This is a genomic window from Bacteroidales bacterium (assembly GCA_035299085.1).
Classification (GTDB): domain Bacteria; phylum Bacteroidota; class Bacteroidia; order Bacteroidales; family UBA10428; genus UBA5072.
Genome location: DATGXG010000029.1, coordinates 1 through 57,671, shown reverse-complemented (window position 1 = coordinate 57,671; position 57,671 = coordinate 1). Strand labels below are relative to the sequence as shown.

General features: G+C 44.2%; 38 protein-coding genes (1 of these 38 running past the window's edge). 7 read left to right on the top strand and 31 right to left on the bottom strand.

The window, feature by feature from the left end:
* The 3 genes in view from VK179_09535 to VK179_09525 are tightly spaced (at most 4 nt apart) and all read left to right on the top strand, a layout consistent with a single transcriptional unit that may run on beyond the window.
* Window positions 1-470: the 3' portion of a hypothetical protein gene (locus VK179_09535; GenBank protein HLO58971.1), read on the top strand. The gene continues 538 nt to the left of window position 1, outside the view; 470 of the gene's 1,008 nt are visible here — the last part of the coding sequence; its start codon lies beyond the left edge, outside the window; its stop codon occupies window positions 468-470.
* Window positions 463-2,484, top strand: coding sequence for a TonB-dependent receptor (locus VK179_09530; protein ID HLO58970.1), 2,022 nt, complete (start codon window positions 463-465; stop codon window positions 2,482-2,484). The genes VK179_09535 and VK179_09530 overlap by 8 nt, the downstream gene beginning before the upstream one ends.
* A 4-nt stretch (window positions 2,485-2,488) precedes the next feature.
* A complete protein-coding gene (locus tag VK179_09525; GenBank protein ID HLO58969.1) occupies window positions 2,489-3,475 on the top strand; it encodes an HmuY family protein in 987 nt (328 codons plus the stop codon).
* Here VK179_09525 and VK179_09520 read toward each other — a convergent pair.
* On the bottom strand, window positions 3,461-4,516 hold the full coding sequence (locus VK179_09520; GenBank protein ID HLO58968.1) for a glycoside hydrolase family 88 protein: 1,056 nt from the start codon (window positions 4,514-4,516) through the stop codon (window positions 3,461-3,463). The genes VK179_09525 and VK179_09520 overlap by 15 nt on opposite strands.
* 207 nt (window positions 4,517-4,723) lie before the next feature.
* A complete protein-coding gene (gene fucP / locus VK179_09515) occupies window positions 4,724-5,989 on the bottom strand; it encodes an L-fucose:H+ symporter permease (GenBank protein ID HLO58967.1) in 1,266 nt (421 codons plus the stop codon).
* A gap of 603 nt (window positions 5,990-6,592) precedes the next feature.
* Here fucP and VK179_09510 point away from each other — a divergent pair.
* The 3 genes from VK179_09510 (at window position 6,593) to VK179_09500 (ending at window position 15,073) form a co-directional block, all read left to right on the top strand.
* Entirely contained in the window at window positions 6,593-9,766 is a 3,174-nt protein-coding gene (locus VK179_09510; GenBank protein ID HLO58966.1) for a TonB-dependent receptor, read from the top strand.
* 18 nt (window positions 9,767-9,784) lie between these two features.
* Window positions 9,785-11,698 carry a RagB/SusD family nutrient uptake outer membrane protein gene (locus tag VK179_09505; GenBank protein HLO58965.1) on the top strand — a complete coding sequence of 638 codons (1,914 nt, stop codon included), beginning with the start codon at window positions 9,785-9,787 and terminating at the stop codon, window positions 11,696-11,698.
* A 99-nt stretch (window positions 11,699-11,797) separates the two neighbouring features.
* Window positions 11,798-15,073 carry a VCBS repeat-containing protein gene (locus tag VK179_09500; protein ID HLO58964.1) on the top strand — a complete coding sequence of 1,092 codons (3,276 nt, stop codon included), beginning with the start codon at window positions 11,798-11,800 and terminating at the stop codon, window positions 15,071-15,073.
* Window positions 15,074-15,085: 12 nt separating this feature from the next.
* Here VK179_09500 and VK179_09495 read toward each other — a convergent pair whose 3' ends face one another.
* The 28 genes from VK179_09495 to VK179_09360 all read right to left on the bottom strand — a co-directional run bounded on the left by VK179_09495 (window position 15,086) and on the right by VK179_09360 (window position 53,508).
* Entirely contained in the window at window positions 15,086-15,592 is a 507-nt protein-coding gene (locus VK179_09495; protein HLO58963.1) for a hypothetical protein, read from the bottom strand.
* A gap of 54 nt (window positions 15,593-15,646) precedes the next feature.
* Window positions 15,647-16,603 carry a hypothetical protein gene (locus VK179_09490; protein ID HLO58962.1) on the bottom strand — a complete coding sequence of 319 codons (957 nt, stop codon included), beginning with the start codon at window positions 16,601-16,603 and terminating at the stop codon, window positions 15,647-15,649.
* On the bottom strand, window positions 16,596-17,921 hold the full coding sequence (locus VK179_09485; GenBank protein ID HLO58961.1) for an asparagine synthase-related protein: 1,326 nt from the start codon (window positions 17,919-17,921) through the stop codon (window positions 16,596-16,598). The genes VK179_09490 and VK179_09485 overlap by 8 nt, the downstream gene beginning before the upstream one ends.
* Window positions 17,922-18,054: 133 nt before the next feature.
* Window positions 18,055-19,686 carry a CRTAC1 family protein gene (locus VK179_09480; GenBank protein ID HLO58960.1) on the bottom strand — a complete coding sequence of 544 codons (1,632 nt, stop codon included), beginning with the start codon at window positions 19,684-19,686 and terminating at the stop codon, window positions 18,055-18,057.
* Between the two features lie 10 nt (window positions 19,687-19,696).
* Complete coding sequence (locus VK179_09475; protein HLO58959.1) at window positions 19,697-23,215, bottom strand: FG-GAP-like repeat-containing protein; 3,519 nt, start codon at window positions 23,213-23,215, stop codon at window positions 19,697-19,699.
* 32 nt (window positions 23,216-23,247) lie between these two features.
* A complete protein-coding gene (locus tag VK179_09470) occupies window positions 23,248-24,339 on the bottom strand; it encodes an ABC transporter substrate-binding protein (protein ID HLO58958.1) in 1,092 nt (363 codons plus the stop codon).
* Between the two features lie 11 nt (window positions 24,340-24,350).
* Window positions 24,351-25,205, bottom strand: coding sequence for a 3-deoxy-7-phosphoheptulonate synthase (gene aroF / locus VK179_09465; protein ID HLO58957.1), 855 nt, complete (start codon window positions 25,203-25,205; stop codon window positions 24,351-24,353).
* A 31-nt stretch (window positions 25,206-25,236) separates the two neighbouring features.
* Window positions 25,237-26,526 carry an ABC transporter substrate-binding protein gene (locus VK179_09460; GenBank protein HLO58956.1) on the bottom strand — a complete coding sequence of 430 codons (1,290 nt, stop codon included), beginning with the start codon at window positions 26,524-26,526 and terminating at the stop codon, window positions 25,237-25,239.
* 9 nt (window positions 26,527-26,535) lie between these two features.
* Window positions 26,536-27,111, bottom strand: coding sequence for a Rid family hydrolase (locus tag VK179_09455; protein ID HLO58955.1), 576 nt, complete (start codon window positions 27,109-27,111; stop codon window positions 26,536-26,538).
* A 37-nt stretch (window positions 27,112-27,148) separates the two neighbouring features.
* Window positions 27,149-28,330, bottom strand: a complete 1,182-nt coding sequence (locus VK179_09450; GenBank protein HLO58954.1) for a hypothetical protein — start codon at window positions 28,328-28,330, stop codon at window positions 27,149-27,151.
* Window positions 28,331-28,358: 28 nt separating this feature from the next.
* Window positions 28,359-30,380, bottom strand: coding sequence for a hypothetical protein (locus VK179_09445; protein ID HLO58953.1), 2,022 nt, complete (start codon window positions 30,378-30,380; stop codon window positions 28,359-28,361).
* 1 nt (window position 30,381) lies between these two features.
* Entirely contained in the window at window positions 30,382-31,785 is a 1,404-nt protein-coding gene (locus VK179_09440; GenBank protein HLO58952.1) for a hypothetical protein, read from the bottom strand.
* 12 nt (window positions 31,786-31,797) lie between these two features.
* The gene (locus tag VK179_09435; GenBank protein ID HLO58951.1) at window positions 31,798-33,480 is read right to left on the bottom strand and encodes a CRTAC1 family protein; all 1,683 of its coding nucleotides are present in this window, start codon (window positions 33,478-33,480) and stop codon (window positions 31,798-31,800) included.
* Between the two features lie 339 nt (window positions 33,481-33,819).
* On the bottom strand, window positions 33,820-35,196 hold the full coding sequence (locus VK179_09430; protein HLO58950.1) for a HAMP domain-containing sensor histidine kinase: 1,377 nt from the start codon (window positions 35,194-35,196) through the stop codon (window positions 33,820-33,822).
* A gap of 2 nt (window positions 35,197-35,198) precedes the next feature.
* A complete protein-coding gene (locus VK179_09425) occupies window positions 35,199-35,873 on the bottom strand; it encodes a response regulator transcription factor (GenBank protein HLO58949.1) in 675 nt (224 codons plus the stop codon).
* Window positions 35,874-35,931: 58 nt separating this feature from the next.
* A complete protein-coding gene (gene fucK / locus VK179_09420; GenBank protein ID HLO58948.1) occupies window positions 35,932-37,401 on the bottom strand; it encodes an L-fuculokinase in 1,470 nt (489 codons plus the stop codon).
* Window positions 37,398-39,797, bottom strand: coding sequence for a glycoside hydrolase family 95 protein (locus tag VK179_09415; protein HLO58947.1), 2,400 nt, complete (start codon window positions 39,795-39,797; stop codon window positions 37,398-37,400). The genes fucK and VK179_09415 overlap by 4 nt, the downstream gene beginning before the upstream one ends.
* Before the next feature lie 8 nt (window positions 39,798-39,805).
* Entirely contained in the window at window positions 39,806-42,580 is a 2,775-nt protein-coding gene (locus VK179_09410) for a hypothetical protein (protein HLO58946.1), read from the bottom strand.
* 13 nt (window positions 42,581-42,593) lie between these two features.
* Window positions 42,594-44,972 (bottom strand): glycoside hydrolase family 31 protein, encoded by a 2,379-nt coding sequence (locus VK179_09405; protein ID HLO58945.1) that lies wholly within the window; start codon window positions 44,970-44,972, stop codon window positions 42,594-42,596.
* Window positions 44,973-45,024: 52 nt separating this feature from the next.
* Entirely contained in the window at window positions 45,025-45,396 is a 372-nt protein-coding gene (locus tag VK179_09400) for an L-rhamnose mutarotase (GenBank protein ID HLO58944.1), read from the bottom strand.
* Window positions 45,397-45,410: 14 nt separating this feature from the next.
* Window positions 45,411-47,348 (bottom strand): sialate O-acetylesterase, encoded by a 1,938-nt coding sequence (locus VK179_09395; protein ID HLO58943.1) that lies wholly within the window; start codon window positions 47,346-47,348, stop codon window positions 45,411-45,413.
* Window positions 47,349-47,491: 143 nt separating this feature from the next.
* Complete coding sequence (locus VK179_09390; protein HLO58942.1) at window positions 47,492-48,292, bottom strand: penicillin-binding transpeptidase domain-containing protein; 801 nt, start codon at window positions 48,290-48,292, stop codon at window positions 47,492-47,494.
* 2 nt (window positions 48,293-48,294) lie between these two features.
* Window positions 48,295-49,014: an META domain-containing protein gene (locus tag VK179_09385; GenBank protein ID HLO58941.1), complete on the bottom strand. Its 720-nt coding sequence runs from the start codon at window positions 49,012-49,014 to the stop codon at window positions 48,295-48,297.
* 16 nt (window positions 49,015-49,030) lie between these two features.
* Window positions 49,031-49,489, bottom strand: coding sequence for a hypothetical protein (locus VK179_09380; protein ID HLO58940.1), 459 nt, complete (start codon window positions 49,487-49,489; stop codon window positions 49,031-49,033).
* 43 nt (window positions 49,490-49,532) lie between these two features.
* Complete coding sequence (locus VK179_09375; protein ID HLO58939.1) at window positions 49,533-50,063, bottom strand: hypothetical protein; 531 nt, start codon at window positions 50,061-50,063, stop codon at window positions 49,533-49,535.
* 42 nt (window positions 50,064-50,105) lie between these two features.
* Window positions 50,106-51,683 (bottom strand): amidase, encoded by a 1,578-nt coding sequence (locus VK179_09370; GenBank protein ID HLO58938.1) that lies wholly within the window; start codon window positions 51,681-51,683, stop codon window positions 50,106-50,108.
* A gap of 4 nt (window positions 51,684-51,687) precedes the next feature.
* The gene (locus VK179_09365; protein HLO58937.1) at window positions 51,688-52,167 is read right to left on the bottom strand and encodes a VOC family protein; all 480 of its coding nucleotides are present in this window, start codon (window positions 52,165-52,167) and stop codon (window positions 51,688-51,690) included.
* A gap of 51 nt (window positions 52,168-52,218) precedes the next feature.
* Complete coding sequence (locus VK179_09360) at window positions 52,219-53,508, bottom strand: M28 family peptidase (protein HLO58936.1); 1,290 nt, start codon at window positions 53,506-53,508, stop codon at window positions 52,219-52,221.
* A gap of 305 nt (window positions 53,509-53,813) precedes the next feature.
* On the opposite strand from VK179_09360, the gene VK179_09355 reads away from it, so the two are divergent.
* Window positions 53,814-56,765: a DEAD/DEAH box helicase gene (locus VK179_09355; GenBank protein HLO58935.1), complete on the top strand. Its 2,952-nt coding sequence runs from the start codon at window positions 53,814-53,816 to the stop codon at window positions 56,763-56,765.
* 103 nt (window positions 56,766-56,868) lie between these two features.
* Here VK179_09355 and VK179_09350 read toward each other — a convergent pair.
* The coding region (locus tag VK179_09350) for an HD domain-containing protein (GenBank protein HLO58934.1) at window positions 56,869-57,671 on the bottom strand (803 nt) is incomplete at its 5' end.

Genomic DNA, 57,671 nt, shown 5'->3' with positions numbered 1-57,671 from the left:
ACCTGGACGGCGGGAATGAGCAGGTTGCTTCACTTCCTACTACCCCTTATGATAACAAGAAACATTTTATTCATTATTCGCTTGTGGATAACCAGGTTGTGGAAGCAGAACCTGATATGGATTCATGGGATCTCCTTTTTACAAGGTATGTGGTTAAGATACCTGCCGGACCCGGTCAGTTTATGGATTACCCTGTGATGGGCGTGTTATCGAATCCGGATGTAAAGGTTGCCAAAGTTACCGGTGATCCCGAGAAAGTAAACGACACCGGGGCAACATTCAGTGATGCAGCGGATGTGATCGGTTATGACTGGAAAGTATCCGATCCGGTAACTCATGAGATATCCATAGCCGACAGTACCAGTTATTTCATTCAATCAGTCGACGGCCATACATGGCAGTTATATTTTACAGGATATGGCGGAAACACTGCAGGAACCATCGATATTAAAATAAAGAAAGTTGACTGATTTCATTAAGCATATTCTCACAAGGCATACTGTTTTTTCACTTTTTCCTGTATGCCTCACTTTTATCTGCATAACAGCCACCGGTCAGAAAACGGATACCATCCGGCAGGTTGTGGTAACGGGCCAGTACCGTCCGCAACCTGCCGACCGGTCGGTGTATGATATCAGGGTCATTGATCAGAAAGATATCCGGCTTAAAGCTGCTTCTTCGCTGGGAGAGTTATTGCGGACCGAACCCGGTTTCCAGGTACGCTCCGAAGGGGTGTTGGGCGACTATGTACGAATTCGGGGACTGAGTGGTGAACATGTAAAAATTTTGATTGACGGAATGCCGGTGACCGGAAGAATTGCCGACAGAATTGACCTGGGTCAGCTTACACTGAACAACGTCGATCATATCGAAATTGTTGAAGGGCCTATGTCGGTGGTATACGGAAGCAATGCCCTGGCCGGTGCCATTAATATTATAACTGCCGATCATTCAGACAAACCCTGGCACGGTTCGGCGAACGGATATTATGAATCTGCCGGTATTTATAACCTGAATGCTCAGTATTCAAGAACAAAAAAAAATCAGTCGATAGGCTTCAATGCCGCCAGGAATTTTTTTTCAGGCTGGGGACCGGTTGATACCTCCAGGTACCGTGTATGGAAGCCGAAACTACAATACATGGCAGGCGTCGATTACCGGGTGAAGACCCAAAATCTTAAACTGGCACTATTCTCAGATTACCTACATGAAGAACTCAGGGACCCGGGAGCCCTGACACTGGCAAATCTTTATGAAAAGGCGCTCGACGGGTATCATTTCACCGCGCGATGGAACAACAGGCTGAACCTGGTAACCAGTTCAGACAAAAAGATCATGTTCAACCTGCAGGCGGGGTATTCCTATTATGAAAAAAAGAAATTGACATACCTTAACGACCTTGTTAACCTGCATAAGACACTGGCCGCTGATGCAGATCTTCACGACACAACAAGGTTCAACATGGTATCAGCCCGTGGATTCATTTCAAATAAACCGGGAGGTAAAATTCAGTTTCAGACCGGTATAGATATGAATTACGAATCGGCGGACGGAAAGCGAACCGGCGGACGGAAAGACATATATGACTTATCAGCATTTGGCGGGATAATTTATTCCCCTGTTAACCGACTCAGCATCCAGCCCGGCCTGAGGCTTATGCACAATTCAAATTACAGCGCTCCGGTAATATACGGGGTAACTTTAAAATACGTAAAAGACAATCTTGTACTGAGAACCTCCTATGCAAAGGGATTCAGGGCTCCATCCCTTAAACAGCTGTATCTTGAATTCATCGACAACAACCATGAAATACACGGAAACCCGGAGTTAAAGCCTGAGACGGCCGATAACGTGAGCGCTTCTGCAAATTATACGCTTTATAGTGACAGAAGAATGATAGGACTTGAAACTTCTGTTTTTTACAATTCGATAAAAGATGCTGTGCAACTGGCTATCAGTACTCAAAAACCGGGATGGGGAAAGTATTTCAATGTACCCGGGCATTTTAAGACGATGGGAGCCGAGGCCGGTATAACACTGAGGTATTCACCCCGGTTTACATGGAATTCAACTATAACGGCAACGGGCAGAAACCGGATTGATCAGAATAACAGCTACAGCTGGTCAACCGATTTTGTAACCTCAGCTACCTTGAAATTTCTTAAGCCCGGTTTGCAACTGGCGCTTTTTTACAAATACACCGACCGGTTTCTTGATTTTGCCGGCAATTACAGTCCCGAAGGACAGCTTGACGGCATTGCACAGGAACTCACCAGCAGCTATAATACGCTTGATGCCACTTTGTCAAGATCGTTTATGTCAGACCGGTTATTTATTTCAACCGGTCTGAAAAATATTTTCAACGTCACATTGATTGATTCACCCGGAAATCTTAATTTTCACGGCAGCGTGGACAATTCAGCTGCCATAGGTTACGGAAGAGTTTTCTTTATGAATGCCATTTTCACCTTTGATAAAAAATGAACGAATGAAGCTTCTCATCCCCGGATTACTGCTGATTCTCTTGATGCAGGCGTGTTTCACCGAAGATGAACCTGTGAAGCCTTTTCCGGGAAGCATTACAACAATTCAGGATTCCGTTCAGGTATACCAGACCTGGTTTGACCTTGAATCAGGGCAAACGGTTTCGGTAAACCCTGTTAACGACTGGCAGCTTGGTTTCGAATGCGGGCCCGATGGCTGGCATATCATCACCAATTCAGGGGCGCACTGGTTTTTATATAATACCGGTGTGACCGACATGAACCAGTCCTCTCATTTTCCTGATGCTCTGACGGGTTTATACGATGTGCAGTCGTTGTGGCCTGAAGGCACTGCCGCAGGCAATTGGGTGTTTACGGAAGGGATACAGAAACAGTATACCGGAAATGTTTACCTGCTGGGGCGTTTAATTAACGGAACCTTTCAGCAGATTAAAAAAATTGTGTTTGATGAAGTAACCGACAGTAGTTACCGGTTCAGGTACCTGGATGCCGTTCAATCCGATAGTGTAAGTATCAGGAAAAAGAGCGGTTTTAATTTTGTATATTATTCTTTCCTGGTAAAAGACCAGGTGCAGCCTGAACCGGGCCATGATGAATACGACCTTGTGTTTACCCCGTATTATGACCTGGCTACGCTGTTCGGACAAACCATACCCTATCATGTGGGCGGAGCATTGCTGAATGTATGGAATACCCGGGTAGCCATTGATTCAGTGTCCGCTTACAATGACATTACTATCGACAGGGTTGCCGGAATGGATCTTACAGGCGAGCGCGACATTCCGGGTTACAGGTGGAAGAATGTCACTGTAGATATTACAGGAGGCGGATCTGCTACCTATGAAGTAAAAACCGGTTACAATTACGTTGTAAAAACCGCGCAGGGAAATTATTTCAAACTTCGTTTCCTGAGTTATACACTCGACGGCCGGTCAGGCTTTCCCAGGTTTGAGTATTCACGACTGGAGTGAATGCCATGCGCTTTCCATCATGATGAAAAACGACTGGGCTTCGGTGGATGTGCCTACCTTGTCAAATGAAGGCGAGCCGCATGCCCCGGTAATCACTCCCTGTGAGTCAACCTTTGAACGTGCTGCATTTCTCATCCTATCAGCCTTTTCGCGGTATGAAGCATCGAGCCATCCCGATTTAACACCTGTATAGATTGAAAAAGCGATCATCTGTCCAAGATTCGTTTCAACAAAGGAATTGCTGTCGTCAATGATGTCGTGGAATAATCCATCCGGCCGCATAAAGGCAATGCATCCGTCGATAATGTCTTTGCCAATGCCGGTGAGTGTGGTTTTCAGGTCATCCCGGTTGGAGGGAAGCACATTGATGATTTTAGCTATTCCAGCGGCAGTCCATCCGTTTCCCCCACCCCACAGCAGCTTGCGGGAATATTCATTCTTTGATTCGTCCCACTGGTGGTACAGCAGTTTCTTTTCGGGGTCCATAAGATACTTCACAAATCCGGCTATTTGCTTCACGGCTTCATCATAATCGTCCATCAGGGCAAGAAACGGAGGGGCCATAAAAGAAGCGTCGCTCCATACCTGGGGTGCGTACGTAATATGATGCAAAACACCGTCCTTTGTTTTTGGAGCTATGTTTTTAAGATAATTGTACATGGCTTCCGCAGCCTTCTTATATTTTTCATCACCTGTTTCTTTCCAGGCAAGGAGTACAGCTTCACCGTTCGAAGCCGGATCGGTAACTCCCGGGTCATTGGCTACAATTCCGAGGCGGCCTTCGGAAGTTTGCCTGACAACGGCATCGCGGGCAAACAAGATGGCAAGGTCTTTCTTACCAACTGAAATAAGAGCCTGCGAAGCGGTACCCTGTTCCCATGCCATACGCTGGTTGCACAAAAGCACATTAATGGCTTTCTGAACCAGAGGATCAGCAAGGGCACCGGTTTCAGCTGTTGCGGTTTCAACTTTTTTGGGTGTGCAGGCCAGTATGCCTGTAGCAGCGAGGGCGGAGGTAGTGAGGAAGTTTCTTCTTATCATGTGGTTTAGAAGTTTAGATGATTAGATGTTTAGAAAGATCCGTCATTGCGAGGAGCAGACAAAGTTATGATTATAACTTATATTGATGTCGACGAAGCATTCTGCCCGAACAGGAAGAGCCTAGCCATGAAACACTCTTTGTATCGCTGTGCCTGTTCCGGCAGATTGCTTCGTCGACGAAAACTTTGTACTATAATCATAGTTTTTTCAAGCTCCTCGCAATGACGATCCCTTAGGTTTGCTGCCTAAAAATGCATACCAGGTAACCACGATATAGCAAACCAGCACTACGATCATGGCTATGGCCATTTTGTGTGTGCGGTCGGAAATCACGCCCATGATCGGGGTAAATACGGCACCGCCGATAATGGCCATGACCATCAGGGAACTTCCGAGCTTTGTATTTTCACCCAGGCCTTTAATTCCCATGGCAAATATGGTGGGAAACATCAGCGACATAAAAAAGCTTGTCAGAAATATGGACCAGACACCGATCCATCCCGGTACAAGGATGGCAAGAAGAACGAGTGTAATATTAATGAATCCGTAGATCCCCATAAGCCTGGATGGTTTGACATACTGCATGAGCCAGGTGGCAGAAAACCGTCCGACGGCAAAAGCTCCCAGCGTGCCAACAAGCAGTGTTCCGGCAAGTTTTTCATGTTCACCGGTATAATCCTGTATATATTGTATAAAGAAACTCCATGTGCCTACCTGTGCACCCACATAGCAAAACTGGGCAAATACACCTTTATAAAAATGCGGGTATTTAAACAGGTCTTTGATCAGTCCTCTGTCTTCTTCCTCAGTACCCGTTGATTTAGGAAACCTTGTAACCAGAATTAAAATGCCCCATAAAAAAACAATTGAACCCAGTACGGCATATGGAACGATTACCCGGAGTGTTTCGCTGTGAAGGTAGGAAGCATAGGTACCAGCCTGTTTCAGTGCTTCAATCTTCTCAGGACTGTGTTCAATGCCCGATAGAATAAACAGTGTGCCGATGCCCACACCGGAAATGGCACCGATAGGATTAAAGGCCTGTGAAAAGTTAAGCCTTCTTTCCGATGATTCCGGATCCCCGAGGGTTGCAATAAAAGGATTGGCACCGGTTTCAAGAAATGATGCACCTGAAGCAATTACAAAAAGGGCGAAAAGGAAGAAACCGAATTTACCAATAATAGCAGCGGGCCAGAAAAGGAGAGCGCCGAGGGCAAAAAGCATAAGACCGGTTACCAGTCCTGCCTTATAACCAAACCTCCGCATAAGCAGGCCTGCCGGTATTGCAAGTACAAAATAACCCATATAATAGGCCGATTGGATAAGTCCTGCCTGAAGCCTGGTTAATTCGAATGATTTCATGAACTGTTTGATAAGGATATCATTCATGTTCCCGGGAATCCCCCAGAATAAAAACAGGGCAGTTACGAGAATGAAGGGAACGAGGTATTCCTTTTTGATAAGTTTTGTCATGGGAGTAGTCTGTTAGTCTGTTAGTCTGTTAGGTAAAACTTCTTAAATCATAAATCGGTGTTCGGTGTTCATTATTTCATTTTTCATTTTTCATTCTTCATTTTTCATTCTTCATTTTTCATTCTTCATTTTTCATTCAATGAAGATAATAATTTACCCGGAAATTGATGTTTTTTTAAAAAAATGTAACGAAATGGTTAAATTTTCATAAAACTAACGAAACAAATGTTTTTCACGTCTGTTCCTGTTATTACCTCAGTTTTAACGTAGAAAGGGCGTCCGGTAAAAGAATGAAAAAGAGTGTTACGTTAGTTTCAATGACGGTGTGCTGATCAGAATGTGCTGATTTTGAATACCCGCTACAGTGAAACATTGAGATAGTTAGTAGAATATTTTCAACAATATTTAAATCTTATTTTATTGTTTTTCTGGTTATTAACTTTTAACTTAATGTACAATTCAGAGAATAATTTTAAAAAAAACAACAGATCATGTAATTTTTAATATATTTTTAATATCTTGCAGTAACATTAATCCCCCTAAGGATTGGTGTTATCTTTTTAACCCTAATATTAACTAATTGTTTACAAAAAACTTTTAACCATGCAAATTACCAAGGTACAGCGCATTGCGCTGTTTATGCTCAGCATGGTGCTTTCATTGGGCTTTGCTTTCGCCCAGGAAAGAACCATTACCGGTAAGGTTACCATCGAAGGTGAAGGACCTGCACCGGGTGTGAATGTATTACTTAAGGGCACAATGAACGGAACAATTACCGACATGAACGGCGCCTATTCGATTAAGGTTCCGGGTCCCGATGCAGTTTTACAATTTTCATTCATCGGCTATCTTACCGAAGAAGTTACTGTTGGTGCTCAGAGTGCGATTGACGTAGTTCTTAAACAGGACATCGTTTCGTTGCAGGAAGTAGTTGTAACAGGTTATTCAACACAGCGTAAGCGCGATATCACAGGTGCTGTTGGTGTAGTTGAAACCTCCAAACTGACTGCCATTCCTACCGGTAACGTTACCAGCCAGTTACAGGGCCGCACTTCAGGTGTGACTGTAACAGGAAGCGGACAGCCCGGTGAAGCAGCAAAAGTAAGGATCAGGGGTATCAGCTCATTCGAAGGAAACGACCCGTTGTACATTGTTGACGGTGTTCCTACAACCGATATCACCACCCTGAACCCGAACGACGTTGAAACCATGACAGTTCTGAAAGACGCTGGTTCAGCATCAGTTTACGGTTCCAGGGCTTCAAACGGTGTTATCGTTGTAACAACCAAAAAAGGCGGCCAGGGAATCAAGGTTAACTACGATATGTATGTTGGCTCCCAGCTGCCCGGCAAAGGCCCGACAAGCGGTTTTGTAACCACCGAAGGGTATGCCGATTTACAGTGGCTTGTTTACAAGAATGATAAATTAAATGGTACAGTTGACGGACCGGATGACGATAACATTCCTGATTTCGAAGTTCATCCTCTGTATGGTTCAAGTGCCAATGCAGCTCCTACATTACCTTCATGGGCTGCTCACACTGACTGGTATGATGTAATTACCGATCCTGCACCGATTCAGAACCATGACATATCATTGTCAGGTGGTAATGACAAAGCAAGATTCTTCGGTAGTTTCGGCTATTTCGACCGGGGTGGTATCATTCTTCGTACCTACGAAAAAAGGTATAGTGGCCGTTTCAACTCGGAATGGACATTCCTGAATGACCGTGTTAAAGTTGGTGAAAACTTTACCCTCGCCATGACCAGGTCACACCAGGTTACCAACCTTGGTGAAGGAAGCCCGATCCAGATGGCATCATACAGAACACAGCCTATTATTCCTGCTGTTATCACACAGGAAATTGCCGGTTCATCACATACTTTCAAAGTTGGCGAATACGGCGGTACAGGTATTGCCCCCCGTCTTGGTAACAGCACCAACTCACTGGCTGACCTCAACAGGGATAAAGACGACATGAACCTTAACCTGCGCATGATTGCCAGTACCTACCTGGATGTGAAACTTCTCGAAGGTTTGAATTTCAGAAGCACAGTAGGTGGTACCTATGCTACCTATTATTATACTGACTATGGTTTTGCTACCTATGAAAGAGCTGAAAACGTGGGTACCGCTTCCATGAGCGAAGGTGCCGGTGTTGGTGGCGACTGGTTCTGGTCAAATACACTGAACCTTAACAAAACTTTCGGACAGCATACAATCAATGCAGTATTAGGTTACGAAGCTTTAGAGACCGGTCTTGGCCGTGATGTATCAGGTAACCGTGCCGGTTATTTCTCCGATAAACTGTCATTCCGCACTCTGAACAACGGACAGAAGATACAGAATGCCAATTCAAATTACTACACTCCTAGAGCGTTGTTAAGCCAGTTTATCAAGGCTGACTACCAGTTCATGGATAAATACCTGTTGAGTGCAACGGTTCGCCGTGACGGTTCATCAGTATTTGGTCAGGACGATAAATACGGTATTTTCCCTTCAGTATCTGCCGGATGGCGCATTGGCGAAGAAGCATTTCTCGATGGTCTGCCCTGGCTGTCTGAACTGAAAATCAGGGGATCATACGGTACCATGGGTAACCAGATCCCGGTTCAGCCACAGAACCAGTATGCATTGTATGGCGGTGGAGCCGGTTCATCATACTATGACCTTGATGGTACAGGAACTTCCTCTGTTGAAGGTTTCCGTGCAACCACAATTGCCAACCCAAATGCTAAATGGGAAACCAACGTCAGTACAAACATCGGTTTTGAAGGCGGTCTGTTCGACAACAAGTTAACCTTAGTTTTTGACTGGTATTCAAGGACCTCCAAAGACCTTCTTTTCCAGCCTGAAGTACCGGGAACCGTAGGTTCAGCAACTGCTCCCTATATCAATGTAGGTCAGATGAAGAACTCAGGTGTTGATATGGAAGTTGGTTATAAGAATAATTTCGGTGACCTTGGTTTCAATGCCAATTTGACTTTCACAACCTTCAAGAACGAAATCATAAAGGTTGACAACAGCACTCCTTTCTTTGAATCAGGCGGATCACGTATTGGAAACCTCGTTCGTAACATGGAAGGCGAAGCAGTATCCTCATTCTTCGGATACAAAGTTATCGGCCTCTTCCAGAGCGATGCTGATGTTGCTAACTCTCCTACACAGGATGGTGCTGCTCCCGGCTTCATGAAATTCCAGAACGTTAACCAGGGTGATGCAGCTCTCGATTCTAAAATTGATCCAGGTGACCGCCAGGTAATTGGTAACCCCAATCCCGATTTCACTTATGGTTTGAATATTGGTCTGAATTATAAGAATTTAGACCTGTCAGCCTTCTTCTATGGAAGCTATGGCAATGACATCTATAACTGGAACAAATGGTGGACTGATTTCTGGCCATCATTCCAGGGACAGAAGAGCGAGGACCTGCTGACCAAGAGTTGGACACCTGACAGAACCAATACCGACGTTCCTAAGGCATCCAATACTTCAAACTTCTCGACCAATACACAGTCGACAAGCTATTACATTGAGGATGGTTCTTACTTAAGGCTTAAAAACCTGACCATTGGTTATACCATTCCCGAAAGCATCGTGAACAAGGTAAAAATCAAGAACCTCAGGGTTTATGTACAGGCTGTTAATCTTTTCACACTTACCAAATATACAGGACTTGATCCCGAACTCGGTGGTGGTGATACTGCATTCGGTATTGACTACGGTAACTACCCCACTGTAAGGCAGTTCAACGTCGGCCTCAATCTTGGTTTATAATTAATAAATTTTCATAAGATGAAAAAGAGAAATATATTAATCACTATATCAATTGCTGCAATCGGAATTGCGAATTCCTGCAGCAGTGACTTCCTTGAAGTCACACCAAACGGCAGCCTTGACCAGACGGTCTTGATATCTGAGAAAGGTGTTGACAACCTGTTGATTGGAGCTTACTCACTTCTTGACGGCGTTTCCAACAGCGGAAGCGGTGACCAGTGGGATGCCACCAATACCAACTGGCTTTGGGGTTCAGTACGTGGTTTGGAAGCAAACAAAGGTTCAGACGCAGGTGACCAGCCGGAAATGAACCCGGTCCAGACTTTCTCTGAAACTGCCACAAACGGTAAGATCAATAACAAATGGAGAATGCTTTATGAAGGTATTGCCCGTTGTAATTCAACGATTCAGTTTGCAAAAATGACACTTGATGCAGGCCAGATTACCCAGGAGCAATACGATAACTTCGTAAATCAGGCCAGGGTTCTTCGCGGTTTCTACCATTTTGAAGCATGGAGATTCTGGGAAAAGATTCCCTATGTTGATGAAACAGTTGACCCTTATGAGGTTACAAATACTGAATCTCAGGAAACCATAAAAGCGAAGATCATTGCTGACCTTACAGCAGGAACTTCTCTTGCTTTGGATATGGGCCAGATCGGCCGCTGGAATAAGACAGTAAGCCAGGTAATGTTGGCTAAAGCTCAAATGCAGATGAACAAAGATTATGATGCTGCTATCGCTCTGCTTAAGGATGTGGAACTCAACGGTAAAAAGCCGAACGGTGATCCTATCGGACTTGCACCTACATACGGTGAAATTTTCGACATTGCAAACCGTAACGGCGTAGAATCCATTTATACCGTTCAGTACTCTGTAAATGATGGTTCAGGCGGATCAAATGCAGGTGGCGGCGAAGTTCTGAACTTCCCCTACAAAGGCAACAACGGTTCACCCGGCGGTTGCTGCGGTTTCTTCATTCCGAACCAGGAATATGTAAATACGTTCAGAACTCAAGGTGGTCTTCCTTTGCCGAATTTCACTTTCGATACTCCTGCCAATGCTGTTAAGAATGACCAGGGCGTTCCGGGTGGAAGCATATGGGATCCTACATCTAAATACGCTGTTAACCAGGGTGTTACTGTATATAATCCTGCTGAACCTTTCAAGGATCTTGGCTATGTATGTATTGATACAAACGGTATCAGGGGTAAAAATCCTTTGACTTCACCTGCAAACTGGGAATTAAGATGGACTGAGGATGAATCACAGCCTGTTGACCCGCGTCTTGACTGGTCAGTTGGAAGAAGAGGTATTCCTTTCTGGGATTGGGGTGTACATACCGGTGGCGACTGGATCAGGGATCAAAGCTATTCCGGACCTTTCTCAGCCAAGAAACAGGTTTACAAGAAATCACAGCAGGGTCAGTTTACCGAAGTTGGTAACTGGACATCAGGCTGGACTTCAAACGGTTATCGTATGATCCGCTATGCAGACGTACTTCTGATGATTGCCGAATGTGATATTTTCAAAGCTACACCGGATCTGGCCGAAGCAACAGATTATATCAACAGGGTCCGTCACAGAGCTGCAAATGCTGCCGGTTTTGTTAAAGAATCCGACAATACAACCAACGCAGCTACCTATGAAATCGCTGAATATCCCGCAGCTTTTGCTAACGAGGATGAAGCTTTCTATGCTCTTCAGATTGAAAGAAAACTTGAACTTGGTCTTGAAGGCCACAGGTATTTCGACCTGAATCGTTGGGGTAAAACTGTAGAAGAACTCAACAGGGTACTTAACTATCAGAAAACCCTTACATGGGGTAACGCACTCTACGGATCTGCTGTTGTAGGTCCCGAAGATGTTACTTATCCTGTTCCTCAGCGTCAGATTGACCTTTCAAACGGTAAAATTGTTCAGAACAGATAATCAATATCTGTCATGATATTCTTAAGTGGACTGCCCCAGGGTAGTCCACTTTTTTTATATATTTACATCCTTTGCTGCATCTGTTAAATAAGAGAATCCATGAAAAATATTGCCCTTGCTGTTCTGGCATTGCTTGCCATTTCATGCTCAAAATCACCAAGGTTTCAACTGCTTACAGCAAAGCAGACAGGAATCGACTTTAATAACCGGATAACTGAAAGCGACAGTTTTCATGTGATGACATATGAATACATCTACAACGGAGCCGGTGTGGGTATTGGCGACCTGAACAATGACGGACTGCAGGATATCGTTTTTGCAGGAAACATGGTTTCTCCGAGAGTGTACCTTAATCTTGGAGATTTTAATTTCATGGACATTACACGAAATTTTGAAGGACTTAACAATAGCCAGTGGTACAGCGGTGTATCCATGGTTGATATAAATAACGACGGATTACTGGATGTATATCTTACAAGCACCGGGCCTAACCCGGCAAACTGTAAAAACAGGTTGTGGATCAATAATGGTTCCAAAGGAAAAGAATCCCCTACTTTCACTGAAATGGCTGAGAAATATGGGATAGCCGATGATCATCAGAGTGTAAATGCCGCTTTCTTCGATTATGATCTCGATGGGGATCTCGACCTGTATGTTTTGAACAATACGCTGACAACCCGCATGAATACGATGTACAGGGCAAAAATCACTGATGGCACTGCACAAAACAACGATCAGCTTTACAGGAACAATAATGACGGAACTTTTACAAATGTTACTGTTGAAGCCGGGATAACAATTGAGGGATTCGGACTGGGACTGGCAATCGGCGATGTAAATAAAGACGGTTACCCGGATATTTATGTATCCAACGATTACATGTCAAACGACCTCCTTTATATAAACCAGCGCAACGGAACTTTTAAAAATGAAATTGCCTCCCTTCTTTCGTATCAAACCAAATCATCAATGGGTGATGACATGGCTGATATCAATAACGACGGCTTTCCTGACATCTTTACGATGGATATGCTGCCGGAACATTATTACAAGAAAAAACAAACGATTAACGGGTTCAGTTATATATTTTACCTGAATGACGATAAGTTCGGATATGAGCACCAGATACTCCGCAACATGCTCCAGGTTCATAACGGATTAATTAACGGCGATCTTGTACCCTACAGTGAAGTGGGTCAGTATGCAGGAATTTATGCCACAGAATGGAGCTGGTCACCTTTATTTGCCGATTATGACAATGACGGTGATAAAGACCTTCTTGTTGCCAATGGCTATCCTAAAGATATGACCGATAAGGACTGGACAAAATATAAAGCCGAAATGTTCGGGTCCCTGGGTACAGATGAACAGATTATTGACAAGGCCCCTGCGATTAAGGTGCCTAATATGGCATTTGAAAACACAGGCAATCTTAAGTTTGTCCAAAAGACGGACGAATGGCTTGGAAAAACTCCTTCATATTCCTATGGAGCTTCTTTCGTTGACCTGGATAATGACGGCGATCTTGATTATGTCACTAATAACCTCGACGATAACGCTTTTGTGTATCGGAACAAGACTATTGAAAAATCTTCCAAAACCTCGAATTATATCTCTATACGTCTTATCGGAAAAGGCGGAAACACTATGGCTGTAGGAGCCAAAGCCGAAATCTGGAGCAATGGTAAATACCAGTTCCTTGAAAAGTTTCTTACACGCGGCTATGCTTCGTCAGTGGATCCGGTGTTGCACTTCGGTATAGGAAAAAATCAAAAGATCGATTCATTGCGCATAACATGGCCTGCCTCGGGCAATGAAACGGTTATTAAAACACCCGCTATTAACGGGATGATCGTTATAGATGAAAATAATGCCGTGCAGAAACCGCATAGTAACCCGGTTAAGAAGAGCTATATGTTTGAAAAAGCGGATGATGTAATCGATTATGTGCATCAGCAGACCGATTTTCCTGATTTCTTCCTGAACCAAAAAATCATTCAGCACAAATTCTCCCAGATCGGTCCGTGCATGGCAAAAGGTGATATCAACAATGACGGTCTTGACGATATCATTATCGGATCAACCAATCAATTGCCGACAATGGTCTATATCCAAAAAGACAACCGTTTTATAAGAACTGAATTCCCGGGCCTCACCGGTCACAAGGAATTTTCTGAATCAGGCTTTGAAATAGCTGACGTTGACAACGACGGAGACAACGATGTAGTCGCCATTGCCGGCGGATATGAAAACCAGGATGAAAGCGAATATAAGCACTTTCTGTATGTAAACCAGAATGGCAAATATGAAAGAACGCAGTTACCAATACCCCAGTTTCCTGCCTCCGTTATCCGTGCTATTGATTTTGATCATGACGGTGATATGGATTTCTTTATCGCTTCACGTGTTAAAAAAGGTATGTATCCTTATGCAAACCATAGCTGGCTTGTACTTAATGATAAAGGAAGATTGTATGTTGAACCCTGGTGCAAGCTCAACCTGGGCATGGTTACCGATGCCATCTGGACGGATTATGATAAGGATGGATTTGAAGATTTATTGCTGGCACGCGACTGGAATTCCCTCCTGATATTAAAGAACATAAAGGGAAAAGGGCTTGAACCACAGACAATCAGCGGATTCAATGACCATACCGGGATATGGTATTCTTTGGCAGCGGGTGATTTTGACCAGGACGGCGATGAAGACTATATAGCCGGTAACCTGGGTGAAAACAACCGGTTTACCGTTTCCGATCAGTATCCTCTTTCGCTTTATGCAATTGACCTGGATATGGACGGTACAATTGATCCGATAGCAACCGGTTACTGGACCGACATTTCAGGCCAGATGACAGAATATCCCATAAATTACCTGGATGAACTGTGGTCACAATCCAACTATTTTGCCAGGAGATTCCAGGATTACGCCACGTTTAGCTACGCCTCTTTTAAGGACATGATTGATCCGGCTTTTCTTAAACAGGCTGAATTTAAGTTGCAGGTTAAAACCGCTTCAAGCTACATCCTTTGGAATGACAAAGGTACCTTTACCTGGGAAAAGCTGCCCCTGCCTCTGCAATTGGCGCCTATAACCAGAATGATTGTAACGGATCTTAACGGGGACAATATGCAGGATGTTATCCTTACAGGAAACGATCATACCTATGATATTGCCACCGGCTATTATGATGCCAGCAAGAGTAATGTGATGCTGAATACCGGAAAAGGAACGTTTAATGTATTGTCTCCGTCTCAAAGCGGAATGGCCATCAAGGGAATGGTTCAGTCACTTCTTTATTTTAAGGGCGATACCTCCCTTGTTGTGGCAGGTGTAAACAGGAATAAAGTGGCCGTTTACAAACAGCGCCCATAGTCATGTGAGCGTTCACCTTCGGGTCGCCAGGATGAGTGATTCTCCTTTCAGCTTAAATAACACGGTGTCTCTGCACTCTGAGCAGTAATACAAAGGTGATGAAGGATCATGAGTAGGTACTTCAGCTGTTATAATGCCTTCATTAATGCCTAATATCCTGGCATCCGAACGGATGACACGGGCGATTTTAAGTGAATCACCATCCGATTCAAGTAGTAAATGGTAATCCGGCATCAGTCCCTGTTCATGTATGGAATCAATTGTAATCCACACCTGGCTGTTTTTGGAAGCGGAGTCAGCCAATCCCGAAAATACCCGGCCAGGATCGATTACAAATCGTGCCATACTGTCGCCTACGGAGACTACACCGTTTGAATCGGTAAATGCTTTCCCCTGATCGGTTTTTTGTAACGCAAATTGCGTGGCAATGGATAGTGCTTTATGTTTCAATGCATCGTTGTTTTGTGTGCATGACATGACAACAAGAATCGTCAGAGGTAAAAAAATCAGTTTTTTCATTTATCAGGTAAATTATAATTAAAAAATCAAACGCTGACAGTCCTTCGTGCACTGTCAGGTGTGAAGGGATGTATGGTTACATTCACAAACAATTTGTCCAGGTATCTCCTGAGTAAGATTCATTATGTTTAACCTTTCTGTTCTGGCAGTCAGGCAGTGATCACACGTTGAGAAAAGCCCGAGATCCCAAGTATCGGCAAATACCCTACCTTTTTGAAGACTGATTCCGTATTCAATCACCTTTTCAAGCGACCGGATATCAGGGGGTAAAAACATGCCGTCATTTTTCAGTTGTTCCATGACACCGTTTCCTCCCCTCACCGGTATTACCGTGCAACATTCAATACCCGCGCTAAACGCAAAATCAATGGATTTACACGCCCATTCAATACCTTCTTCTTCCGATGCAAATGGCGGCCGGAGAAGAATAAATGCACGCGACAGAACCGACAGGTTACTCAGAAATCCGACTGACTTCTTAAAATCGGAAAGGCTCATCCTCTTATTGAGTTTCAGCAGCATCCTGTCATCAGCGATTTCAAGCCCAATAGCCACATGTAAATCCGGTTTAAGCATTTTCCTAAATTCCTCAGTACGGTGGTTTATAAACACCGGGTGGCTTTCGACAATTACCGTTTCAAAGTCACTGAGCAAATCGGCAATCGCTTTGTAATCTCCGGGAGGTATCGCATTGGGGTCAAAAAAGCTGCCACTGTTATATAGCTTAATATGCTTTACACCGCTGATATGCGACAAAACATACTGAACTTGTGCAGGTATGGCGCCTGGCGTAACGGTTTCATCCAGTGTGTTTTTCCACAGGTCACACATGAGGCAGTGAAGAGGGCATTCCCTGTTTGTAAGGAACACTACAGCAGTGTCTTCAACAATGCCTTTTGAAGTTCTCTCCTTTTCTACCAGCCAGCCATAAGGTCTGAAGGGATCCACGATGTTTTTCGGACCCCTGTGTGAAATGATCCGGTTATTATGAATAATACCCGGATCATTCATACATCGAAAGGAATTGCTTCCTGTACACAATCTCTTTTTCAGGGAAAAGTTTTTTAAATGCTTTTCCTGAAGCGGCGCCATGCTGAAAACGTCTTTTCGGATATACAGGCATGTCCATACCGGTTACAGCTTTAACACCGGATGCTACAATGGAACCCTTCAGTTCATATAGTTTTTCATGATCCCAGTCAGTCATTTCAATGTAGGGTATACCCTCGGCTATTTCTATCACATTGGGCAGCGTATAGGGGCTGAAATCATCAAATCCGAGCATTTCTGCCGGTGCCAGTGTGCGGGTGATTCCACGGCTTAATCCGCCGGAATAGGTGAGTGAATGTTTTATTGATGCTACGCCCCAGCCCTCGTGATACAGCATAAGGTTATTCAGCACACTGCGGATGGTGAGCTCCGGGTTTTCCTCAATAGGGTAATCTTTAAGATTTTCATCGCCGCCTTCCCCGCTGATTACATATTTCCAATCAGGGTAACGGTTCCTGATGCCTTCGAGCAAAGCAAGGCTCATTGTAGCAGATTGTACATCAAGCGGCTTATAATCTTCCATGATCTTAACCGCCTTTTGCCAGTTAAGGCTGGAGAAATCAACCTCCACAGGCTCCAGGAACATTTCAAGTCCCAGTTTTTCCATGAAATCTCTTGCCTGCATTAGGTCTTGCCCGTCGCCATCCACGCTTAATGTAAAAGCTTTTAATCTTGAGGGACTCAGGCCCAGTTCGCGTAAGGCATGATAGGTCAGCAAGAATACGGATCCGCTGTCGATGCCTGCTGAAAAGCTGACACCAATGGGGCCGTTAACAGCATGGCCCGAAAGCCATTTCTTAATTTCATTATAGAGATTTCCGATATACAATTTGCCTATGGAAGACGGATCATCCGCAGAGAATCTATTGCGTTGCGGTGTAAAGAACCGGTCATACACCGGGTTAGGATCAGGGCAACCCAGCAGCTCAATTTTAGTTATATAATGAGCGGGTACCATTCGGGTATAAGAAGGGTGGAACTGGTCATCAAGACCTTCGCTGACTAGATATTTGTAGATTTCGTCAATCCTTTCGGCTACAACCAGGTTGGGTCCTGCCGCCCGTTTTGCAATGAAATACCGTAAGGGTCTGCTGATGGAACGGGCCATCCGAATTGTTTTACCGTCGACTGATAACAGGGCAAACTGTCCGTCAATCTTCCGAACAGCATCCACATCGCCGCTTTTAAGGATATTCACTGCCTCTTCATGCGACATATTGTAAATGATGTTCTTTTCCGGCTTCGTCAGGTCAATGACGCGTTCGATGTATTGGTTCATATCAATGTTATATTAAATGTTTTTCTTTCTATAATGTGCTAATTTGCCAATTTGCTAATGTGCTAATTATTGGCACATTGGCATATTGGCACATTAACACATTGGCACATTGGCACATTAACACATTAGCAAATTATTCTTTAATCACAATATACCTATCTCCTTCCACATTCTTCATCACTGTTTTTTTCCCGTTATTCCAGGTCACCTCAATCTGGTCGACTGTTTTTGATTTGCCGAGACCTACATGGATGCGGGGATCATTATTGCAAAGATAGGCGGTAGACCATTGGTTCACAAACTCCTGTTTTCTGCCTCCTGCAGTTACGGATACTTTTGCCGCAATGGCAGTCACAGGTCCATTCTTTCCTTCAAGTGTAATACCAAGCCAGTGATTGCCGTTTCCTCCGCTGTTATGCAGAAGAGATGCCGTAGCCTGCAAATCGACATGCGAAACGACGATATCCATACTGCCGTCATTATCATAATCACAAACGGCAAGTCCCCTCCCCGCCCGCTTTATTCCGAAATAATCCCCGTAAGTTGATCCGGTATTTTTGAAATGACCTTTACCGTCGTTCTCCAGTAAAACAGGCAGTTGAAGGATTAATTCCTCGGCAGTTCCATTGGCTGAAACGATATCTAGGTCGCCATCATTGTCAAAGTCGATAAAAGCACTTGCCCAGGCTCCTTTTCCAATCAATGCACCTGCCACTCCACTCGATTCGGTTACATCGGTAAACAGTCCGTTTCCCAGGTTTTTATACAATGCACCGTATTCAAGGTCGGTAACCAGGATGTCAATCAGTCCGTCCCCGTCAATATCCCCTATAGTGCCATGCATGGAACCCGTGCCCTTGCCTTTGCTGTTAGCAGCCACACCAATGGATACGCCCACTTCGTTGTAAACCCCTTTGTCATTCCTGAACATGAAGTTCAGCTGGTGATCATTTGCTTCAAAAATATCGAGGTCATTATCGTTGTCGTAATCATAAACCGTAAGTCCCATACATTTTGAATCTGGGAAATACAGGTTGTTCTTTTTAGTTACATCGGCAAAAGTTCCATCTGCCTGTTGTTCGTAAAGATAAGAAGCCTGTCCATTGTATTCTGAGGGGTGAGGCATCATTCCGGGAGTCTGCGTGGAAATATATTTCGGATCAAATGCAAGGAAATTGCCAACCATCACATCAAGCCGGCCGTCATGATTATTATCGAAAAACGACGCGCCGATGCTCCATTTTGTAAATCCATTCAGTTTTTCAGGGCCTTTTAATTTCAGTTTATCCGTGATATCCGTGAACGTGCCGTTGCCGTTGTTCCTGTAAAATACATTAGGCCCGTAATTCAGCAGGAACAGATCCTGGTCGCCGTCGTTATCATAGTCAATGGGGCTTGCGGCCATGCTCCAGTTATAGTCAACCAGCCCTGCCTTTACCGTAACGTCGGTAAAAGTTCCGTTGCCATTGTTTTTGTACAGCCTGTCAGGAGTGTTTTTGTAAATCTCACCTCCTTCATCGGATATTCCTTCAATGTAAGTGCCGTTAAGCATCAGGATATCCATGAGCTTATCGTTGTTGTAATCGAAGATGGTAATCCCTGATCCGCTGCTTTCGAGGATATTCTCGTAATGTTTATCGCCGAAGGTATATTTGAAATCAATACCGGCTTTTGAAGCCACATCGGTAAAACGTATCATTTTAACCTGGCCCTCTGAGCTCAAAGCCGATGCTATTAAAAATAAAAACAAAACAGTATGTCTCATCCGGCTCTTTTCAGTTAGTTCGTTTTTCCTTCAATGCGTTCAGATACCCCGAAGAAGTAACTACACGGGTATTGTATTCCTCGTTGTATTTCTTAAGCTCAGGCGTCTGCGGATAGGCGTCATGATTGGCCGGAGTATAACTTTTCATTCCGTGGAAAGGAAGTGGTTCCACCTGGTTGCCGAAGGCTGTGTTCAGATCACCGTCTTTAACCCAGCCCACACTGCGGATAAGAAAATCGCGTTTCCATCCTTTCGGCAACGGTGGTAATTGTTTCGCATCAAATTCAACTGTCATTTCATCCCCGGCATTGCTGATAACATACCGGTTATCCGGTTTTTCGAGCAATGGCATCACATTTCCGTAACGCGTGTACTTTCCGGAGAGGTCACGCCATTTGGGTTCCTTATCCACCTTTGAATAATCAAACCAGTGTGGTCCGTAACGTCCGCCCTTACGGTAACTTTTTGAAAATCCCCTGTAATGCAGGTCAGCTGATACCTTATTGAGGCTTGTATAGGTAACTGGCGCCTGTGGAATAGCATTGGAGAAGAAAGCATGATCCCAATAAACTTCCATATTGGTAACAATCTTCACCCGGTGATCATTCGAAAGAAATTTACCTGTCAGATCGACAATAACCGTCTTATCCTTGCCCATGGGGAATCCCAGGTTATCAATAACCGTTACCCATTTACCCGATTTGTTCAAAACCTGGATAACAGGAGCTGTGACCTTGAGTTCATCCGACTGTGAAAGAGCCATGTTGATGCTGGCATCGGTGGGGAAGATCCATCCCTGCAAATACAGAAGCAATGTGGCCGAGGAAGTTTTGCCAGGATCGAGAATCAGTTCATGAAGATTTACAATTCCCTGGTATTTATCGGGTGTGAAACCGGCCACATACACATCATCTTTCTCCCTGAGGCAGGGCATCATATCGTTTCCCTGCTCATCTACTGCAGTAACCGGCAGAATCGGATGTGCAACCTGCATCACCTTTTTTCCCGGGAATGGCGGGGGTGTGAATTGTTCGGGAATTAAAATATCGATAGAATCAGGGTGATCGGCAGCGATGAGTTCGAGTTCATCAAAGTAAATGGTTTCCCAGAGTTCCGAAGTCACCTGAACTGAATATACACCCTTTCTGGGCTTCAGCTGGTCGCCTGAAATCCTGATATAATCATCGGATGCATCGGCAAAGCCATAGGCCGTTGTTCCGCCCATGATGCCGAGTGGCATTCCCAGGGCACTTCGCCAAAGGATATCCTTGGCAAAGCCGTATTCAGCACCGTTCCATGTATACAGGAACGGACATGATCCTTTGAGTGTCTGAGCCTCAATAAGGGCCTGGTCCGAATTCGGCATGAAAATATTCTGCGGCACTCCGTTTGTCCAGGTAATGCGCACCACATCCGCCTGTTTTTTATTACCCAGTCCAAAATGCACATCAGGATCGGTAACCACAACGGTTTGATACAGTTCACCGGATCTGACCTCAACCTTCGCACCTATACCGAAGTGATTGTTCTTGGCGCTTCCCGCCTTTAATCCCATGAGCTTCATCTTGATATAGTGGTTGTTGTTTCCACCGTCATTGCGAAGCAAATAGAATTTACCATTCATACCGGCCAATGCCAGGTCAAGATCCCCGTCGTCGTTATAGTCGAAAATAGCGAGCTGGCGGGCAGCTTTGGGTTCTTCAGGCATGATCCCTTTTGTTTCGGTAAAATCACCTTTGCTGTTATTGTGCAGTAAAACAAGACCGCTTGAATTATCGGCAGATTCACCGGCAAGAATCAGGTCCTGGAAACCATCATTATCAAAATCAAGGAACCGGGCATCATAAACTTTTAAATTTTTGAAAGCTGTAAGCACAGATGAATTCTGGCGCCTGAAAGTGCCGTCATGATTATTTAAATAAAGAAGCTGACCGGTGCCGTTTACCGAGCCTACAAAAAGATCGAGGAAACCATCATTGTTGATGTCAGCCGTGGTCACCACTGATGAACCTCCTTCTGAAACAAGGCCGCTTGCTGAGGTAACGTCTTTATAAATTCCTTCGCGCTGGTTTGAAAACAGCACATTGCTGCCGGTTTCATTGCTGACAAACAGGTCGATATCACCGTCTTCGTCAAAATCGCCGAATGCAGCTCCGGCTGCTTTCATATTGGTTGCAGTAAGTCCCATTTTGGCAGCCTGCTCTGTGAATGTACCATCCCCATTGTTCCTGTAAAGGAAAATGCCGTTGGACTTCAGTTCGAGAAGATCGAGATCACCATCGTGGTCAGCGTCAAAAAACAACGGTTTATTACCCCCGGCATCCGAGGAGAGTTTTGCTTTTCCGGTTACATTGTCAAAGCTTGCTTTTCCTGCATTCCTGTAAAGCATGTTCCCTTCCTTACCCATCACGAATAAATCAAGGAAACCATCGTTGTCAAAATCGTCGAATCGCGACGCTATTTCATTTTCTTTATGATCCAATCCCGCTTTTGATGTGATATCGGTAAACCGTCCAAGATCATTACTCAGCAGAAAGTGTTTCGGCGTGCCCGCATCGCTTATCCCGGCATAGAGGTCAATATCGCCATCGCTGTCAAAATCGCTAGCCGAAATGTGAGTGATACCGCTTGTTCCCTGGATCACATCAAGACCGGCAGATACAGTGACATCGGTGTACCTGAGCGCTTCAAGTATTGCCCCCTGGTCCATTGTGTTGAGCTGCGATTGCTGATCGAAAGTAATAAGCGGAAACCCGATAAGCGAACCGCCTGGTCCTTTCAGATCCATCATTCCGGCCTGGTATGGAGCTGTTACTTTAAGGTAATTGTGGAATATGGTGAACTGGACAACCGCATTGGGTGAATCTTTCTTTTTAAGCAGCTGAAGGGTCGAGTTATAGTAAGGAGCAGCCTCTTTGGGAAAATCAGGATATTGCTTTTTAATAACTTCCAGCATGGCAACAGCTGAATCGTTCTCCTGTTTGCGGATAAAAACTTCAGTCAGGTTCAGTCGGGGCACCAGGTTTTCAGGGGCCTGATGAGTCAGTGCTATCAGGTATTCTTCACGCTGTTTTTGCGATTCAGGGTCATTTCGGCTAGAATAAATTTCAGTAAGTTCATAAAGAACTTTAATGTGACCAGGAGAAGTTTTCAGTGCTTCTTTCAGTTGAGAGATGGCTTTATCAATCTGATCCTCCATTTTGAATACCGTTGCAAGGATGAGCCTGATATCCGGATCAGCCGGATCAATTTCAACAGCCTTCAGAAGTTGCTTTTCCGCATCAGGATAGCGGGCCATTCTCAGGTAGGTGAGTCCCAGGTTGGCGTATCCCAGTTTTTCTTTTGGTGCCAGTTTAATGAATTTGAGAAATTGTTCCTCCGCCTCCGGAAGTTTGAATTCCTCAAGGTAAGCGAGACCAAGAGTTTTAATGGTTATCAGATCGGCAGGATTCTGGTTGTTATCTTTCTGTTTGCAGGCTGAAGCGAGCAACACGAGAACAACCGCAAGTGTAATTTTAATGCTTTTCATAGCTCAAAATTAACAAAATAATATAAGGCTGACTATTTGATAAATGCGACAGGCAAGCCATTCTGAACACGGCATACTACATTGAGATCCTTCCGGTTGCCATGCTCATCAAAGGCGATACGCCCGGTGACTCCTTCGCTGTCAAATGTCGTAATGGCTTCCTGTATTTTTTCCCTTTCAGAACTTTTACATTTTTTAATCGATTCAATAAGTACGTTCATGCCATCAAATGCAAATGCGGCTGAAAGGCCCGGGTAACTGCCATAGGTTTTAAAATATGCCTGCCTGAATTGCTTGATTTTTACTTCTGACCATAATCCGGAAGGGATTTGCAGCATATTATTCATATCGTTAAGTTGGCCTGCTTTTAAGACATTTTCATTAAGTACATTCAATGAGGCATACAAGGGCAAAGACAAGCTTTGTTCCTTAATGGCCCTGACAACTGCAGCTGAATTAAGAGGTCCTGCAAACAGTACAATACAATTTGCACCGCTCTTTTTGATTTCAGATATAAATACAGCCGGTTTATCCTTGTATGTTTCAAAGTTGAGTAAAACTGGTTTTTCATGCCGTTTTTCATCGGTTATCCTTTGGAAGGCTTTAACTGATTGTTTTGCCTCGTAGGAATCATCGGCTATGACAGCAATCCTGGCCGATCTATTCCTGTTATAAATATCGTTAATCAGCATATCAGCCTGTTCCAGGTCGGTTGGCACCACGTTGAAAAACCAGGGAACGAAAGCATAGGAAAGTGTAGGGTCTGAAGGCCATGCAGAAACAAAAACAGTTGTCGATTTGGTGGCAGCCTGTTCTACAAGGTGACCATTCCTGCCGTCATGGGTACCAAGCAACGCCCAGACTTTATCCTCAAAAATAAGGTCGACAGCCTGTTTAGATCCTGTTCCCCATGGGCCTTCCATGCTTTTCACAATAACCTGAAAAGGGCGGCCGTCAAGACCTCCCTTTTCATTTGCTGTTTTAACCGCCAGTTCGGCGCCTTGCCGGGCAGAGACGTATGTGTTATCCTGTATAAGGTAACCGATCTTAACCGGTTCGGATTTTTGAGCTATCAGCGAAAGGAAACAAGCAGCAAGTAAAAATATGCTTAATGGTAATTTCATGATACCATTGTTCAGATGCTCCTGTCGACTGCCCTGGCTATCCGGCCAAGATCATTCATGAGTTTACTGAATTCATTCAGATCGAGCGACTGTTGGCCGTCGCACAATGCTTCTTCAGGTTTGTAATGGACTTCCATAATCAGTCCGTCGGCACCTGCAGCCACAGCAGCTTTTGCAAGCGGTGGTACAAGGCTCCGGATACCAGTTCCATGACTGGGATCGACAATTACCGGAAGCGGAGATCTTGATTTCAATACAGGAACAGCGCTCAAATCGAGTGTATTCCTTGTTGATGTTTCGAACGTGCGGATACCTCTTTCACACAGCACAACCTGGTCATTGCCCTGGCTGAGAATATATTCAGCGGCCAGAATAAACTCTTCAATTGTAGCCATCATTCCTCTTTTCAGGAGAACCGGCTTACGGGTCATACCAATTTCCTTCAGCAGGGGGAAATTCTGCATATTGCGTGAACCTACCTGGAGCATGTCGGCATATTTGCTGACCATTTCAATCTGCCGGATATCGATAACTTCGGTAACCACAGGTAACCCGGTCTGATTGCTTATTTCCCTCAGCATCTTCAAACCCTGTTCACCGAGGCCCTGAAAACTGTAGGGTGATGAACGCGGTTTAAAAGCGCCCCCGCGAAGCATTTTCGCGTTGCCCTTCTTAACTGAGACAGCTGTTTCAGTGAGTTGAGTCATATTCTCAACTGCACAGGGGCCTGCGATAACAACTACCTGCTGACCCCCGAATTCTACGTCGTTAACTCTTACGATGACCGGATCTTTTTTTTCGGTTTCTTTTATCTTCAGAGGGACGGCGCACCCTGCCAGCTCTTTTCCGCTTACTATTGCTTCCATCCTTTTAGGTTTATCTTCTTAATTCAATATCCTACAAAACACTCTTTTTATAAGGCGGTGCAGGAGAGAATTCAAATTTACCATTTTTAATGTTAGCCACATAAATGGGGCGAATATTATTCCAGGTCTTGTCGAATATGATCTTTCCCGAAACGCCGTCGTAATTCTGGAATGTTTTCAGGTCGGTGAGGACGTCTCGGATTTTGGCCCTGTTTAGACCGGCCTTTTCAATCGACTTGATAATAATATTCATGCCGTCATAAGCATGGAGTGCAAACACATCCGGGTCCATGCCGAACCGTTTTTTATAAGCGGCCCTGAAGGCAGCCAGCTTGGGATCCTTTGAATCGGGATTATACTGGCAGGTAGTCATGACACCGTTTGCCAGGTCGCCGGCAATCTTTAAAAATTCGGGATTCACAATCCTGTCGGAGGCAAAAACAGGTTGATTCAATCCTTTAGCTCTCAGTTGCTGAAGGATCAGCGCTGATTCTTTCGGGTTACCCCAGATAACCAGTGCATCCGGTTTAGTTTCCTTAACCCTGTCGATCTGGGCCGAGAAATCGGTTTCACCGTCTTTAAATCGTTCTTCAATGATAATCGGATGGCCAAGCCTTGTGGCAGTTTTGTTGAAATGAACAACACCTACGCGGCCATACCGGTTATTTACCCTGATTACGGCCACCCTTTTGTACTTGGCTATTTCGAATACGTAATTCGACAGCACATAGCAACTCTGGCGGTCATCGGGAATTACCCTCACTACCCAGGGGATATTGGTTTCAGTGAATGTAGGATCAGGGTCACCGGTGCAAACCATCGGAATCTCGAGTTTCAGGGTTACGCGAATGGCCACATGCGAAACAATGTCATCAATCGAACCCAGCCAGCACCAGACACCCTCGTCATCCATTTTCACCACTTCGTTTGCAGCAGCCCCCCAAAGACCCACATCATTATGGATCATCATTTTATAGGGAACTCCTTTATAGCCGCCCTTTTTATTGGCTTCTTCCAGGGCAAGGGTGGCACCGTTCAGCATTTGTTTGCCATATGGTACGATGACCGAACCTTCCAGGGGCCCGAGAAACCCAATCCTGACTTCCTTTAACCCGGCAGGCTCCGGTATTTCGCGTCCGGCACCGTAAAATTGCATCGGGGTAAGGAAATGGTATTTATAAGCCTTGGTATAATTGTCATAAGCCACAAAATTATCGGGAATGTTCCCGTAATTCTTTTCAGAATATGACTGTGCCAGGGCGGTCATTGTTGATACCACCAGCAGCAAAAAGATGGCAATTGATTGCAAGACAGGTTTCATAACAGTGCGTTATTTTATTTTACAAACTGCATATACTTCAATCTCATAAAGCAGGGTTTCCCAGCAAAGCCTTGCCTGTATACCGGTGCTTGCGGGCAACGGGTCCAGTTTCATCCAGTTATAGAAAGTGGTCCTTATTCTGTTGAATTCATCATAATCGCGTTCAATATCCCTTAAATAATTGGTGGTTCTTACCACATCGTGCCATGTCATGCCTTCAGCCGTCAACAGGGTTGTTATATTGCGATAGGTACGCCATACCTGTGCCTTGAAATCGCCGATGTATTCAGGTTTTCCGTCTTCATTGACACTGGCGGTTCCTGAAATCAGCATGATTTTATAGCCGCCGAATTCGAGTTTAAGGGCCCTTGAAAAGGATGATGGCTTCTGATAATCATAGGCTTCATTCAGCGTGTTGGGAATATGAACGGCATGTTTTTCAATCGGGGGCCTGTCTTCATGTACCTTTGGGTAGATGTAATCTATGATTGCCTGTTCCGAACCAAGAATTCCCAGTTTTTTCATCTCTGCACGCTCGCCGTCAGTCAGCCTGTTGAGATCGATCAGTACCTTATTTTTCTCCATTGTATCAGTTAATTTTAGGTTTAATTTCTTTGTTTGGTTAATTGATTACTTCACCGCGGCTAACGCCTTTTGAAGTGGCAACCCATACTACGTCTCCCTTTGCATCGGCATTGATTACAAAACTGTGAGCTATGCAGGGTTTCATCGGTATCTCAGTTTTTTCAGTTCCCGATGTGATGATAGCCACACCGTTTTCGTCATTTTCATTCCTTTTATAGGTTACCCAGGTTTTACCGTCTGTGGTGCTGAGGCCCTTGTCAGTGCAGGCATAGGCTACACGGCCGTTAACCCTCATGAAATTGATGAAATTGCTGGCCAAACCGCTGTCATGATCATAATACCCGGTCCAGTTTTTGCCGTCGTAACGGCACATTCCAAAGTAACTGGATACCCAGAGAATCCCGTTTGCATAGGCCGTTGCCGTTGTAATATCATGAACGGGCCCGTCATTGGGCAGCAGGTCAATTTCCATAAATCCGTCCGGATCGGTATAATCCCTGAAATGCTTCTCTTTTTTGTCATATTCGATAATTCCTCCTCCCCAGGCAGCAATATACACCTTACCATCACCAACGCTTAATGCATAGGTCCAGGGCTCATGCATAGGGGCATTGATCTCGGTAAAAATTTCCCACTGTTTGGTGTAGGTATCATAATGTCCGGCTCCTCCTCCAGTGGCAATCCAGATGTCCTTTCCATCGCAAACCACATTGTAAACCAGGTCATTAGGCATCCCGCTGTTAAACTGGTTGAATGTCTCAAATTTACCTCCCGACCACCGGGTAAGTCCGCCAAGGGTCCCAATCCAGACATCGCCTGTTACAGGGCTTACATCCACCGACACGATACCATTGTGCGAGAGGCCGTCTTTGGTTGTATATACCTTCCATTTATTATCCTGGTATACAGCCAACCCGTTGTGGGTGCCTACCAGAACGCGGTCACCGTCAATTTTTACTGCATAAACCTTATCTGAAGGCAGCCCGTCTTTTGTGGTAAAGTTCTTCCAGTTGCCGTAAACAGGCATTCCGTTAGCTGCTTTTATTGACTTTGTAGCTGAAGGTCCTTCCACATACGCGTCTTTTCCGGTTGTTCCTTCCGTGTTCGATTCTCCCGTTCCTTTTCCAGAATTGGCATTTTTACATCCTGTCAGCAGAATGGCCGAGAAAACAAGGACTGTAACAGCAGCAAATCCATATTTCAAAACTCTCGATTTCATAGGTTACTTAGATATGGTTTATAAAAGGTTATTTTTTATTTCGTTCCATGTCCGCTTTCTCATACTCCGGTGCCCGTAACGATTTCAGGTATTCTACCAGGTAGTTGAGTTCCATTTTTGTCAGGTCATTTACGGCTCCGTGTTTTTCCGTTTTTCCGTACAATGTCCATATTTCCTCCAGTGTCTTTGCCCTTCCGTCATGGAGGTAAGGTGAAGTGGCATAGATGTTATTCAGGTGAGGCGTATCAAACAGTATACTATCATCGGTTCTGGCAAGCGTACCCACATAGAAAGGCTTACGGTTCGTATAATACGGGGCGGGATGACAGGTTACACACCGGTTTGCTTCAGGAATTTCGGTACCATTTGTCATATGGGTGCGTTCAAAGATTGCCTTGCCTTTCTTCTGCATCTCTGTAAGTTCACCGTGAGGATTGAACTGCAGGTTCGGTGGATACTTGATTCCAGTATAGATATAGGCGACAATCGCATCGAGGTCATCGTAATTAAAGGCTTCATTACGGGTAAGAACCGTTGAAAACCTCATTCCGTCCTGCTTATAGGCAGTCTGGTTTTTACCGTTCCATTTGAAAGGAGAAGTATGAAAGATATCACGGAGCGACTGTGTATTGGTGACATTGCGGCCCATATCCTTTGAAGCCATATTATAACACAGACCATCCTCATTTACATCGGGATGACAGGTATAGCAGGAATATTGTGTCTGAAATGTACCTCCCGCACTATTCAGCACTTGTCTGCCACGTCTCGGTACAGTCACCCTCTTCGGTCCTCCCAGGCTTATGGTTCTTTCAACTTCAAGGTTTTTGGTATCAATCACTGCAATGCGGTCATTCAAATGTTCAGCCACATACACTTTTGATCCGTCAGGTGAAATGGTCAGTCCTTTGGGGTTAGGACCCGTTTTTATCCTCCTGATAACAAACCGGTCAGCCAGTCCCAGGTAATCGGAATAGGCATTCAACACTTCATCCGGTGTATGGCTGATAATATTCCTGACTGAATCAATATTGATTACGGAAACATAGTCGACGCCTGAGCTTGATATAAAAGCTTCTTTACCGTCGGGTGTAATAACAATATCAAAAGGATCTGCAAAATACTGGTTCGGCTCATCCATCAATAATTCAATAATACGGCCGCCATTCTTCATTTCAATGATTCCGAAACCGTTTGTCATCATCCAGCCGCGATCAACCTGGAGCGTGGGAACATTGTTTTTAGGGCGGATAAGCGGGAAAAAGGCAAGGTCGCCCTGGGGAGTAAACGCCACGTTCTCCATCAGGTAGGCATCTTTAATATGCAACCGGTTGGATACCTTCTGGGTCTTATCGTCAATAACAGTCATTTCACATGAAAGAGTATCATCATAAGGTAATGACTGTGAGCGGCGGCTGGTTATCAGCAACTGGCTGCCATCAGGACTTGGCTGTATACCGGTAGGGTTATTGCCAAGATCAAGACGTTTAATTTCGTCACGGGTTTTAAGATCAATAACCGATAGATTGGAGGTATAGGAATTAACTGCATACAGGTAATGATTATCGGCACTTAATGCAACGCCGGCAGGACCGTCACCGGTTTTCAGTGTATCAATGACTCTGTTATTCTTCAGGTCGATTACAAAAACACATTCTGCCCACTGGTTGCTGACATATGCCAACGTTTCATCTTTATTAAGCACCACGCTGTGAGGCCTTTCACCGACTTTGATTTTATCGGTTACCTTCCCTTTTTTCGCATCCACAACAAGCAGGTAGTTGCCCTCTTCGGCCACCACATAAAGTTTTGACCCGTCTTTTGTACCGACAAGGTTGAACGGTGAATAATAGTCCGCATTCACCATATTATAGACCATACCTGATGATGTCTGGTACAAGTGGCAACGCGTGCAAAGAAGCGGATGATCCTCGGTGTTTGTAATATAGTTAACATGTGCCCTTGCCCATTTATGTGCTTTAGGCAGATAGAAAGCGCCTGCAATGATGAGAATCGCGAAAAATGCCAGGAATATGTAAAGTTTCTTCATACTATTCTAATTCAACTTCTTTTTCAAACATTTTAATTACAGGTACGCTTACAGGATCTTTTTTAACCGCTTTGGGAACCCTGTTCATGGGAGCAACTTCCTCATCCACACCGAATCCCACAAAGCCTCTTCGCTCATTCGGCCTCAGCCACAACCAATCAGAACCTGAATAGACAACCTTATTTCTTTCATCAAGAGTCTGTATCCGGAAAGGCATATCGGCAATTATTTTCAGGTATACAGATCCGTCACTTTCAACCGGTATAATTCCAAGCGAGGAATCAATACCCATTACCTCAATTTTAACTGCTTTCTTTGATAACGGATCCATGATACCAATGCCTTTAAAATTGATATCCTGGCACATGATAAGTCCGGTTTTCACTCCCATATCCACCTCACTGGGAAGTTTTTTGGGTCGTTGGTGCACATCAACCTGTAATGCATCAACCACATCAAATCCGTTGGATGAAAACACATTCTTAACCGGCTTGCCTGTTGTTTTGTCAAGTTCATACACCGCATACGAACTGCCTGAGCCTTCATTATAGGTCACCAGCAGATTTCCGTTCAGTGAAGGGAATACCGAACTAAAATTACCTTTATTATCGGAGCTCACCTGTTGACGTGAATGAAGCGGCCTGTTATACCGGACGGATATAATTTCTGATTTTCCGTTTGCATCCGATTCAATGAAGTATACTTTTTCGTCAGCTTCATGGCTTCTTGATATCAAGGATGTACCCGGTGCGCCTTTATAAAAGATATCAGCTTTTGTACCGTCAGGACGCAAGGCAACCAAAGAGGGATTTTGCTGTTCCGGTGCAATCTCTTTCGAAACAACCAGTAATCTTCCGTCTTTCAGCACAGTGGTCGCAAAATCGGCATACGGATGAAATGTTATCTGCTGCATTCCAGAGCCGTCGGCGTTGCATACATACAATTCATAACCTGTTTTAAGTGAACTATCTGACGGAGTTACATTTTTGGTGAAAATGACCTTATCAAGCGGCAGAAAAACAGGATCAGTGCAGTTACCGTCGATATTTAAAACCTGCCTGTATTTCCGGCTTTTAAGATTCATCTCGTAAATCTGCCATGGGTCGGATTGTTTTTTCTGACCGGCAAAAACAATGCGATCGCCATCCCATGAAATATCAGGTGAACAGGCTGAATAAAAATCTGAAGTCAGTATTTTCTCCGATGAAGCTTTACCTGGATCAACAATGGCAATCACGGCCCGGGGAATATATCGCCAGTTTTCGCCTGTAAGCATGTTTGGTGTTGCCTGACCGGAAGGGACTTTCGTAATGATAAGCTTACCAACGGGTGGCTTACCGCATGAAGCTAAAATCAGCAGGAAACAGAGAGCAAGTATGTAAGCAGGAAATCGGTTTTGTTTCATGAAAAATTTACTTTATTGTTCCTTAATCTGGAGAATCTGGTTGGCCTTTACATTTTCGAGAGTCTGGACTTTTCCTGAAGGCCACCTGACTTCCAGTTTCTCAACGACATTATTTTTACCCAATCCGAAGTGCAACCGGGGATCATTCTGAGATAAATAACCTACAGTGCCTCTCTTTTCAGTGACCTGGGTTTTTCCGCCTGATGTAACAGACACCCTGGCGCCTATACCATCGCGGTTACTTTTTGTGCCGGTGAGGTTGATGATGAGCCAGTTATTCTGATTCCCCTTGTTATTCCTGAGGAATTTGCTTTGAGCATTGAGGTTCACGATAAATATGTCAAGGTCGCCGTCGTTGTCATAATCGCCGATACAGGTGCCACGGCCAACATATTCGCCTTTGAAGAATTCGCCAAGGTCAAGAGAAGCATCTTTGAATTTGGCATCGCCGAGATTTTCAAATAACTGGGGTTCATGGCCGTAAAGATGTTTCAGTGCACCATTGGTCTTGTAGATGTCCACATCACCGTCGTTATCAAAATCAATGAATGAGGAAGACCAGCCTACAAATTGTGCGGCGGCTGATGAAATACCTGCAGGCATTGCTTTATCGGAAAATACGCCATTTCCCATATTTTCATAGAGTGAACAATACGTATCGTCTGATACAAAAATATCAAGCATCCCGTCGGCATTATAATCGGCGAAATCAACCGACATGCTCACCGTAGCTTCACCACCCTGGCTGAAAGCCGTTCCTGATTTTGTACCGATATCGGTGAAATGCTTTCCGCCTTCATTATGCCACAGGTAATTCAGGGTATGGTCATTGGCAACATACACATCAACCCAACCGTCGTTATCCACATCGGCAGCGCCAACACCCATTGAACGCCCATCTTCATCCACAATACCCATAGCGGCAGTTACATCCGAAAAAGTTCCGTCACCGTTATTGTGATATAATACATCTGGTTCGGCATCATAGGCCATGGGTGGCGGGAATCCGTCAGGAGCGTAATAATATTTATAATTCGGGTCAAATTCGAGGTAATTCCCTACATACAGGTCAAGATAGCTGTCATTATCATAATCGAACCAGACAGCACCCACGCTGCAGGTATGATCTCCGGCCACTTTGGCTTTCTCAGTTACGTTGGTGAAAGAACCATTGCCTTTATTCAGGAGCAGTACGTTATAGCCGTAATTGCAGATATACAGATCGGGGTATCCGTCGTTGTTAAAATCGCCGGCTGTAGCTCCCATACTGTACCAGGGACCGCCCACATCGGCTTTCTTTGTTACATCTTCAAAGGTACCGTCACCGTTGTTCCTGTAAAGATGATTATGCGGCATCACTTCCGGCTTTTCACTTTTGGTGAAACCTTCCACCCACGTGCCACTGCAGACATAAATGTCGATAAAACCATCCTGGTTATAATCGAGGAAAGTGGTTCCGCCACAGCTCGATTCAACGATGTTGTTCAGTTCGGGTCCACCGATCGAATGAACAAAATCAAGACCGATGCTTTGACCGATTTCCTGGAAATAATCCTGGTTGGCAGTTGGAACAGTAAGTTTGCGGTTATCGGAATGACAGGCATTCAAACCGGAAACAACGATTAAAATGAAGAAGGTGTGCCGTAAATTTGAGGCCAGGGCATAAAAAACCTGTGTTGATACTTTACGTGCCATATGATTTAGCCTTTAGAGTTAATAAGATTTCGATTCAGGAGAGTGACATTGAAAGACATAGTTATTTCAGGGCCGTAAATATATCAAGTTTTTGTAATTCTCAGCTATGATAAAATGATTGACAATTCGAATTTTAAGGTTGCACAGGCAAGATCTGTTTTCTTAAACTATCATTCAGCATACAGATCTTACCTATACTCCTTAAACCCTAATTTCTTAATTGTCGAAAGAACGTTTCAAATTTATGTAAGTCTTTAACCGACTTGTGTAACCATGCGTAACAAGTATACAACAGCGGTATTAAAACCGGATTAAAAGCAAATTAAAAGGCTATTAATTTTAGGCATTTCCCGAAGTAGGAAAAGACAGGGATACTATAGTTCCTTTACCTTTTTTTGAGGTGATTTCGATATGACCGTTGTGCATTTTCACAACCCGGTTTACGAGTGAAAGGCCTATTCCCGTTCCGTTGTAGGTCTTGGCATTCGCCCCCCTGTAAAAGGGTTCGAAAATTTTCTTCTTGTCCTCTTCTGAAATTCCAATGCCCCGGTCCTCCACAAGAATAGAAACCAGATTGTTTTCGCGTCTCAATAATACATTTGCAGTATGATCAGGAGAGTATTTGCAGGCATTGTCGATTATATTAATTACGGAAGTCTTCAGCAGGAATTCATCCCCGCTGACAATCAGTTGTTCCATATCTTCAATCGATTCATCAATCGAAATGTTGATATGCCTGTCTTTATTGAATCGCATAATATCTTCTCTTGCCTGCCAAAGAATCTCGTCAATCCGGATATCTTTTTTGAAGTTCACCGGACTTTCAGCACTTGTCCTGGCAATAAGCAGTAATCCGTTAGCCAGGTCGATCATGGCTTTTGTATCTTCAAAAACCGATGTGATGGCAGTTTTGTATTCTTCAACAGTACGGTCTTTCATTAACAACACATCAAGCTGACCGTTGATTGAAGTAAGCGGAGTGCGGAGTTCATGGGAGGCATTCGAGATAAAATCCTTCTGCATGCTGAAAGAAGTTTCAAGTCGTTCCAGCGTTCGATTAAATGTTTTGGCCAACCGGCCGATCTCGTCTTTGCCGTTTCCCTCCCTGACACGAAGATTAAGGCTTGTAACCGTTATTTCATCCACCCGGGAAATTACATCGGAAATTGGTTTCAAAGCCCTTTCAGAATAGTAGCGTCCCCCAAAATAAAACAGGATAAGGCTGAACAAACAAACAGATATCAGAATGATCTTTAACCTGCCCAGGTAGGAATAACCATCAATATCAACTGCAGCCGCAATGACCACGTACTGATCATGATCTATTCTGTAGGTGCTGGTTAATACGTCATTCACTCCGTCTTTATAGGTCACCTCCCTGCCCTGCCGCGCATTTTCAAGTACATCATAACGCAGGTGGATTTCATTTTTTCTGTCCGTTGTGAACACAGTGTCATCCAGAACATCTAAAATGATGATCTTTTCATTGTTCAGCTTAACAGGAGTCCTTCTTTCAAGTTCTTCAAGTCGTTTGGCCGATATCATTTTATCCTCAAGGATGAGGCTAGCCGTCATGCGTGCTTTGTTCCTGAGACGATCATAAAACGTGTCGCGGCGGTAATCGGCCGACAGGTAATAGATCGCCACGGAAGCCATAATCATAATGAAACCCCCGATCAAAAGAAACTGAAGAGTAAGGCGGGTTCTGATCTGCATAGCTATTCTCCGAAAATATACCCGAAACCTACTTTCGTATGGATGAGCCTGGTCGGAAAACCTTTATCAATCTTTTTCCTGAGGAAGTTGACATACACATCCACCACGTTGGTTCCGAAATCAAAATCAATATCCCACACATTTTCCGCAATATCGTTTCGTGAAAGCACTCTTCCCTTGTTGCGCATAAAATATTGCAGAAGCATGAATTCCTTTGCTGTGAGCTCAATTGAAACATTGCCCCTGGTGGCAATTTTATTATCGATATTCAGCTCCAAATCTCCGACTACCAGCTTGTTGGCTTCTTTCGGCATTTGTTCAGCTTTCCTCAATAACACTTTTACACGGGCCAGCAATTCCCTGAATTCGAAAGGCTTAACCAGGTAATCTTCAGCTCCTGCTTCAAAACCCATAATTTTATCATCCGTTGTTCCCAACGCCGTAAGCATGAGTACAGGAATATTTTCATTGTGCTGTTTCAGTTTTCGGCAAAGATCCAGTCCGCTTATTCCGGGGATGATTACATCAAGTATGTACATATCATACCTGTACAGCCTGGCAAGTTTTTCACCCGAAATGCCGTCATAGGCAATTTCTGCCTCAAAGTTATTCTCTTCGAGGCCCTTTTTTATAAAGGAAGCCACTTTGGGCTCATCTTCAACTATCAATATCCTCATTCCGGGATTGTTTCGGTTTCAGACAACGAATTTACATCAATTTGATCAATTCGCAATTTCACCTTCCGGAGAGTACTGTTTTCCGATAGTTTTTGTATAAAGAATCATACAATGCCACAGTATGATCCGGATCGTATTGTGTCATCGGGCATCGCATGTGATCAACCGCTTCGGTAAGTGAGGAGAATATATTTACCCCGGTCATGGCTACCATGGCGGCACCAAGCGCTGTAGCTTCTGTGACATACGGAACGTTTACCTGCATACCGGTGACATTGGCCCTTATCTGGTTCCATAAGGCGTTTTTTGATCCGCCGCCGGTGCAGATAATGGAGGTGGAGCTGAATCCTCCTGAATGCTGCAACTGCTCAATGCCGAACCGCGCATAAAAAGCCAGTGCTTCGAGAGCTGCCCTGTAGATATGGGCACGACCGGTTTCATTTGTGAAACCTGAGATGGATCCAGGTTTTCCGGATAAACCTCCTGTAAATATCTCGGGAATTATTGTCAGTCCATTGCATCCCGGGGCAATTGCTGATGATTCCTCAATTATAGCATTGTAATTGCCGGCAAAATCACTATAAATAAGTCGGCTGATCCATTCAAGAAAGCCTGATCCGACCCATTGCACACCCAAATCAATCACACCCGGAACAGCATCCCATTCCATAGTAATGGCCGACTGAGCACCGGGCATTGTTATGAATTGCTCCATGGCCCTGACCATTAGAATTTCCCATGTGCCCGAACTGATTACCGGTTGATTGATGCCTGCACCTGAGCCCAGTACGGCAAATTGAGTATCATGTCCTGAAGCTATAACTGGAATACCAGGGTTAAGTCGCATTTCAGCGGCTATCTCAGGTAACAACCTGCCAATGGAGGTACCCGGCTCAATGAGATTCGGAAAAACGGATGGGTCCAGACTGAACTTCTGAAGAATTTCAGTGCTGAAGGTTCGTTTTCGCAAATCAGTGAGCATTGTAGTTCCGGCCATGGTAGTGTCGGTGCAGAATTCACCTGTCAGGCGGTGAATAATAATGGAAGGCATAAGCAAATAGAAATCCATCGAATCCAGCACATCAGGCCTGTTTTCCTTAAACCAGATCAATTTGAAAAGCGTGTTGAAATGGTATGATTGGAGACCGGTTACTGAATAAAGCTCATCCTTTCCGAAATACCGGCCGCTATGTTGCATGGCATTTTGGGTTCTGGGGCATTGCCATGAAATCACTGGGTAGCATAATGAGCCGTCTTTTTTCACCGGGGCTCCGTCCACTCCGAATGAGGTAACTGTAAGAGCGGTGATCTCAACGTTTTCTGAAACGGCCGTCACAGCCCGGACACAACGGACCATTTTTGCGAGTATTTCACCGGCATCCCAAATCAGGCCATCTTCAAAAAAAATATCAGGGGATACTTTGTTTACAATGGAATGCGTTGCTACAACCTGTCCTTCCTCATCAACAAGGCAGGCCTTCACATTCGTTGCACCGCAGTCAAGGACAATGACTCCCTTTTTTTTCATTGAATTGTAATCAGGTGCGTTTCTCCTTTATTTAAATTCAGGTCAATTGATTTACCCGGTGCGGTAATAACTTTGCAGGGATTGCCTGCTTTGCTTGTGATAAGCGCTTCGGTGAGCTTGTGATCTTTCCATTTCAGATCAACAACAAAGCCACCGCGTGCGCAAAGTCCTTTCACTGAACCTTCATTCCATGCATCAGGTAAGGCAGGTAAAAGAGTGATTATCCCGTCGCCCGACTGAAGCAGCATTTCAGCAACCGCTGCCGCACCTCCGAAGTTACCATCTATCTGGAAAGGAGGATGGGCATCAAACAGGTTCGGGTAAGTTCCGCCGCCCTCACCATAATTGGTTCTCATGCCATCAGGATCAACATATTTCAGAAGTTCCCTGTACATTTTATAAGCATGGTTGCCGTCCTGTAGCCTTGCCCACAGGTTTATCCGCCAGCCTTTCGACCAGCCCGTTGTTTCATCACCTTTGATCTCAAGAGTTTTTCTGCAGGCATCGGCCAGTTCGGGGGTTATAAGGGGCGATATCTGGTGACCGGGATACAAGCCGAAAAGATGGGATTGATGCCTGTGCTTAGGGTCTTCATCATTCCAGTCATAGTACCATTCCTGAAGGTTTCCATTTTTTCCAATCGTGTAAGGATGCAACTGCCTGATTGCAGCATCAACTTTTGAAACAAACTCCGGATCGGCATTCAGCAGTTTTGCAGCATCAGCAGCCTGTTGAAGACAGGCCCGTGCCATAGCCAGATCAGCGGTTCCACCGTACAATGTAGCGCCATGATATCCCTGGAAATTCACATATTTGTTCTCAGGAGAGGTTGAAGGTGCTGTGATGAGCTTACCTTCTTTATCCGGTACGAGCCATCCAAGGCAAAACTCCGCTGCACCCTTCATCAGGGGATATCCTGTGCTCCTGAGCCAATCTGTATCCTGCGTAAAAAGATAATGTTCCCACATGTGGGTACTCAGCCATGCACCGCCCATATACCAGTTTGCCCACACCGGGTCTCCGTTACCAAAATCTCCGACAGGATTGCTCATTGCCCAGATATCCGAGTTGTGACAAGCCATCCAGCCATTCACACCCAGAAAGGTTTTTGCTGTCACCTGGCCCGTTTGGGACAGATTATGAATGAAAGTAAGCAGGGAAGCATGCATTTCCGAAAGATTCGTATTTTCGGCAAGCCAGTAATTTTCCTCAAGATTTATATTTATTGTGTAATTAGAGCTCCATGGCGGCCTGATATAAGGATTCCATAGGCCCTGCAGGTTGGCCGGCACACCCTTTGTTCTTGAACTGCTGATTAGCAGGTACCTGCCGTATTGAAAATACAACACTTCCAGATTTTTGTCCTCTTCACCTTTGGCATATCTCTTTAACCGCTGATCGGTAGGCAGATCAGGCGCCGTTGTAGGTCCCAGGTTTAGATCCACCCGGGTAAAATATTTCTGGTAATCGGTAATATGCTCCTCCAGTAGCTTTTTGTATGACTTGTTTTTTATGTCCAATACCTGGTTAAGTGCAATATTCTTATGATCGAGGCCCTCCTTCACCGGATCCTTATCGAAACCGTTAAAGCTGGTGGACACCGATATAATCACCTCTGCATGACTTCCATTTGCAATTCCAATTGTACTGTCGGTTTTTACCAATTGCCCGTCATTATTGCGGATCACAACATAGGTTGAAAACCGGGTGCCTGCGTTTTCGTCAAAAACTACAGCATCCTTCATATCCCCAAGGTAATTGGGCTTGGCAACACCAGGTGCATGGCCGGTGACATAGATCTCACCATTGCCTGTGCTCACGCTATTTTTCAGTAGGGATTTGAATTTTAAATTGAAGCTAAGGGCACCTTTCTGACTGGCAGTGAGTTTTATCACCATGGCCCGGGCAGGACATGAAACAAAATACTCCCTTGTAAAGTGAACATCCCCTATTGTATAGTTTACCCGGGATATTGCCTCAGAAATGTCCAGTTCACGGCGATAGTTTTCAACCCCGTCTTTTGTATTGAAATCAATGAACACGGTTCCAAGGGGAGCATACGATTCTGAAAATTTCCCCTGGATCTTATGCTGCAGTTCATCCGCAAGTTTGTAATCTTCATTCTTAAGTGCCTCACGTATCGCCGGGATGCTCTTGTATGCTTCCGGATTCATATTGGGGTTAACAGGTCCTCCTGACCAAAGTGTGATATCATTCAGGTATATTTTGTCGGTGGCAGTGCCGCCAAAAACAGAGGCTCCCATTTTTCCGTTGCCAAGCACAAGGCTTTGTTCGAAATATTCAGCAGGCTTGTCATACCATAATTTGTGACGTGATTGTGCAGATATGTTCAGGAACAGAGCGGCGAAGAAGAAAAATAAACAAATCCGGATCATAATTTTATTTATTGAAAAAGTGATTTTAAAAGTAACTCATCAGCAGTGAAGCCCGGTTTAAAGGAACCGGATTTCATATAACTGACAAGAGAACCGTATAATTGCTGTGCTTCAGGCTTATCCGACAATGCAGGCAGGTCAGCCATGCAAACCAACAGCTTTCCCTCACCCACGCGAAACTCAAAGACAAGGCCCAGTTTGTGGTCCCTTTCCAGGTTATCAATAACCTGAACTATGGGCTTGTATTCCTTCGGGGTATTGTCAAGTATTGCCGGATGGCCGGCTTTAATGATCGAAAACCACTGCCAGTCAGTATATTTTTCTGTAGGGAATAACTTTAATGCGGGATGGTCCGGGTCAGTCAGAATGCCTAGAGTGCCGGGAGAAACCGGCTTTTTCGCCCACTCACTGATTCCTTTAAACATCCCGAAATTCCAGAATTCAGGCGGGAATAAACCCCCATAAGTGTTTGAAGGGCTTGCTTTAGGAAACAACAGTACCTTTCCACCCGAGCCAAGCGTCAACAAAGCGTTTTCATCAAGATAATCTTCAGCTATAACAACATCATCCTTTTGTATGACCTGTTCCGAGGGATATACCCACAATGGATAGGAATTGGAATAGCCTGATTTTTTGAGACGGATATTCAATGTGAGTTGTTCAGAGCTCTTGATTGACTTAAAATCAATATTCAATTCACCAAGATGTTGCAGGCCACCATTTTTGACACTCAGATTTTTAATCTTGCCTGAAGCATACACTTCACCGTTCTTCTTTACAAGCTGCCATATAAGCGCATCGTCCAGGTTGCGGTTCGAATAGTTGGCCGCAAAAACAACGCCATGAAAAGTCTCATCCGATTTCCAGCAGTACTTTTGAAATTCAGGCAGAATCACCACATCATTGCACGACTGCAGCCAACTCTCGCGGACGATCACTTCTTTATCATCCATAAAAGCATCAAGAATACCGACAAGCGCAGTACCCTGACCCGGGAAGTCCTGCAGATCGAGAAGCTGAAAGCCTGCAAGGCCTTTTGTACGGAGAGCCGCTTCCATTTCGGCCTTATAACAAAGGGCAGACCAGGCACCGGAAGCTTTTTGAAAATCGACATCCTGATCCATCATACCCGACTTTTCAAGTCGTTTCCTGAAAACTTCAAGATTTCGGGCCTCAAGTACGCCGGTGTATTTTTCAATTTCCTTGAAATCAGGGAATACCTGGTATTGACCGATCTCATGACTGATCATGGGTATTCGGATTCGCGAAACAGCCGAATCGAAGTTAATTTCAGTCGATGGGGTTTGGGTATTCAATATTCCCCCGTCTTTCGAATCGGCAAAGGCATGGGTAAGCCGTGTATGCGTAAGAACAGTGTCACCATTGGATGGAGTGCGGGCTGCCACGAAAAAGTCAGCTATCGCCGGAGGCTCCCTGTAACCGATGTTATTATTGGATCCCGCAGCATACAACACCCTGTTATCCGCGTCTTTGAATGCCTGCAGATTTTTTTCAACCCTTTCATGACCCGACCATATCTCGTTTCCACTGGAGAAAAGAACAAAGGAAGGATGGTTGGCATAACGTTTCAGCATCGCCATTCCTTCGGCCTTAAGCCTGTCAGCAATGGAGTCCGATTCTAATCCGCCCCAGAAAGGCAATTCAGCCTGTATAAAAATTCCAAGCCTGTCAGCAGCAGTAAATGCCGCTTCCGGAGGGCACCATGAATGAAAGCGATAGTGATTGATACCATATGATTTGGCAATCCGGAACACCCTCACCCATCCTTCAGGATCCATCGGGGGATGGCCTGTTAAGGGAAATACACAGGCATCATGTTTTCCCCGCAGGAAAGTAGTCCGACCGTTAATCTCAAACTGTGTTCCGTTGGCTGAAAATTTCCGCATGCCGAAAGGAATTGTCCGGCTGTCGGCATATTGCCCCGCTGTTACTATGGCAGTAAGTTCGTAAACAGGCTGATCATAGTCATCCCAAAACTGACATTCTTTGCCCAGGTTATAATCAATCGTAATAACCGAATCAGCCGCCTTATAATGCTTTGTGTGAAGCAGCCTCAAATTTCCGTGAAAGCGGCGTCTTACAAAAAGGGTAATGTCTCCCTCCGATTTCAGGCCGTTCACCCGGAGTTTCACATCCACTTTCTTTTTGGAAATATCCGGGTAGGCCTGCAAATCGGCTATATATACCGGATCGGAGATTTGGAGCTGAAACTTTCCGATTATCCCGTTCCAGTTGGTTTGGGTGTCGTCGGAATAAATATGGACATTTCCGTAGGGTGTAAGCTTCAGATCGTTGTTGATGCGGATTGTCAGAACGTGTTCACCGGGAGTCAGCAGCCGGCTCAGGTCGTATTCCTGCGGAGTCTGCAGTAATTTTGAATCCCCGGCACCGATACCGTCAACCCAAACCATCGACGGCTTCGTCCGTTCCATAAATAGTACGATATGTTTGCCGCTCAATTCCTCCGGAATGACAATCTTTTTCCGGTACCATGCCGGTCCCTCATACCTGTATTTCCGGTTAAGGTGCATGGTTGTTGTATCCCTGTTCAGAAATCCTTTTTTAGCTTCATCAGTGGTTCCGGGAAGCTGAATGGAATCGCTGAGGTTTAGTGCAAACCACTTTTCACTGATTCCGGTGTTGCCTGTATCCGTGGCAAATTGCCAGGTACCAGTCAAATCGACAACCGTATTATGCGGAACCTTTTGTTTACTGCAGGAAACGAACAGGATGACCGACAGGAATACAACAATGCTTTTCATTTTCTTTTAATAATTACCGGGTGATTGAAGTTTCCTTACCGTCATAAGCCACCGTTTTAAATTTGGCAGCAGGTTCAATTCCTGTACCGCTTTTCGGCCCTACCCAAACTACATTGAACGTGCGGTTTGTCAGCATTCCGCTGTATTCACCCTTGCGTTCTCCGATAGTGAGTTTTTGTTGTTTGTCATTCCAGGTAAATGTGATGGTGGAATAACGTCCCTTTTCATAATTGTATGTATCGTTCTCATCTTCATAAAGGACAAACCGGGCATCAGCTCCGGAATAAATCCTTATTTCAATAGGATCAGCAGGCTTTTCTGTAGCATATTGCAGGTACGGACCCATGGGCACAATTGATCCTGCTTTAACGTAAAGCGGAATGGTTTCAATGGGTGCAGCGGCATCAATTGTCTGGCCGCCTTCAATAAGTTTACCTGTCCAGAAATCATACCATTTGGTTGATGCCGGTAAATACACTTTTCTTACTTTCTTAACTGAATTGGCATTTGCGGTTGAATACATGGGCCATGTGATGGGGTTCACAAGGAATGCAGATCCAAACATATACTGGTCGGGAATGGACCTTATTGCCTCGTCATTTCTAAAGTCGAATGCCATCGACCTCATGATTGTATAACCTTCGCTGGTTACTTTCCATCCTAATGAATAAATATAAGGAAGAAGTCTGTATCTCAAATTATCATATTTCATCAGGATTGCCCTGGTGGGCTCATCCCAGTTTTTTGAAAAGATGGCTCTTTCGCCTTTTCCATGTATTCTGAATATGGGACTGAATGTACCAAACTGAAACCAGCGTGTAAACAGTTCACGGTTATTGGGTGTTGACCAGTCGGGTGGCATCCAGTGAAAATGATAGCCGCCTATATCCGATGTCCAGTAAGGGATACCTGAAACGCATGCGTTTATTCCCTGCGGTACCTGGTTGCGGAATGCATTCCAGGTACAGGTGATATCCGAAGACCATAAAGTAGCTGCATTTCTCTGCTGACCTGCAAAAGCCTGGCGGATCAGGAAGAAGGCCCTTTTTTCGGGAATGTCTCTTCTCCAGTTTTCATATAATCCCTGCGAATGCATCAGGGAATAAGTATTCATATAATCAATACCTCTGCCGATAGCAAAATGACTTTGCCTCCGGAGATCGAGCTGGTTGCCGTTATCGGGCTCACACTGGTCAACCCACCATGCATCCCATCCATAGCGGCCAATAAGGCTGTCGTAGGCCTGTTTCCAGTAAAGCGACCGTGCCTGTTCACTGTGGGCATCATAATAATTATCCTTAATATGAGTCATTACATTGTCCCACTGAATATCGGTCATTCCTCCTGAATTATCCATTTGCTCGTAGGTTTTGGGTCCTTTTGAAAACACAGGCCAAATGGATATCATGGCATGAAGATTGGCTTTATGAAGCTCATCAACCATGGCCTTCGGATCGGGATAACGGGCAGGCCACATTACATGAGAGCCGATCACATTAGGTTCCCAGTAAAACCAGTCCTGAACAATGCAATCTACCGGGATACGGTTATTGCGGTAATTGTCCTTAACTGAAAGCACTTCTTTCTGGCTCTGGTAGCGGTCCTGTGACTGGAATAACCCGAATGACCATTTCGGGAACATGGGGGATTCGCCTGTGGCCTTGCGGTAAGAGGCAATGATCTGGTCGAATTCAGGACCATACATGAAATAATAATCCACCATACTGCCGCTTTCCGATTCATAGCGGTATTGCGTATTGTTGTTTTCAGCCCCGTAAAAAGCTGATGCAGAATAATTATCCCACATCAGGCCGTAGCCGCGTGTCGAAAGCAGTACAGGGATGGATCCGGTCATATAACGGATGACCATATCCTGGTTGCGGCCCTTATAATTAATCGAAAGGGAATCCTCAGGATGGCAACCCAGTCCGTACAAAGCTTCATTTGCGGGTGAATCAAAAACCGTTTTGCATATGTAGGTTGAAATTCCGGCGATTGTCGCGGGAGTCATCGATTTTCCCTGTGCACCGGCTTCATTCAGAATAATATTTCCCTGAAGGTCGGTAAAAGTAACTGCACTGGTCTGCCGGTCGACAAGGATCTTCATTTTACCGGTTGTGATCACCACCTGGTTTTTATTGTCAACAGATGTAAATGTGGGTGAATTCTGCCAGGTATTTGTTACAACAAGTGATTGCTTGTCGAGGAACAGGGGCAACGAAGTGTATTTTACCTCAACCATGTTGTCGGCGCATACTTTCACAATCATCAGGCCATTATCAAGCCTGAAGCTTACCTGGTTATTTTCCTGTTTCCAGGATAATACGGCAGCTTTTGAAGAAAATGATAATGCCAGGGCAACCAGCATCATTCCAAGTAGTAGTCTTCTCATAAATGAACTTTTATAATGTGTTTAAAGTGGTTTATTAACAGGTTAGTTGCTATCAGGGTAGCTTAAAAATTCTTTCGATCAAATGCCATTTTTCATCAGCTGTGGCCTCAGCACTTGTTTTCTGAAATGCGGAAACATAGGCTTCCCACTCCTTCTGACGGGGTTTTTGAGCCAGTTCAGCCATTGCCTTATCATGATCAAAACCGGGTATCGTGTCCATGATCATAAAAAGTCTTGTCCCGTCGATATAAATTTCCATGTCAATTATGCCGACTTCCCTTATGCCCCGGGGTATTTCAGGCCAGCTGTTCCTGGTTTCATGTACCTCCCTGTATCGCTTAATGAGATCCGGATCGTTTTTTAATTCAAGCGTTTTGCAGTAACGCTTGAAGGACGAATGATCAGATTTTTCGTAGTATTCCATTTTGAATCAGTTATTTACTTGTTGTCAGTCCGGAATGGTGCTGCAGGAAGTCCTTCCTTATTATAAAGATTGGCACCGGCCGGATTATCCGCCCAGGCGTACCGTACAGCAACCGGAGTTTTTACGTCATTATTCCAAACAATCACTTTGTTATTTGTAATCATTGCCCTGGCCCAGGTGAATTTCATGTCGCTTCCCGCGATGGCAAACTGGTTGAGAGTTGAATCACCTTTGGCCATCAATCCGCTTCCTTTGGATGCAAAATCGAGTATGATCCTGTTGCCTTTGATTTTCATCGATTTGTACACAGGGCCAGAAAAGACATTTCTATCACCATAGGCAACCTTTCCTGCAGCCAGGGCAAGACGTTTGGCCACATCAAGCTTATTGAGCGGATGGATATCATTCCATTCTCCTAAGTCGATAGCCACTGCCATAGCGGTGTTTGGAACAGACAAAGCGGATGCCTGCGCCTCCCTGAAAAGAGCCCAGTTGCTTTCAGAAGGTTCCGGTCGTGATGCCATAAAATTTGGCAATTGCACATACAAAAACGGAAAATCGCCCTGGTTCCAGTTTTTTCTCCAGTCATTTATAAGAGCAGGAAATATTTTCTTCTGTTCGGCCGACCGGTCCGTATTTGACTCGCCCTGGTACCAAAGAACGCCTTTGATATGAAAGGCGAGCAGCGGTGATATCATGGCATTGAACAGTCCGACCGGTTTATACTTAACAGTGATGCCTCCCGGTGTAGGTTTCATTGATGCACCAAGCCTGAATTGCCAGTCGCCTGCGAGGTCAATTTTACCATCACCGGATACCAGTTCATAGGGCTTGTCAGGCACAAATCCCCCCTGTCCGCCGTTATTGATGATCCTTACAACAATGGTATTGGGTCCGGCATGCAATATTCCGGCCGGCACTTCATAGCGCCTGGGAGGATACTGATAGCTTGTGGTACCCACAAAAGATCCGTTAATAAATACCGAATCGGCATCCACTATTCTTCCCAGGTAGAGTTTTGCTGCTTTTTCAGCCAGATCCGAGGGCACTTCAAATTTCTTTCTGAACCAGACCACCCCGTTAACGGCGCCCAGGGAGGTGGATGCCCAGTAACCGGGCACCTTCATCACATCCCATCCGGATGTATTCAAATCCGGGCTGGTCCATTTATTCTGCGGATCAAGATAACCTGCGTCTTTGCGACCCAATTCCTTATACCATGCCATAGGTTTTTCGCGGTTATCCTTTTCAATCTGATCAATAAGTGATTGGTCTTTGAACCGCTGCAGTTCGTTATAATAATCAGGAAAATCCCTGATCGCATCTTCGCTGAGCCATGCTTCGGTAGGAGTTCCGCCAATGGCAGTGTTGATTATGCCAACCGGTACACTATATTTTGCGTTGATCTCACGGGCGAAGAAATAACCCACTGCACCGAAATTCAGTACTGTTTCCGGATTTGTCTTCTGCCACTTTCCACCTTTATAATCAACAACACGTTCAATGAAATTGTATGATTGCGGTGCAGTGAAATAACGGATGAAATTATTTTCAGAAGCAGCTATCTCAGGGCCGTAAATGGGACTTGCCCGGCGCATGTTCAGTTCCATATTCGACTGGCCTGAACACACCCATACATCGCCGATAAGGACGTCGTTAACGATAACGGAACTTGTGCCGGAAATAGTTATTTTATAGGGGCCTCCTGCTGGCATGGCAGGAAATACAACTTCCCACAAACCTTTATCATTTACGGTTCCCTGCAACGTTTTACCGTCCATTTCAACTGAAACCGATTTTCCGCCGGTATCCCATCCCCAGATCCTTAAAGGTGCCTGACGTTGTAAAACCATCCCGTCACTGATAAGCGACGGCAATTTAACCTGGCAATGTACAGCCGTTCCTGCAAAAATCAATAACAGAAACCACAGATTTCTAAATGATCGGATCATCCTGAAAAAATGAAATTTCGAATAACGAATATAATCATTCTTTCATTGTTTGATGATTGGGGTTTGAGGTTTGAGGTTTGGGGTTTGAGGTTTGCGGTAACTTCTGAAATCGTAAATCAGTGTTCGGTGTTCGGTGTTGAAGTTCAGAGGATTTTCAGCTCCCTTAAAATCTCCTTAGCAATATCGTATCGCAGAGGCGCAGTTTTTTCCCAATCATTTGACCTGAAATTCATGGCATAGAAGTAGGTATGGCCCTCTTTTTCAACATACCCTACAAGCCACATTATGTAGTCCGTATCGGAAAGCATCCCGCTTCCGGTTTTACCACTTAAAATATATGCCGGAGTTCTTTCAAGCACTATGCAGCCTTTTACAAGATCGACAGAACGTTTGCTTACCGGCAAGTTATAATTATAAAATCTCCTGAGAAATTCAACCTGTTGCCTGGCGCTGATCCTGAATGCACCGGCAAGCCAGAAACGGTCGGAAGGGCCCCTGAGATCCTTGTTGCCATAGTCGAAATCACGGACATACCGGTAATAGGTATCAATCGGCATTTGCTGTGCAAAACCTGTATAAACCCACACGCATGAGTATTTTAATGAGGTTTTAAGCGTCTGATCCTGGTTCCAGGTTGTAATAAACCATTCATGACCGTCCCATTTGATTACCTGGTTTGTGTCGGTCACAACCTCTTCTTCAAGAGCGATTAAGGCATGAGGGATTTTGAAGGTGGAAGCAGGAATATAACCTGAATCGCAGCTCAACCTGTTGTATTCAATCCAGGTGTCAGATTCAGTATTATAAAGTATAAAACAACCTTTTACTCCATGTTGACTAAAAGAAGAACTTAAATCTTTTTCGACTGTATTTTGTGCGGTCACAGTGTCCGACAACAGAATTAAACCGGACAATACTGAAAGGAAAGAGTAAATCCGGAACATAACTATAATTTGTGGTAAAGCTTCAGCAGGTTAAACTCACCTTTGTTTAAAAGGAGTGTGTCGTTTCTGACTTTGAAGTTGTCACAGTCTCCAAGAGCCATCATGAATATTGATTCAAACTGAATTCTCTCACAGGCCATTTTTGTTGAAATCAACCGTGAAATACGGATTGAATTGGCTTTTAACTCATACCTGCCACTAAAGCTATTGCAACCTCCGTTTCCGGTAACCGAATTAGTCAATATCTTAAAGATCAAATGAGGCATACGCTGCGCGGTTGTATCAATGATCATCTTCTTTCCATTGAGTTCAACCGGTATCCAGGTTATTTCCTGTAACTGGTTTGTGATTTTTTTTAGCATGTAATTTCCATCCTGCTTATTTTTCAAAGCCAACGGAGTGAGTGAGCTTTCATTTATTGAATAAACAAGGGGAATATCAAGAGAATCTGCATGAAGTAAAAAAAGCGTGTTTCTTTTTATTTCGTAAGTTCCTTTTGACCGGTTTATCTCGCCTGATGAATCAGGATGTTCGGTTTCAATTTCAAAATTTCCGCCTTTCAATTTGATAACAACAGCAATCCCTTTGCAATCAATACATGGAAGAATACCTGAAAAGACTGATCCATCCATTGTTGATGCGGCAGGATTGCCTTCTATCTGGTTTTTCCTGGCACAGGAAACTAAAAGCAAGGCCAGGATACATATTGACAATGCTTTCATTGTCTTTTTTGCAGAATTATTTAAAAAATGAAATGACTTCTTTACGGTTGAAATTATTCATCGATGTGATCAAGGGCTCCTTATTTTCACGGAATAACACCATATTGCCTTTGGTCTCATCCCGTTCAATAGTGACCTTGCTTATACCTCCAGCTTTAAATACGATCACATCCCTGTCGGTTATTTTGCTTGCAATCCTGAATGAATCAAGCATCTGGATGGCCCTTTCATTATACCAGGTCATATCGTCCACAAATTTCCTGTATGAAATCTCATCGAGGCTATTTTTCATGGCAACCTGTTGAGTGCTGTCGGGCCACCAGAATACTACCATATTCTGTTCAACAACAAGCGTATCGGGAACTTCAGCAGACGCCATATCGGAATCTTCCTCGCTGACTGCTGTTACAGGAGTTTTTCTTCCATTGCAGCCCAGTATGAGGACTGAGAATAAAACAACAAGAAAGATTTTCATGATAGAGTGATTGAATTGTATGCTAAAGATAGGATAATAAATCTTAAAGCATCGCAATAACACCCTCACTTTTAATCTGAAGGTATTGTTTCAGATTGTTTTCATGTTTCGCTTTAATAAGTTCTTTCAGTTCGTCATCAAGACTCACTTTATTTTCCGGATTCTCACAATATTTTATAAATGTTACAAACGAATTGTATTTAAGGTCATTTGCATCATCTGTTTTCTTTTTTATGGCATATTGTGCCATGGATGCCAGCATCACACCAAGAAGTGAAGGTGTGGTATTGATTACTTTTGCTGTGCTTTCATCCAGCGAAAAGTTATAATCGGGCGTCTGATCCATCCATCTCATGATAAACTTAACGGCATTCATCCGGTTTTCATCCTTTTCAACAAGGTTAATCGGACTGTTCAGGATATAATCACAACATTCTATAACCTTGTCTTCATTTTTTGAACACGATTCTTTGTCCTTCAGTTCAATTTTTTCCAGACCTGAATAATCCTGGGCTGCAAGGCCCGATACTAATGTTACATGAAAAAGAACCAGGTATACTAAGCGAAGCTTCATACTGTAGGATTTATAATGAATAACAGGTATGTTTAAAATTTGTTATTGCATAAAAGAAGGAATTTGCCTGTGTTTCGTAGCCTGTTCATAAGAATAGGCAATACTTATCAGACCGGGTTCACTCCATGCTCTTCCGGTAAAAGATATACCTACAGGCAAACCATCAATATTTCCCATAGGAACTGTGATGCTGGGATATCCTGAAAGGGCAGCCGGGGATGAACTTCCCAGAAGAAAGAAATCACCGTTTACAGGATCAGTTTCCCAGGCCGGTGACCCGGTTTCTGAAATAATAGCATCAAGTCTGTTTTCATCCATTACTTTATCTACCCCTAACTGGCGGCTGTATTTCATCATAGTTTCCAGGGCTGCTTTATATTCAGCAGAATTCAGATCCTTCTTCTTCGCAGCCATTTCAAGGTATATCTGGTCGAAATACAAAAGTTCAACACTGTCTTTCCTATTGAATTCTATCAACTCATCAACATTTTTAACCGGGGCTTTCTCACCGAGCGTCGAGAAATAGTGGTTCAGTCCGTCTTTAAACTCGAACAGCATTACCTGGAAAGAAGCATCTTCTGCCTTATTATCAAGGATATTATTGATTTCAATGATTTCAGCTCCCAGTCTTTTCATATCCCTTACAGCTGCCATCATTATTGAATCCACTTTAAAACTTTTTCCGAAAGTCCCTGTGAAAAGTCCGATCCTCTTGCCCTTTAATCCTTCATTATTAAGAAACTGGCTATAATCAGTATACGATTTTCCTGCGCTTTCAAGCGTTCTTGTATCAGTGGAATCAACTCCTGTAAGAGCACCGAGGCAGATTGCCGCGTCTCTGACAGTCCTGGCCATAGGACCGGGAGTATCCTGGGTAAACGATATCGGAATAATTCCTGACCGGCTGATCAGGCCGACTGTAGGCTTAATACCAACGATGCCATTGTTATTGGAGGGACAAACAATAGAACCATTGGTTTCAGTGCCGATTGCAAGCACTGTGAGGTTGGCAGAAACTGCCGCCCCCGAACCCGAACTTGAGCCACACGGATTGCGTGAAAGATCATAGGGATTGTTTGTTTGCCCACCTAATCCACTCCACCCGCTTGTTGATAGCTGACCCCTGAAATTGGCCCATTCGCTCAGGTTTGCCTTGGCAATAATAACAGCGCCGGCTTCACGAAGCTTTTTTGCGACATAGCTGTCCTGGAGCGGGAACGAATTTCTCAAAGCCCTTGAACCCGCTGTACATGGCATTTTATCATGGGTATCAATATTGTCCTTCAAAATAACCGGTATGCCGTGCAACGGTCCCCTGATTTTGCCCTCCCTGAATTCTTTGTCCAGTTTCTTTGCTATTTCAAGCGCATCCGGATTTATAGCAATAATTGAATTCAATTGCGGTCCATTTTTGTCGATGGCATCAATCCGGTCAAGATAAGCCTGTATAACGTCTGTTATGGTAAATTTTCCGTCGCGATAGCCCTGGGATAATGCAGCAACATCATACTCAAGAAAACGGAATTCTTCAGACGGAATGATCGTTTCAGAACTCTTCGGCGTGCAGGAAATCAACGACAGCAATACGGCTAAAATCAGAAATGCTTGTTTTATATTCATGGTTTCAGGATTGTATTAGGTTAATTACCTGGAATTCAGGAATAGATGTCCTAAGAGTGATTTCCTTTACAGAGTACCCGAGATTATGAAATCGCATCACAAACTGCCGCATAGCTTCGCCAATTTCGATAAGATGGTTATCCGGGTCAAAAAACCGTATAGTTCGCTGTCCCCAGGGTTCTTCGTGCAATTCATGCAAAAATTTTATATTGTGCTGTTTTAAAGCAGAGAAAACAGCATCAATATCTTCAGTTTCGAAATAAACCTCAAAGCGGCAGTATGATTGGTTGCGTGTATTTTCAAGACTAAGCCTTTGAGGTATAATATGACTTTCTCTTATCTCCCATAAAGTAGGACCAGATTCAAGGATTACATTTTTACCAAAATCAAGGTCAATCTTTAAACCCAGAACATCACACCAGAATTTTTTGGAAACGTCAATATTGTTCACAAACAGCGCTGTTCCACAATTACTGAGTTGCATTGGTATTTATCGCAAATGGTTTAACAAATATAATCCGGACTATTGACTGTGTCACCGAACCTTCGTAAAAAATTCAGCCATCAGATTAAAATAATCATTGAATTCTGTCAGAGGTAAAGTCTCTGCCTTATCGTAAATATCATGATAAGCATCAATACCTCCAAGAGTATAAATATAGAAACAGGGAACCCCTCTTGAATAAAACGGGCAATGATCGCTGTTGCAGGCCGGACCCCTTACCTGCACAGATTTCAGCAGGTTTTTGCCATCGTTTATATCCCTTAGCAATTTGAACTGCCCGGGAAAAACAGTACCGTTAACAACTTTGATTCCGTCATCCCCGGTTCCTGCCAAATCGAAATTAACAAGGAACCGTATTTTTCTGAGGTCAAAAAACGGGTGATTCACATAATAAAGGGATCCCAGGAGACCGGCTTCTTCACCTGTGAATGCCATAAAAACAACAGTATACCGGGCAGGGTGGCTGCTGAAATACCGGGCAAGAGCCAGCATCATAGCCACACCGCTGGCGTTATCATTGGCACCCGGAAAATACGTGTCTTTTCCCATTTTGCCCAGATGATCATAATGAGCCGTGATAACAAGGAATGAATCCGGAACGGCGGTTCCGGGCAGGTAACCGACCACGTTCGCCGTTGTGTATTGGCCCAATTCGGATTCAATATCCAGGCTGAGGATTGAATTTTCAGAAATCTCAACTGCAGGACCTACGACGATAACCGGATGGGGAATCCGGACACCTGATATGCTCCAGGTAAGTTTTCCGGCGGTATGAATGATTATCCCGGCAAGGTTGAGGTTCTTGCCGGTTTTAAGATACAGTAGCGCTTCAGAAACCCTTGCTGCATTTTCATGGGTATATGATCCCGAGCCTCTGTCATCAATGACAAGAAATTTACCTTTGCCGGCATCAATGGCTTTTTTCAGTTTTACGCTATCGGTCAATTCCTTGCCTGAAATAACAAAAAGGCCGAAGCTTCCCCTGGCAGAAGGTGAGGCAGGGTCAACCAAATAATCTTTCCCGGCAACCAGTTGCTTATTACCAATCGAAACCATCATCCGGCCCGGAAAAGTGTTTACCGAAACTCCGAATGGCTGCCGGTAGTCGTTTTGAAAAGCTTTCAGCCCTGATTTTTTGTATTGTTGAATGATATAGTTTGCCGATTTTTTATTGCCGTTTTGCACATAACCCCGGCCTTTAAATGCCGGTGAGGCAAGCGTATTAACTATTTCCCGGGCATAAGGGAGTTCCTGGCTGTCCGTTACTCCGCAAGGTAACAGGAATAGCAGGAACAGGTATGTTTTAATGTATGAACGCATATGTAAATATAGAAAGAATTGCGGTTTGAGGTTTGGGCCCAACCCCACCTCGACAGGGTACCCCCACCCTGTCGAGGTGGTCCCATTTTTGGGTTAAAATTCAGGCTTATTTGTTCATAGACAAACTTTTATCACCAAATCATTTACTGTTCGTAATTATAAAAGCTTGAAACTTTGTAAACCTTAACAGGCATACCTTTTAGAAGGGATTATATACCCCGTCGAGGTGGGGTAGTTTAGTTCCTGTTGAAAAGTAAAATGGAAGAAAATTTCGTCAAAAGGGTTCTTTTATCCATTTTTGTAGTATGAAAGGGAAATTTGCGTTAACGCTTACCAACCACCGAATTTTAGGACCATTGTTCAACCCTGTTGTTATACTGCTCAGCCAGAACAGGGAGTATTATACAGTAACAGACAGGCTTTCAATAGCTAACCTGAAGCAATATGAACTGTTTCTTAAACCTGAGGAAATCAGGCTCATAAAGATTATTGAAGAATATTCGGATACCCAGCTTCTTAAAGTGTTTTCGAAAAAAAAGATCAGTGCCCAGGATTTCCTGGCTTCGGTTGACGAGAAGTTATTTGAAACGCAGGTTCGCCCCTATATTGAAAGAAGATTGAATCGTTGTATAGAACTGTTTTCGGGAACTGAAATCCCGGTATACCAGAAAAAGCAGCACAATAATATTTACGATACCGACAGGCTGTGGCTCCAGGAAGACATTGCCGATGCGGTTTTCAATTTTATAAGGAACAGCGAAGGAATCCAGTATTTTCTGACGATCAGTTACAATGATGAAAGTATCAGTCTCACAGGCAAAAAAGGATTTGTACTCACCAATGATCCCTGCTGCCTTGTGCTTGAGAACAGGATTTTTCAGTTTGATGATATAGATGGAAAGAAACTGCTTCCTTTTTTCAAAAAAAAGTCAATCAGCATTAGAAAGGAAACTGAACGCAAATTTCTTGAAACTTTTGCCACCACGGTTATTCAAAAGTATAAGGTAAATGCTTCAGGCTTCACTGTCACCGATTTGCATTTAAAACCGAAGCCGGTGTTATCGATTGAAACCGGAATTTCAGGTCTGCCCGTTCTGATGCTGCGATTCCGATACAGTGAAAAAATTGAATATTATGCGGGGAAAAAATCGGATTTACTTGTAACGCTTACTGAAAAAGATGATGAAATCGATTTTAAAAGGCTTAACCGCAATCCTGAATATGAAAATGAGGTGATCTCTTCCTTGCTTGAACTCGGCCTTGCCAATGTGGATGCGTCATCCTTTACACCCCTGCGCCTAAAAAAATCAGACAATATCCTTGTTACCTATGAACTGGTGAACTGGCTGAATTTTAATGCCGAGTCACTGGGAAGGAATGGTATAGAAGTTCAGCAAAGCCCGGTGCATCCTTATTACCTGAAACACGTTGAGCTTAAGCTGAAGGTATCGGAAAACAAGAGCGACTGGTTTGATATCCAGGCAGTGGTTCAGCTCGATCATTTTGAAATACCGTTTATCAGGTTCAGGGCTTATATACTCGAAGGAAGACGCGAATTTGAATTGCCCGATGGAAGAATTGTGATTCTGCCCGAGGAGTGGTTTGCACGGTTTAAGGATCTATTCTCCTTTGCCCGGGAGAACAGCGGTCAGCTGCAGATCGACAAGCAGCACTTTCCATTGCTGAAAGAAAGCCTTAAAGGAATTGAAGGCTCATACACCGGCAAACTAAAGAAATGGCTTGAAACTGCTGTTTTAGAGGAACAGGCAGTTCCTGATGAAATTCAGGCCGATCTCCGGGATTACCAGAAAAAAGGCTTCAGCTGGATGTGGAAATTATACCTGAATGATTTCGGAGGATGCCTGGCAGATGATATGGGACTTGGAAAAACCCTTCAGACCCTCGCGCTTGTTCAGCAGGTTGTAAACAATGAACGTAAAAGATATTGCGGTCCTGCCAGTTCCCGATTTGAGAGGCAGCTTACCATATTCGATTCACCGGATGTTGCCACTGTAAAAGCAAAACCCACACTCATCATTGTACCCTCCACCCTTGTGCATAACTGGATCAATGAAGCAGTACGCTTCGCTCCTGAACTGAAAACCGGATTTTATGGAGGGCAGAACAGGAAACCCTTTCAGTATTATTACGAACGGTTCGACCTGATTATCGTATCCTACGGACTAATCCGCAACGATTTGGATTCACTGAAATGTTATGATTTCCTTTACATCATACTGGATGAAAGCCAGGTGATTAAAAACCCTCATTCAAAAACCTACAAATCCATCGTAAACCTGTCTTCTTCTCATAAACTTGTGTTGACAGGTACGCCAATAGAAAATTCGCTGACGGACCTCTGGTCACAGATGAATTTCCTGAATCCCGGACTTCTCGGAAGTTTTGAATTTTTCAGGAACCAGTTTGTCATGCCCATTGAAAAGAGCAGTGATGAAAAACAGGCGCGCATATTGCAAACGCTGATCAAACCCTTTATCCTCCGTAGGACAAAAAGTGAGGTAACCCGGGAGCTGCCACCCATGACCGAGCAAATGATTTTCTGTGAAATGTCGGAATCACAGCAGGCATTTTATGAGACCGAAAAATCAAAAGCCCGGAACCTGATACTTGACAATATTAAGCAGCAGGGAATTGAAAAATCATCATTCATGATTCTTCAATCGCTTACAAAACTCCGCCAGGTTGCCAATCACCCGGTGCTTATAGATGATATGTATCATGACGATTCAGGAAAGCACGATGTGATACTCGACAATATTCACAACCTGATTGCCGAAGGTCACAAAGCGCTTATATTTTCATCATTTGTGAAACATCTTGAACTGTATACAAGGTATTGTGATGAAAACAATATCCGTTATGCTTTCCTTACCGGTGAAACTCCGCAGCAACAGCGTGAAACTGTCATCAATAACTTTCAGAACGATCCGGACGTCCACCTGTTTTTCATTTCAATAAAAGCGGGAGGATTCGGGTTAAATCTTACATCGGCTGATTATGTATTTATTCTTGATCCTTGGTGGAACCCGGCCGTTGAAGAGCAGGCACTGAGCAGGGCACACAGGATGGGACAGAAGAAAAAAGTGTTTGTATACCGGTTCATTACAAAAGACACTCTTGAAGAAAAAATTCATCTTCTTCAGGAAAAGAAATCACACCTCGCCGAGAGTTTTATAAACAACAACAATCCGTTTAAAACAAGCGATACGGAGGAACTGATGAGTTTACTGGAATAACAAACCAATCGTCATTGCGAGGAGCCGGACAAATCTCTGATTATAGTCAATAAGTAATGCGACGAAGCAATGACGCACTTTGGCACTCCCTTCTCCCTACTCCCTACTCCCTACTCTTCTTCAATCCCAATTCCCTTCCCTTACTCATCATTAGCGTATACGCTTCTTCGAAGTTGTTGTGGATGGTTCCGTCAAGAATTGCGTCTTTTATTGTGGTTTTAATAATTCCTACTTCACGGCAGGGGCCTATATTAAATGTCTTCATGATCAGTTCCCCATCAACAGGCGGCTGAAAATTTCGCACAGCATCCTTCTCTTCGATCTCCTTCATTTTCTGCCGTACAAGCTGGAAATTAGAAAGGTATTGCCTTACTTTTTCATCGTTTTTTGAAGTGATATCCGCTTCGCACAAAGTCATCAGATCATCCACATCATCACCGGCTTCGAAAAGCAGCCTGCGTACTGCCGAATCGGTAACCTCCTCTTCAACAAGCGCGATGGGCCTAAGGTGGAGTTGTACAAGTTTCTGGACGTATTTCATGCTGGTTCCCAGCGGAAGGTGCAACCGTCTGAATATCTCCGGCACCATTTTGGCACCAATGAATTCATGACCATGAAAAGTCCAGCCATGACCCTTTACAAATTTTTTTGTAACCGGCTTTGCAATGTCGTGCATAATGGCAGCCCAACGGAGCCAGAGGTCATCTGACATTCCTGATATTTTGTCAAGTACCTGCAGGGTATGGTAGAAATTGTCCTTATGCCCTCTCTTATCGATAACCGCCACCCCTTTGAGATTATGGAACTCAGGAAAAATCAATTCAAGCAATCCGGTTTGTTCAAGCAACAGGAATCCTTCGGATGGCTTTCGGGCGGCAACGATTTTATTCAGTTCATCAATGATCC

Coding starts and splice junctions, on each gene's coding strand:
- VK179_09475 (HLO58959.1), bottom strand. CDS start 23,215: ATGAAAAGCATTAAAATTACACTTGCGGTTGTTCTCGTGTTGCTCGCT.
- VK179_09435 (HLO58951.1), bottom strand. CDS start 33,480: ATGGCACGTAAAGTATCAACACAGGTTTTTTATGCCCTGGCCTCAAAT.
- VK179_09440 (HLO58952.1), bottom strand. CDS start 31,785: ATGAAACAAAACCGATTTCCTGCTTACATACTTGCTCTCTGTTTCCTG.
- aroF (HLO58957.1), bottom strand. CDS start 25,205: ATGGAAGCAATAGTAAGCGGAAAAGAGCTGGCAGGGTGCGCCGTCCCT.
- VK179_09400 (HLO58944.1), bottom strand. CDS start 45,396: ATGGAATACTACGAAAAATCTGATCATTCGTCCTTCAAGCGTTACTGC.
- VK179_09450 (HLO58954.1), bottom strand. CDS start 28,330: ATGAAATCGAGAGTTTTGAAATATGGATTTGCTGCTGTTACAGTCCTT.
- VK179_09525 (HLO58969.1), top strand. CDS start 2,489: ATGAAGCTTCTCATCCCCGGATTACTGCTGATTCTCTTGATGCAGGCG.
- VK179_09445 (HLO58953.1), bottom strand. CDS start 30,380: ATGAAGAAACTTTACATATTCCTGGCATTTTTCGCGATTCTCATCATT.
- VK179_09380 (HLO58940.1), bottom strand. CDS start 49,489: ATGAAAATCTTTCTTGTTGTTTTATTCTCAGTCCTCATACTGGGCTGC.
- VK179_09360 (HLO58936.1), bottom strand. CDS start 53,508: ATGCGTTCATACATTAAAACATACCTGTTCCTGCTATTCCTGTTACCT.
- VK179_09460 (HLO58956.1), bottom strand. CDS start 26,526: ATGAAACCTGTCTTGCAATCAATTGCCATCTTTTTGCTGCTGGTGGTA.
- VK179_09510 (HLO58966.1), top strand. CDS start 6,593: ATGCAAATTACCAAGGTACAGCGCATTGCGCTGTTTATGCTCAGCATG.
- VK179_09395 (HLO58943.1), bottom strand. CDS start 47,348: ATGATCCGATCATTTAGAAATCTGTGGTTTCTGTTATTGATTTTTGCA.
- VK179_09430 (HLO58950.1), bottom strand. CDS start 35,196: ATGCAGATCAGAACCCGCCTTACTCTTCAGTTTCTTTTGATCGGGGGT.
- fucK (HLO58948.1), bottom strand. CDS start 37,401: ATGAAAAAAAAGGGAGTCATTGTCCTTGACTGCGGTGCAACGAATGTG.
- VK179_09485 (HLO58961.1), bottom strand. CDS start 17,921: ATGAACCAATACATCGAACGCGTCATTGACCTGACGAAGCCGGAAAAG.
- VK179_09405 (HLO58945.1), bottom strand. CDS start 44,972: ATGAGAAGACTACTACTTGGAATGATGCTGGTTGCCCTGGCATTATCA.
- fucP (HLO58967.1), bottom strand. CDS start 5,989: ATGACAAAACTTATCAAAAAGGAATACCTCGTTCCCTTCATTCTCGTA.
- VK179_09410 (HLO58946.1), bottom strand. CDS start 42,580: ATGAAAAGCATTGTTGTATTCCTGTCGGTCATCCTGTTCGTTTCCTGC.
- VK179_09370 (HLO58938.1), bottom strand. CDS start 51,683: ATGAATATAAAACAAGCATTTCTGATTTTAGCCGTATTGCTGTCGTTG.
- VK179_09455 (HLO58955.1), bottom strand. CDS start 27,111: ATGGAGAAAAATAAGGTACTGATCGATCTCAACAGGCTGACTGACGGC.
- VK179_09385 (HLO58941.1), bottom strand. CDS start 49,014: ATGAAAGCATTGTCAATATGTATCCTGGCCTTGCTTTTAGTTTCCTGT.
- VK179_09480 (HLO58960.1), bottom strand. CDS start 19,686: ATGAGACATACTGTTTTGTTTTTATTTTTAATAGCATCGGCTTTGAGC.
- VK179_09365 (HLO58937.1), bottom strand. CDS start 52,167: ATGCAACTCAGTAATTGTGGAACAGCGCTGTTTGTGAACAATATTGAC.
- VK179_09520 (HLO58968.1), bottom strand. CDS start 4,516: ATGATAAGAAGAAACTTCCTCACTACCTCCGCCCTCGCTGCTACAGGC.
- VK179_09505 (HLO58965.1), top strand. CDS start 9,785: ATGAAAAAGAGAAATATATTAATCACTATATCAATTGCTGCAATCGGA.
- VK179_09490 (HLO58962.1), bottom strand. CDS start 16,603: ATGAATGATCCGGGTATTATTCATAATAACCGGATCATTTCACACAGG.
- VK179_09390 (HLO58942.1), bottom strand. CDS start 48,292: ATGTTCCGGATTTACTCTTTCCTTTCAGTATTGTCCGGTTTAATTCTG.
- VK179_09495 (HLO58963.1), bottom strand. CDS start 15,592: ATGAAAAAACTGATTTTTTTACCTCTGACGATTCTTGTTGTCATGTCA.
- VK179_09415 (HLO58947.1), bottom strand. CDS start 39,797: ATGATCCGGATTTGTTTATTTTTCTTCTTCGCCGCTCTGTTCCTGAAC.
- VK179_09375 (HLO58939.1), bottom strand. CDS start 50,063: ATGAAGCTTCGCTTAGTATACCTGGTTCTTTTTCATGTAACATTAGTA.
- VK179_09355 (HLO58935.1), top strand. CDS start 53,814: ATGAAAGGGAAATTTGCGTTAACGCTTACCAACCACCGAATTTTAGGA.
- VK179_09500 (HLO58964.1), top strand. CDS start 11,798: ATGAAAAATATTGCCCTTGCTGTTCTGGCATTGCTTGCCATTTCATGC.
- VK179_09425 (HLO58949.1), bottom strand. CDS start 35,873: ATGAGGATATTGATAGTTGAAGATGAGCCCAAAGTGGCTTCCTTTATA.
- VK179_09470 (HLO58958.1), bottom strand. CDS start 24,339: ATGAAATTACCATTAAGCATATTTTTACTTGCTGCTTGTTTCCTTTCG.